At 62.7% G+C, this 57,192-nt stretch carries 49 protein-coding genes and 1 tRNA gene (1 of these 50 running past the window's edge); 19 read left to right on the top strand and 31 right to left on the bottom strand.

Going from position 1 to position 57,192, the window contains the following annotated elements:
- Positions 1-61 precede the first annotated feature (61 nt).
- Complete coding sequence (locus AC1D1L_RS03650) at positions 62-430, top strand: response regulator transcription factor (protein WP_112561197.1); 369 nt, start codon at positions 62-64, stop codon at positions 428-430.
- A gap of 84 nt (positions 431-514) precedes the next feature.
- Here AC1D1L_RS03650 and ctrA read toward each other — a convergent pair whose 3' ends face one another.
- On the bottom strand, positions 515-1,210 hold the full coding sequence (gene ctrA / locus AC1D1L_RS03645; protein ID WP_006203583.1) for a response regulator transcription factor CtrA: 696 nt from the start codon (positions 1,208-1,210) through the stop codon (positions 515-517).
- 450 nt (positions 1,211-1,660) lie between these two features.
- On the opposite strand from ctrA, the gene AC1D1L_RS03640 reads away from it, so the two are divergent.
- Positions 1,661-2,038, top strand: coding sequence for a flagellar export protein FliJ (locus AC1D1L_RS03640; protein WP_142869582.1), 378 nt, complete (start codon positions 1,661-1,663; stop codon positions 2,036-2,038).
- Positions 2,039-2,143: 105 nt separating this feature from the next.
- Here the strand turns inward: AC1D1L_RS03640 and AC1D1L_RS03635 are convergent, their stop codons facing one another.
- Positions 2,144-2,548: a winged helix-turn-helix transcriptional regulator gene (locus AC1D1L_RS03635; RefSeq protein ID WP_477338905.1), complete on the bottom strand. Its 405-nt coding sequence runs from the start codon at positions 2,546-2,548 to the stop codon at positions 2,144-2,146.
- A gap of 93 nt (positions 2,549-2,641) precedes the next feature.
- On the opposite strand from AC1D1L_RS03635, the gene AC1D1L_RS03630 reads away from it, so the two are divergent.
- On the top strand, positions 2,642-3,571 hold the full coding sequence (locus AC1D1L_RS03630) for an NADP-dependent oxidoreductase (protein WP_477338903.1): 930 nt from the start codon (positions 2,642-2,644) through the stop codon (positions 3,569-3,571).
- 62 nt (positions 3,572-3,633) lie between these two features.
- On the opposite strand, the gene sciP is transcribed toward AC1D1L_RS03630, so the two are convergent.
- A complete protein-coding gene (gene sciP / locus AC1D1L_RS03625) occupies positions 3,634-3,909 on the bottom strand; it encodes a CtrA inhibitor SciP (RefSeq protein WP_013529904.1) in 276 nt (91 codons plus the stop codon).
- Positions 3,910-4,166: 257 nt separating this feature from the next.
- Between sciP and mnmA the strand changes: the two genes are divergently transcribed.
- Positions 4,167-5,357, top strand: coding sequence for a tRNA 2-thiouridine(34) synthase MnmA (mnmA, locus tag AC1D1L_RS03620; RefSeq protein WP_181061261.1), 1,191 nt, complete (start codon positions 4,167-4,169; stop codon positions 5,355-5,357).
- Between the two features lie 52 nt (positions 5,358-5,409).
- On the opposite strand, the gene AC1D1L_RS03615 is transcribed toward mnmA, so the two are convergent.
- Positions 5,410-6,369 carry a Gfo/Idh/MocA family protein gene (locus AC1D1L_RS03615; RefSeq protein WP_352556302.1) on the bottom strand — a complete coding sequence of 320 codons (960 nt, stop codon included), beginning with the start codon at positions 6,367-6,369 and terminating at the stop codon, positions 5,410-5,412.
- 340 nt (positions 6,370-6,709) lie between these two features.
- Here AC1D1L_RS03615 and AC1D1L_RS03610 point away from each other — a divergent pair.
- A tRNA-Met gene (locus AC1D1L_RS03610) sits at positions 6,710-6,786 on the top strand.
- Positions 6,787-8,214: 1,428 nt separating this feature from the next.
- Positions 8,215-10,347 carry an adenylate/guanylate cyclase domain-containing protein gene (locus AC1D1L_RS03605; RefSeq protein ID WP_477338900.1) on the top strand — a complete coding sequence of 711 codons (2,133 nt, stop codon included), beginning with the start codon at positions 8,215-8,217 and terminating at the stop codon, positions 10,345-10,347.
- A 165-nt stretch (positions 10,348-10,512) separates the two neighbouring features.
- Here AC1D1L_RS03605 and AC1D1L_RS03600 read toward each other — a convergent pair whose 3' ends face one another.
- Entirely contained in the window at positions 10,513-12,330 is a 1,818-nt protein-coding gene (locus tag AC1D1L_RS03600; RefSeq protein ID WP_477338898.1) for a patatin-like phospholipase family protein, read from the bottom strand.
- A gap of 340 nt (positions 12,331-12,670) precedes the next feature.
- On the opposite strand from AC1D1L_RS03600, the gene AC1D1L_RS03595 reads away from it, so the two are divergent.
- The 6 genes from AC1D1L_RS03595 to AC1D1L_RS03570 all read left to right on the top strand — a co-directional run bounded on the left by AC1D1L_RS03595 (position 12,671) and on the right by AC1D1L_RS03570 (position 19,737).
- A complete protein-coding gene (locus AC1D1L_RS03595; RefSeq protein ID WP_477338896.1) occupies positions 12,671-13,858 on the top strand; it encodes a magnesium transporter in 1,188 nt (395 codons plus the stop codon).
- 494 nt (positions 13,859-14,352) lie between these two features.
- Complete coding sequence (locus AC1D1L_RS03590; RefSeq protein ID WP_477338894.1) at positions 14,353-15,597, top strand: tetratricopeptide repeat protein; 1,245 nt, start codon at positions 14,353-14,355, stop codon at positions 15,595-15,597.
- A gap of 88 nt (positions 15,598-15,685) precedes the next feature.
- On the top strand, positions 15,686-16,411 hold the full coding sequence (locus AC1D1L_RS03585; RefSeq protein WP_477338892.1) for a FecR domain-containing protein: 726 nt from the start codon (positions 15,686-15,688) through the stop codon (positions 16,409-16,411).
- A 15-nt stretch (positions 16,412-16,426) separates the two neighbouring features.
- Entirely contained in the window at positions 16,427-18,367 is a 1,941-nt protein-coding gene (locus tag AC1D1L_RS03580; protein ID WP_477338890.1) for a CHASE2 domain-containing protein, read from the top strand.
- Between the two features lie 188 nt (positions 18,368-18,555).
- The gene (locus AC1D1L_RS03575) at positions 18,556-19,215 is read left to right on the top strand and encodes a L,D-transpeptidase (RefSeq protein WP_477338888.1); all 660 of its coding nucleotides are present in this window, start codon (positions 18,556-18,558) and stop codon (positions 19,213-19,215) included.
- Between the two features lie 9 nt (positions 19,216-19,224).
- Positions 19,225-19,737, top strand: coding sequence for an OmpA family protein (locus AC1D1L_RS03570; protein ID WP_477338886.1), 513 nt, complete (start codon positions 19,225-19,227; stop codon positions 19,735-19,737).
- 77 nt (positions 19,738-19,814) lie between these two features.
- On the opposite strand, the gene AC1D1L_RS03565 is transcribed toward AC1D1L_RS03570, so the two are convergent.
- Positions 19,815-20,561, bottom strand: coding sequence for a bestrophin-like domain (locus AC1D1L_RS03565; RefSeq protein WP_477338884.1), 747 nt, complete (start codon positions 20,559-20,561; stop codon positions 19,815-19,817).
- A 541-nt stretch (positions 20,562-21,102) separates the two neighbouring features.
- Here AC1D1L_RS03565 and AC1D1L_RS03560 point away from each other — a divergent pair.
- Complete coding sequence (locus AC1D1L_RS03560) at positions 21,103-21,969, top strand: hypothetical protein (protein ID WP_477338882.1); 867 nt, start codon at positions 21,103-21,105, stop codon at positions 21,967-21,969.
- A gap of 180 nt (positions 21,970-22,149) precedes the next feature.
- Here AC1D1L_RS03560 and amaB read toward each other — a convergent pair whose 3' ends face one another.
- The 8 genes from amaB to AC1D1L_RS03520 all read right to left on the bottom strand — a co-directional run bounded on the left by amaB (position 22,150) and on the right by AC1D1L_RS03520 (position 34,694).
- A complete protein-coding gene (gene amaB, locus AC1D1L_RS03555; protein ID WP_477338880.1) occupies positions 22,150-23,664 on the bottom strand; it encodes an L-piperidine-6-carboxylate dehydrogenase in 1,515 nt (504 codons plus the stop codon).
- Between the two features lie 176 nt (positions 23,665-23,840).
- Positions 23,841-25,115 (bottom strand): RNA polymerase sigma factor, encoded by a 1,275-nt coding sequence (locus AC1D1L_RS03550; RefSeq protein ID WP_352586347.1) that lies wholly within the window; start codon positions 25,113-25,115, stop codon positions 23,841-23,843.
- A complete protein-coding gene (locus AC1D1L_RS03545; protein ID WP_112559367.1) occupies positions 25,112-25,486 on the bottom strand; it encodes a YciI family protein in 375 nt (124 codons plus the stop codon). The genes AC1D1L_RS03550 and AC1D1L_RS03545 overlap by 4 nt, the downstream gene beginning before the upstream one ends.
- Positions 25,487-25,568: 82 nt before the next feature.
- Positions 25,569-26,669: a DNA topoisomerase IB gene (locus AC1D1L_RS03540; protein WP_477338877.1), complete on the bottom strand. Its 1,101-nt coding sequence runs from the start codon at positions 26,667-26,669 to the stop codon at positions 25,569-25,571.
- 58 nt (positions 26,670-26,727) lie between these two features.
- Positions 26,728-27,612 (bottom strand): transglutaminase family protein, encoded by an 885-nt coding sequence (locus tag AC1D1L_RS03535; RefSeq protein ID WP_477338875.1) that lies wholly within the window; start codon positions 27,610-27,612, stop codon positions 26,728-26,730.
- Position 27,613: 1 nt separating this feature from the next.
- Positions 27,614-30,025, bottom strand: coding sequence for a circularly permuted type 2 ATP-grasp protein (locus AC1D1L_RS03530; protein ID WP_477338873.1), 2,412 nt, complete (start codon positions 30,023-30,025; stop codon positions 27,614-27,616).
- 6 nt (positions 30,026-30,031) lie between these two features.
- A complete protein-coding gene (locus tag AC1D1L_RS03525) occupies positions 30,032-33,385 on the bottom strand; it encodes a transglutaminase family protein (RefSeq protein WP_477338871.1) in 3,354 nt (1,117 codons plus the stop codon).
- Between the two features lie 112 nt (positions 33,386-33,497).
- Positions 33,498-34,694 carry an acyl-CoA dehydrogenase gene (locus tag AC1D1L_RS03520; RefSeq protein WP_477338869.1) on the bottom strand — a complete coding sequence of 399 codons (1,197 nt, stop codon included), beginning with the start codon at positions 34,692-34,694 and terminating at the stop codon, positions 33,498-33,500.
- A 108-nt stretch (positions 34,695-34,802) separates the two neighbouring features.
- Here AC1D1L_RS03520 and AC1D1L_RS03515 point away from each other — a divergent pair, with 108 nt between their 5' ends.
- Entirely contained in the window at positions 34,803-35,714 is a 912-nt protein-coding gene (locus AC1D1L_RS03515) for a LysR family transcriptional regulator (protein WP_477338867.1), read from the top strand.
- On the opposite strand, the gene AC1D1L_RS03510 is transcribed toward AC1D1L_RS03515, so the two are convergent.
- From AC1D1L_RS03510 to AC1D1L_RS03475, 8 genes are all read right to left on the bottom strand, one after another.
- Positions 35,715-38,033 (bottom strand): Tex family protein, encoded by a 2,319-nt coding sequence (locus AC1D1L_RS03510; RefSeq protein ID WP_477338865.1) that lies wholly within the window; start codon positions 38,031-38,033, stop codon positions 35,715-35,717.
- Between the two features lie 123 nt (positions 38,034-38,156).
- On the bottom strand, positions 38,157-39,338 hold the full coding sequence (locus tag AC1D1L_RS03505; protein ID WP_477338863.1) for a serine hydrolase domain-containing protein: 1,182 nt from the start codon (positions 39,336-39,338) through the stop codon (positions 38,157-38,159).
- Positions 39,339-39,372: 34 nt separating this feature from the next.
- Positions 39,373-40,569 (bottom strand): serine hydrolase domain-containing protein, encoded by a 1,197-nt coding sequence (locus AC1D1L_RS03500; protein WP_477338861.1) that lies wholly within the window; start codon positions 40,567-40,569, stop codon positions 39,373-39,375.
- A 62-nt stretch (positions 40,570-40,631) separates the two neighbouring features.
- Complete coding sequence (locus tag AC1D1L_RS03495; protein WP_142865939.1) at positions 40,632-41,666, bottom strand: ABC transporter substrate-binding protein; 1,035 nt, start codon at positions 41,664-41,666, stop codon at positions 40,632-40,634.
- Between the two features lie 25 nt (positions 41,667-41,691).
- Positions 41,692-42,492: an ABC transporter permease gene (locus AC1D1L_RS03490; protein ID WP_477260856.1), complete on the bottom strand. Its 801-nt coding sequence runs from the start codon at positions 42,490-42,492 to the stop codon at positions 41,692-41,694.
- Entirely contained in the window at positions 42,485-43,405 is a 921-nt protein-coding gene (locus AC1D1L_RS03485; protein WP_181057546.1) for an ABC transporter permease, read from the bottom strand. Before AC1D1L_RS03485 ends, AC1D1L_RS03490 begins: the two co-directional genes overlap by 8 nt.
- 2 nt (positions 43,406-43,407) lie before the next feature.
- Entirely contained in the window at positions 43,408-44,508 is a 1,101-nt protein-coding gene (locus tag AC1D1L_RS03480) for an ABC transporter ATP-binding protein (protein ID WP_477339730.1), read from the bottom strand.
- Between the two features lie 156 nt (positions 44,509-44,664).
- On the bottom strand, positions 44,665-46,338 hold the full coding sequence (locus tag AC1D1L_RS03475; RefSeq protein WP_477338858.1) for an amidohydrolase: 1,674 nt from the start codon (positions 46,336-46,338) through the stop codon (positions 44,665-44,667).
- A 251-nt stretch (positions 46,339-46,589) separates the two neighbouring features.
- Between AC1D1L_RS03475 and AC1D1L_RS03470 the strand changes: the two genes are divergently transcribed.
- Together AC1D1L_RS03470 and AC1D1L_RS03465 are read left to right on the top strand one after the other, a co-directional pair.
- Entirely contained in the window at positions 46,590-47,243 is a 654-nt protein-coding gene (locus AC1D1L_RS03470) for a TetR/AcrR family transcriptional regulator (RefSeq protein WP_477338856.1), read from the top strand.
- Positions 47,244-47,264: 21 nt separating this feature from the next.
- On the top strand, positions 47,265-48,296 hold the full coding sequence (locus AC1D1L_RS03465) for a histone deacetylase family protein (RefSeq protein ID WP_477338855.1): 1,032 nt from the start codon (positions 47,265-47,267) through the stop codon (positions 48,294-48,296).
- 37 nt (positions 48,297-48,333) lie between these two features.
- Here AC1D1L_RS03465 and AC1D1L_RS03460 read toward each other — a convergent pair whose 3' ends face one another.
- From AC1D1L_RS03460 to AC1D1L_RS03450, 3 genes are all read right to left on the bottom strand, one after another.
- A complete protein-coding gene (locus AC1D1L_RS03460) occupies positions 48,334-49,527 on the bottom strand; it encodes a TMEM43 family protein (RefSeq protein WP_477338853.1) in 1,194 nt (397 codons plus the stop codon).
- Positions 49,528-49,591: 64 nt separating this feature from the next.
- Positions 49,592-49,735 carry a hypothetical protein gene (locus AC1D1L_RS03455; RefSeq protein WP_477338851.1) on the bottom strand — a complete coding sequence of 48 codons (144 nt, stop codon included), beginning with the start codon at positions 49,733-49,735 and terminating at the stop codon, positions 49,592-49,594.
- Positions 49,722-49,853 carry a hypothetical protein gene (locus AC1D1L_RS03450; protein ID WP_477338849.1) on the bottom strand — a complete coding sequence of 44 codons (132 nt, stop codon included), beginning with the start codon at positions 49,851-49,853 and terminating at the stop codon, positions 49,722-49,724. Before AC1D1L_RS03450 ends, AC1D1L_RS03455 begins: the two co-directional genes overlap by 14 nt.
- A 513-nt stretch (positions 49,854-50,366) precedes the next feature.
- Between AC1D1L_RS03450 and AC1D1L_RS03445 the strand changes: the two genes are divergently transcribed.
- Both AC1D1L_RS03445 and AC1D1L_RS03440 read left to right on the top strand, forming a co-directional pair.
- On the top strand, positions 50,367-51,077 hold the full coding sequence (locus AC1D1L_RS03445; protein WP_436261194.1) for a helix-turn-helix transcriptional regulator: 711 nt from the start codon (positions 50,367-50,369) through the stop codon (positions 51,075-51,077).
- The gene (locus tag AC1D1L_RS03440; protein WP_477338846.1) at positions 51,074-51,844 is read left to right on the top strand and encodes a helix-turn-helix transcriptional regulator; all 771 of its coding nucleotides are present in this window, start codon (positions 51,074-51,076) and stop codon (positions 51,842-51,844) included. The genes AC1D1L_RS03445 and AC1D1L_RS03440 overlap by 4 nt, the downstream gene beginning before the upstream one ends.
- A 55-nt stretch (positions 51,845-51,899) precedes the next feature.
- On the opposite strand, the gene AC1D1L_RS03435 is transcribed toward AC1D1L_RS03440, so the two are convergent.
- The 6 genes from AC1D1L_RS03435 to motA all read right to left on the bottom strand — a co-directional run bounded on the left by AC1D1L_RS03435 (position 51,900) and on the right by motA (position 56,915).
- Positions 51,900-52,337 carry a hypothetical protein gene (locus tag AC1D1L_RS03435; RefSeq protein ID WP_112559347.1) on the bottom strand — a complete coding sequence of 146 codons (438 nt, stop codon included), beginning with the start codon at positions 52,335-52,337 and terminating at the stop codon, positions 51,900-51,902.
- Positions 52,334-53,416 (bottom strand): flagellar biosynthesis protein FlhB, encoded by a 1,083-nt coding sequence (gene flhB / locus AC1D1L_RS03430; protein WP_477338844.1) that lies wholly within the window; start codon positions 53,414-53,416, stop codon positions 52,334-52,336. The genes AC1D1L_RS03435 and flhB overlap by 4 nt, the downstream gene beginning before the upstream one ends.
- A 107-nt stretch (positions 53,417-53,523) precedes the next feature.
- Positions 53,524-54,540, bottom strand: a complete 1,017-nt coding sequence (locus AC1D1L_RS03425; protein ID WP_477338842.1) for a flagellar motor switch protein FliG — start codon at positions 54,538-54,540, stop codon at positions 53,524-53,526.
- 108 nt (positions 54,541-54,648) lie between these two features.
- A complete protein-coding gene (fliN, locus tag AC1D1L_RS03420) occupies positions 54,649-55,038 on the bottom strand; it encodes a flagellar motor switch protein FliN (RefSeq protein ID WP_436261197.1) in 390 nt (129 codons plus the stop codon).
- A 33-nt stretch (positions 55,039-55,071) separates the two neighbouring features.
- Positions 55,072-56,004: a FliM/FliN family flagellar motor switch protein gene (locus tag AC1D1L_RS03415; protein ID WP_477338840.1), complete on the bottom strand. Its 933-nt coding sequence runs from the start codon at positions 56,002-56,004 to the stop codon at positions 55,072-55,074.
- 35 nt (positions 56,005-56,039) lie between these two features.
- Complete coding sequence (gene motA / locus AC1D1L_RS03410) at positions 56,040-56,915, bottom strand: flagellar motor stator protein MotA (RefSeq protein ID WP_112559342.1); 876 nt, start codon at positions 56,913-56,915, stop codon at positions 56,040-56,042.
- 143 nt (positions 56,916-57,058) lie between these two features.
- Here motA and AC1D1L_RS03405 point away from each other — a divergent pair, with 143 nt between their 5' ends.
- Positions 57,059-57,192: the 5' portion of a DUF1217 domain-containing protein gene (locus AC1D1L_RS03405; RefSeq protein WP_477338838.1), read on the top strand. The gene runs 1,678 nt beyond the window's last position; only the first 134 of its 1,812 coding nucleotides appear in the window; it begins with the start codon at positions 57,059-57,061; the stop codon falls past the right edge of the window.

The following is a 57,192-nucleotide window of genomic DNA, read 5'->3' as shown; positions in this document are numbered from 1 at the left end:
TAAGGTGCATCCCGATACCCCGGATGCCGCCGGTTCGCCCCAAGGCAAAGAGGACCCGGAAATGAAGCGCTGCATGTTTGTTGACGATTCGAGTGTGATCAGGAAGGTCGCAAAACGGATTCTTGGCGGCTCCGACATGGTGGTGATCGAAGCGGCCACCGGACACGACGCGGTCGAGATGTGCGCTGCCGAGATGCCCGATGTGATTGTCGTCGACGGCGCACTGCCGGACATGCAGGCGGTCGATGTCATCCGCCGGGTCCGCGCCATGGAAAGCGCGATCAAGCCGCAGATCCTGATTTCGTTGGTCGAAGTCGATGTCGCCTCGATTATGAAGGCAAAGCGCGCCGGCGCCCAGGGCTATCTCTTGAAGCCGTTCAACCGGCCGCAACTGCTCGAACGCTTTCGTACCCTGAAGATCGCCGCCTGATTCGGCTCGTGCTCGAACGGAAGGGACAGCAAAAAACCCGGCCTGAGCCGGGTTTCTTGCATTGAATTCAATCAGATGATTCGGTCAGGCGCTGACGCGGATGTCTTCCGGCTCGCGCAGCACATAGCCGCGGCCCCAGACCGTTTCGATGTAGTTCTGACCACCGGACGCAGCATCGAGCTTCTTGCGCAGCTTGCAGATGAAGACGTCGATGATCTTCAGTTCCGGTTCGTCCATACCGCCATAGAGGTGGTTGAGGAACATTTCCTTGGTCAGCGTGGTGCCCTTGCGCAGCGAGAGCAGCTCCAGCATCTGGTATTCCTTGCCGGTCAGATGCACGCGCTGGCCACCGACTTCGACGGTCTTGGCATCGAGATTGACCACCAGGTCGCCGGTGGTGATGACCGACTGGGCATGGCCCTTGGAGCGGCGCACGATGGCGTGAATGCGGGCGACCAGCTCGTCCTTGTGGAACGGCTTGGTCATATAGTCGTCGGCGCCGAAGCCGAGGCCGCGCACCTTGTCCTCGATACCGGCCATGCCGGACAGGATCAGGATTGGCGTCTTCACCTTGGACAGGCGAAGTGTCCGCAAGACTTCGTAGCCTGACATGTCGGGAAGGTTGAGATCGAGAAGAATGATATCGTAATCATAAAGTTTCCCGAGATCGACGCCTTCTTCGCCGAGGTCGGTCGTATAAACATTAAAACTTTCGGATTTGAGCATCAGCTCGATGCTCTGAGCGGTTGCACTGTCGTCTTCTATCAGCAGAACGCGCATTTCATTCCCCTTTTCTGCCGCCGGACCATGTCATGACCCATCCGGGACCGGAGCAGTGATTGCCTGAACAGAAGGCTGCCATCGAATGGTTAACAAAACCTAATTCCGCACCCAGAACGGTACCAGATTTTTTAACCGCTTTCTACACCCTCTTGAATCTAATGATGAATCACAGAACCAAATCGCTAATGCAACACATTAATAAGTTGGACTAAGTGACTCAAGGGACTCGCTGGCCGGCTTCCGTATCGGGAGCCGGAATTTTTACCCGGCCTTAAGTCCTCGCCCTTATGATTAACAATGCCCGTAAACGAATGGTTACCGCCGGCAAAAAACTTTAGGAATTTGTTTCCCATAGTTCGGGGAATGCCGGTGGATACGGGTGTCGCCAGGCCCTGGCGAGCGGATTGGACGATATGTGCAGGTGTGCGTTTGCGGGAGTACCGAATCATGAAGTCACGTGAAAACCTCGTTCGGCTGAAGCAGTTTCAGGTGAATGAGAAGCGGCGGCAGCTGCTGCAGCTCGACACGATGATCGCCGAGTTCGAGCGCATGGCTGTTGAACTGGAGCTTCAGATCACCGCCGAAGAAAAGAAGGCGGGCATCACCGACATCAGTCATTTTGCCTATCCAACCTTCGCCAAAGCGGCGCGTCTGCGCCGTGACAACCTCAGAAACTCGCAAAGCGACCTCGCCCAGCAGCGAAGCGCTGCCGAATCATTACTCGGCGAAGCTGAAGCGGAGCTTTCCAAGGCCGAGATGCTGGAATCGCGCGACACCAAGATCCGCGATGCTGAACTCGGCGGCCGCAGCGCCATGATCGGCTGAAGACGATGGCTGATCCAGCCAGCGGCGCCTGACGCCGCACTTTGCTTGAGTGTAGCCGGACCGAAGTTCCAGCGCTGCTGATCTGGCCGCAAGGCGGCCGCAGCTTCAGGCCTGTGCCTGCAACTCCGCTTCCTGGTTCGCCTCTGCCCTAGCCCGCGCTTGCTTGATGTCGGGCACATGCTCTTCCGACCAGGACCGTATCTGGGTGAGCAGCCCCGCCAGGTTCTGGCCAAGTTCCGTCAATTCATATTCGACCCGCGGCGGGATGACCGGAAAGATTTCGCGCCGCACCAGCCCGTCGCGCTCAAGAATGCGCAGCGTCTGCGTCAGCATTTTGGGCGTGATGCCTTCCAGCCTGCGGGCCAGTTCGCCATTGCGCATCCGGCCGCGGCGCAATGCGCAAACCACCAGATAGACCCATTTGCTGGCCAGCATTTCGAGCACGGCGTGCGAAGGGCACGTCCGCTGGAAGGCATCATAGCCGATGCCGCAATCATTATCACTATCCATGGGGTACCTATATATAGGGAAGGTACATACTAGACAAGAGAATATTACTATCCAAATGATAGCGGCATATGAACCCAAGCAGGAGAGATATCCATGCGTGCCGTTGTCCAGAATTCCGTCGGCGGACCCGACGTCCTCCTCATCGCCGATCGTCCCGCCCCCTCGCCCAAATCAGGCGAAGTGTTGGTCCGCGTGCACGCAGCCGGCATCAATCCGGTCGATGGCTCGGTGCGCGCCGGCTATTATCCATTGCTGGGCGAACCGCCCTTCACCCTCGGCTGGGATATTTCAGGCACCGTCGAGGCGCTAGGCCCAGGCGTCAACGGTGGACTCAAGGTCGGTGACGCTGTGTTCGGCATGCCGCGTTTCCCCAAACAGGCCGCGGCCTATGCGGAACTCGCTGTCACCCCGGCCGATGAAATAGCGCCAAAGCCGCGAACGATCGATCACAATCACGCCGGCGCGCTGCCGCTGGCCGGCCTGACCGCCTGGCAGGGCATAGTCCGCCATGGTGGCCTGAAGCCCGGCCAGCGCGTGTTGATCCATGCCGCGGCCGGTGGCGTCGGACATCTGGCAGTGCAGATTGCCAAGGCGCGCGGCGCCTATGTCATCGCCACCGCCAGCCCGAAGAAACTCGATTTCGTCCGCTCGCTCGGCGCCGACGAGGTCGTCGACTACACCAAGGGCGATTTCACCGCTGAGGTCCGTGACATCGATTTGGTTCTGGACCCGATGGGCAGCGACCATGCCGACCAATCGCTGACAGTCCTGAAGGACGGCGGCGTCCTGGTATCGCTGCTCAACGTCCACGACACCACCCGGGCCAAGGCTGCGGCGCGAAACATCCGCGTCGAGCGCATGTCTGTGGTGCCTGACCGCGAAGGCCTCGTTGAGCTTGGCAAACTGGTCGATGCGGGAAAGCTTGCCGTTCATGTGGCAAAGAGCTTTCCGCTCGAACAGGCGGGCGCGGCGCACGCCTTTCTCGCCACCAGGCCCATCGGCAAGGTGGTGCTGACGGTCTGAAGCAGGCCTTACGACAGGCAAAAGGGCGCGGTTACCGCGCCCTTCTTGTTGAGATCCTGGCTCTAGTGCCGGTATTGCTGGATGCGCGTCGTGCGCAACCCGGCAAGCCCGTATTCGTCGATCGACGCTTGCCAGGACAGGAATTCCTCGGTGGTAAGCTTGTAGCGCTGGCATGCCTCGTCGAGGCTCAAAAGCCCGCCGCGCACCGCCGCAACCACTTCCGCCTTGCGCCGGATAACCCAGCGACGTGTATTCGTCGGCGGCAGATCGGCAATCGTAAGAGGGCTGCCGTCAGGCCCGATAACATATTTGACTCGCGGTCTAACAAGATCGGTCATCGTACTCTCTACAAAAAACTCAAAGACCCAATCCCCACCACATTACCGCCACAGCTTTAAAAATTGCCTAAGCGAACCCTAATGACTAGGTAAGGATCATGAACGCCGCGTTAGTCTTTTCGTCGGCATTTGAGTGAACGGCCGGCGGGCGCGCAATTTTCCCGCAAAATCGGCGCTGCCGCAAAGCTGGCGCCGCTGATGTGGTTGACCTATATTCGCGCCACTGCCATTGAAGCGCCGCGCAGAACGAAAGAACCATGAACAGCCTCGACCTTCCCGCCAGCCCGCAAAACACCCGCGTCGTCGTCGCCATGTCGGGCGGTGTCGATTCGTCCGTCGTCGCAGGCCTTTTGAAGCGCGAAGGCTATGATGTCGTCGGCGTCACGCTGCAGCTCTACGACCATGGCGCGGCAACGCACCGGGCCGGCTCGTGCTGCGCCGGCCAGGACATTGACGACGCCCGCCGCGTTTCGGAGACGCTGGGCATCCCGCATTACGTACTCGACTATGAAGAGCGCTTCCGCAAGGCGGTCATCGACCCGTTCGCCGAGAGCTATGTCGCCGGCGAGACGCCGATCCCGTGCGTGTCCTGCAATCAGACGGTGAAGTTCGCCGATCTGCTGGCGACCGCCAAGGACCTTGGCGCCGACGCGCTCGCCACTGGCCACTATATCCGCTCCGGCGCCAATGGCGCCCATCGCGCGCTGTTCCGGCCGGTCGATGCAGACCGCGACCAGAGCTACTTCCTGTTTGCCACCACGCAGGCGCAGATCGACTATCTGCGCTTTCCGCTCGGCGGCCTGTCGAAGCCCGCGGTGCGCGCTATTGCCGAAGAGATGGGGCTGACCGTTGCTGCCAAGCAGGATAGCCAGGACATCTGCTTCGTGCCGCAGGGCAAATATTCCGATATCATCGCCAAGCTGAAGCCGGCTGCCGCCAACCCGGGCGACATCGTCCATATCGACGGCCGCGTGCTTGGCCGCCATGATGGCATATTGCGCTACACGATCGGCCAGCGCCGCGGCATCGGCATTGCGTCGGGCGAACCGCTATACGTCGTCCATCTCGACGCCGACCGGGCCCGCGTCATTGTCGGCCCGCGCGAGGCGCTGGAGACGCACAAGATTTACCTGCGCAACATGAACTGGCTGGGCGATCGCGCGCTGTCAGACATTCCGGCCGCCGGCATGGAGCTGTTTGCCAAGGTCCGCTCGACGCGGCCGCCGCGCCCGGCCGTACTGCATCACCGCGCCGGCAGCACCTTTGTGGAACTGGTCGACGGCGAGTCCGGCATCGCGCCCGGACAGGCCTGCGTGCTTTATTCCGACGACGGCAACGAGGCCCGCGTCTTCGGCGGCGGCTTTATCGAGCGCTCCGAGCGTGGCGCCGAGGCCGAGGCCATGCTGACGCGGCTTGCCGCCAGGCCGGCACAGGTTCCCGCCGAGTAAACACTACTTTCTCGCAGACCATTGGCCGCAGGAGTAGAATTTCCAAACGGTCTCAGGATTTGGTGTGTGTGACCGTGCCCGCCGTCAGGATGCGCAGCACCCTGATGGCTTCCTCGCCGCTGGTGCGGGGCTCGGCGCGCGTCTCGATGCACTGGATGAAATGCTCGAGTTCGCGCGTCAGCGGCATGCCCTGCCCGACCGCGACATAGGACGGCTCGTTGGTGGTGAAGGCCCACTGGCCGCTGTCCTGCCACACCGCATGGCGGTAGACGGCAAGCTTGCGTTCCCACGGCTCGACATCGTCGAACACCGCCATCGCCTTGGTGCCGACCACGGTCAGCCGCCGCTCGCGATAGGGATTGAGCCGCGAGGCGAAGAGGTGGCTGCGCAGGCCGTTGGGAAAGCGCATATGCAGGTGCGCGAAGTCGCTGAGACTGTCGAGCAGTGCCGCCCCCTCGCCTCGCACCTCGATCGGCTCGGTCCCGGTGATGGCCAGGATCATCGACAGATCGTGCGGCGCCAGATCCCACAGCGCGTCGTTCTCGGTGTGGAATTTGCCGAGGCCGAGCCGGTGTGAATGGATGTAGCGGACTTCACCGAGCTCGCCATTGTCGATCAGCGCCTTCAGCGTCTCGAAGGCTGGATGGAAGCGCAAGACATGGCCGACCATGAAGACGCGGCCATTGTCCTTGGCCGCCTGCACTGCGCGTTCGGCATCGGGCACGGTCAGCGCGATTGGCTTTTCCACCAGCACGTCCTTGCCGGCCTCGACGGCGCGCACGGCAAGGTCGGCATGGAACTGCGGCGGCAAGGCCATGACGATGGCGTCGATATCGTCACGCACGAACAGCTGATCCGGCTCGATCGCCAGGCAGTCCTGCTCGCTGGCAAAACCTTCGGCCCGCGCCCGATTGGCATCGGAAACCGCATGCAGCGCGCCAAGCGCCTTGAGGGTGCGGATGTGGTTGCTGCCCCAGTATCCGCAACCGAGGACTGCAATGCGCGGCTTCATCAGCTTCAAACTCTAGATTTCTTGGCCGAGACATAGCGACGTGCCCCGCCGAACTCAACCCCGGCGACAAGAGCGTGGTCCCGAAAAGTGGGAACTGGTTTTCACGGACAAACGGGGTACCCGTTTTGTCCAGAGACCATGCTCAAACAAAGACTAGAGCCCCATCCCGACTGCATCGGGATGTCTGCCCGGCAAAGCTTTTCTCGGACGACAATATGCCGGCGCGCCTGACGCATCGATGCTTGACAGGCTCGCCCTCCCAACCTTATATCCGCGCGACCTTGGCGAACGCCTCGAAATGCCTTTCGATTTAAGGTGGATTCGGGCCTTTCGCCGCCCTGGCGGGGTAGCTCAGTTGGTTAGAGCACGGGAATCATAATCCTGGGGTCGGGGGTTCAAGTCCCTCTCCCGCTACCACCATTCCCCACACTCCTTTGACGCCGTTGGGAAAGGCATTGTCACCGAGCAGTGCCGTTAGACGCCTCGTGATTTCGACTTCGAATCCGCCGATCCTCGACGGGTCTTGGAACACAGTTGCGGTTTCGATCAAATCCCGCACGCCTCTGCGGATTGGGAATAGCCAACCGCAATTCCTCGGGCAAGCTCTGTTTGAAGCTGCTCCTCATAGCTGCCAGCACGGCAGGATGCAGCTCGATCACGCGGGTGCGGCTGGCACCAGGCCGCATTGATCCGGTGAACGGTACCGGGCTGGCGCCGGCACGTGAGAAGCCGCCAAGCTAGGTCCCAAAGTGTCCAGTCGCCTTTCGACAAAAGAGGAGCGGTGGGACAAAGACCGGCGATGAAGGGACGTTAATCGTCGGCGTGCTATAACCGAACCCGGCAATGCCGCGCCGTCTTCGCTGGCCCTCTGCAAGAGCCAAACCAAAGGATTCGATCTCGAAACGGCCGCCGGACGACCGTTTTAGAGTATCTCAGCGAGTGCCCGGCCTGCAAACATCCAATCATTCGAAATGGCTCATGGTTTAAGTCGATTTCTCGCTTCACCTGTGACGGCTGCGGGGCTGGGCTTCGGCTAGGTTATTTCGACAAACTGGCTCTGTTCGACAGGCACAAGCATTTGGTCCACTCGCGCTGGCGATCAACGGGATCGATTGAATAGTTGAATCGTCGGATACCACGATCCGGATCTGAGGCGATGTCTGACACGCCCGGCTGGCCGGAATGGATAGCGATCGGACAGCAGTAGACCAACCCGTCGATTTATTCATCCGGGGCAGGATGGTGTGTTGGCAAGTCCGCCCACTCGCGTCGGTCCCTTGTCGACTGCCGCTCCATTCGCCTCGACCAACGCCGCCAATAGGTCAAACGCTCTTTGTCCCAACTGCAAAGGCTGCCCGTCGCGGCGCAGCAAGCGGTCCGTGCCGTCGAGCACGAACGGGCCAAAGGAGCTGTGTGCATCTTCCATCGACACAATCATAGCCTGTCTTCCCAGGCTGGTCATCGCACGCTCGCTGGCAGTATCTTGCTCGCCCAACCGCATCGCGCCAGAAGCCAGAGTGCATCGCGTCCGCTTTCCGGACGCCTGGTCGAACCGCGGTACCTGCTACCCAGGTTCAAGCGCGCCACCTTGGGCTTTGATGGGTAGCATCCAAAACGCAATTCACGAGAAGCAAGCAAGCCCTCAGACCATTCTCCATGGCCGCTTCTGCCGTGCGGTCCCACGGGGAAACCGACAACGCATTCCCGCACACGTCTCGCAGTAAATTTGGTATGCATATGCGAGGGAGAGGGGGAAACAGATGAAACACGATCCTGGCTTGCCGTCCGGCGCGACGTCGACGCTCCTGTTTCCGAAGACCTGATGCAAAAGCAAAGTAAGATCTCATGTCTTCTTCAGATGTGACCGGCTCATCCAGCCCCGCGGGCTGGGGATTGGCTGCAAAGCTGTTTACAACCCTCGTCCTTCTTGGCGCGATCGCAGTCATGTTCACCGGGGCGCTGGGTTACTTCCGCGCCCGCGACGCTCTCGAAAAAGCAGTCTTCGACCAACTCACGGCCGCTCGGCAGACCAAGACGCGCCAGGTTGAAACCTACTTCCGCACGATCCAGGCGGAACTGCGCCTGCTTGCCACTTCCAAGATGGTGGTCGATGCGACACGCGAGTTCCGGACCGCGGCCGACAAACTCGACCGGACAGGCGCGCCGCCTGAACTGCGGCAAAGGGTCGGCGATTGGTACGCTGAGAACTTCATCCCCGGAATGACGCACACCCTGGGCAGGGAACCGGCCCTGTCGGACTACCTGCCGGTCGGTGGTGCCCCCTACTATCTGCAGTATCACTACATCGTGGAAAATCCCAACCCGGCGGAGCGGCGCAAGCTTCTCGACGACGCCGGCGACGGAAGCGAATACTCCAGGCTGCACGCCATATATCATCCATTGATGCGCGCTGCGGCTACCACGGTCGGCTTTTTCGATCTCATGATTGCCGATCCCAAATCAGGTCGCCTGATCTATACGGTCGAGAAGGAGGTGGATTTCACCACGTCTCTTCAGTTGGGTCCGTACCGCCGCACCAACGTCGCGGCCGCCGTCGCCCGCTGCTCGCAGATCGCAGACCCGTCAGCCATCTGCCTCGTAGATTTCGCCTCTTATGCGCCATCAGGCGGCGCGCCGATCGCCTTCATGGCAGCACCGGTGATTGCCCAGGGCGTCGTCATCGGCGTGCTGGTCGCGCAATTGTCGAATGATGAGATCGACAACGTCGTCACCGGTAACCGCCGCTGGCGGCAGGAAGGGTTCGGCAACACGGGTGAGGCCTATCTCGTCGGGCCCGATTATCTGGTGCGCTCTGGCCCGCGGGCGTTCTACGAGAACCGGGATAACTTCTTCGCCGACCTCAAATCCGTGGGCACTTCGGACCAGGAAATCGCCGTCATTCAGCGTTACGGGACACCAGTGCTGCATCAGCGCGTCGACACCGAGGCCTCCCGTGCCGCGCTCGCCGGTGTCGAGGGCACGGGCGAGATCATCGGATACCGTGGCGTCCCGACGCTCGCCTCATGGGGACCGCTCGCGATTTCCGATGTCAAGTGGGCTCTCGTCGCCAAGATCGACAGCGCCGAGGCCTTCGCACCGATCGCCGAACTCCGCCGGGATCTGTTGCTCGTCGGAGGACTGGCGATGCTCGTGGTCGCCGCCACCGCCTCCTGGCTTTCGCGTGCGCTGCTCGGGCCGCTCCGCGATCTGACTGCCGGGGTGAAACGCTTCTCCGCTGGCGACTACGCGACCAGCGTGCCGGTCCGCACGCGCGACGAGATTGGCGAACTCTGCTCGGCCTTCAATGGCATGGTTGAGGATCTGCACCAAAAGAATGTCGTGATCGAGAACAAGAACCGCGAGAACGAGCAGCTGCTGCTCAACGTCCTTCCGGCACCGATCGCCAATCGGCTGCGCGCTGGCGAGGAGAGGATCGCCGACGGCTTCGCCGAGGTCACGGTCGCCTTCGCAGACCTGGTCGGTTTCACGGCACTGACATCGGAAATGCCGCCGCACGATGTCGTGATGTTTCTCAACGGACTCTTCACGCGCTTCGACGTTGCCGCCAATGATCTCGGCATCGAGAAGATCAAGACGGTGGGCGACTCCTATATGGCGGTGTGCGGCCTACCCGTGCCGGTGGCCAACCACGCCGAGCGCATGGTCCGCATGGCCATCCGCATGGTCCACATTACCCGCGAGCACGCGATGGAACACAACGTCTCGATGAAGCTCAGGGTCGGCGTCAACAGCGGGCCAGTGGTCGCCGGCGTCATTGGCAAGAGTAAGTACATCTATGATTTATGGGGTGACACAGTGAACCTGGCCAGCCGCATGGAGTCGGGTGGAGTTCCCGACTCTGTTCAGGTGACTCGCCCCGTCTACGAACAGCTCAAGGACCAATTCATCTTCGAGCCGCGCGGCGCTATCGAAGTCAAAGGCAAGGGAAAAGTGGAAGCCTGGGTGTTGAGATTTTAGTGGCGGGGCAGCTCCAATGCCGGTTTGCCCTCTACCTGTTCGGCGTCAATGGCTTTCGCCGCCGGCGCGACTTGGGCGTCCTGAGGGGAGCGGACCCGAATGTCCGCTTCGCGCCTCAACGCGGTCAGCCGGTCGTCGTTCAACTCGATCCGCTCGCCGACCTGCTCAACCGAGCACCGCCCGGAGCCCTGAGTCGTTCTGGCGGAGACGTTCCTCGATCCATTGCGCCGTGCGGTCGTAGGCGTCTGAAAACAACTCGGAATGCCGACTCCAATCCATGAAGGTGCTCGAAACCTGCGGACAGAACAAGACATCCTCGTCGCCGACGGCAATGTCCTGCGGCCCGTGTGCCAGGATACTCGCGGCAATAACCTGAAGCATGCTTGGAACCTGCGGCAGGCGGGCACGGCCGAAAGGGTTCAGCAGGGCGATCGCCAGTTCCGATCTTCCGGGGATGCGGTCATAGTCGATGTGGTATTTTTGCGGTGCACTGGACCCAAAGCTCACGATGACATTGGGGCCGGTCTTGAGTTCCCTCATCTGTTCCAGCGGCAAATTGTTCATGATGGCGCCGTCCACCAGCATATCGCCGTCAGCGGTAAAGAACGGCGGCAGGACACCCGGGAGCGAGCCGGATGCCCGAACGGCCTGCCAGAGTTTTCCACGACGGTGGACATGGGGCTGACGGCTGCTCAGATTGGTCGAAAGCGCAAAGAACGGAAACCAAAGATCTTCGATCAGAACTTCGCCGTATTCCTCCCGAAGGGCTCGATCGAAGGCCTTGTGATCCAGAAGCGCGAAACGCGGCAAGGTGGGGCGCCGAAACGCCCGACTCTTGACAAATATGTTGTGCGTGCCGCGGTCGATCTGTTCTGCGTCCAACCCTCTTGCGAAGCCGGCCATCATCGCCGCTCCGGAACTTGTCCCGCCGAGATAGTCGAAGCGCCCGCCCGCCTCGACGAAGGCCTTGTAAACGCCCAGATGGGCGCTGCCCAGGGACCCACCCCCAGCCGCCACGAAGCCACGTGCCTTGCAGGAAATAAATCGGACCAGGCGCTGGATATCAGACGCGTCCTCCAGCGCAACATGATGATGCTGGCCGACATGGGGGCGCTCATCGAGCCACGCAGAGGTGCCGGAGACCGCAGCCGAGCGATTGTCGTGAATTAAGACAAGCCGACCGGTCGATGGTGAATGGACCGATAGGGCCAATTCCTCGGACGTGTTCAAGCGAGGCGAGGAGGACGCGTTCGCTAGCAGCAGAACGGTATCGGCCTGGCGAATGCAGACTCGTGTCCATTCATTAGGTTCTTCATCCGCGACGTAGACAACGAATTCAGCTTGCGCCTCCAGTTCGTTCAACCAGTTAAGGACCGGCTGGTCGTCGATCGGACGACCTGGGAACTTCGCGTGGACGTCAAGCCGGGAAACGAACTGAGCGCGCGTGACCGCGCCGAACTCTTGCTGTAGGTGCCCGATGAAAACCGGTGAGATGCGACTTCCGCCGGCTGCAATGATGGCAAGCGTTCGGATTTTGGCAGGTTTCTGGAGACCTGACAAAATCGGAGATTGCGTGGCGAACCGGCGCGCCAGAGATATTGTGACCGCCTCTCTCAGGTTCGGCAGAGCCTCGGCCGCCTTCTCGAAATGACTACGACTGATTTCAAGGACGATCGAATCGCGCGCTGCAAGGACAGTGGCCGTACGGGGCAGCCCTGCAAAGAAACCAATTTCGCCGACCAGTTCACCCTGCGCGATCTCGGCGACCGAGCCAATCCGATCTCCTTTGTGTACCGTAAAGCGACCGGACAGCACGACGAAGAACCTGTCCGATGGATCACCTTCGCGAACCAGGACCTCACCGCGCCTTAGGACCCGACGGTCGGATTCGGCAGCCAAAGCCTCGAGCGCCAGCAACGACGCACGATCGAACATCAATGTCGCCGACAATAATCTCGCGGCGAGAGAATCGGCGGAGGACATTTTGAGCCATCCGGGGAACGCATTCGCTTCGGTATTGTATCCTGTACCGCTCGTGTTTGCAGCATCGCAAGGCGATCCGAGCCGAACCGCAACGTTGCCGGCTGGACCCGTCTAGGGCGGGGCAGCTCCGATGCCGGCTTGCCCTCCTCCTGTCCGCCGTCAATGGCTTTCGCCGCAGGTGTGACTGGGCGCCCTGAGGGGACCCGCCTCGCGCCTCAGCCCGCAATAACTTCGAGAACCACAAGGCGGACTGCCGAGGCCGCAAGAAGCTGTCATTTTCCGCACTGGTGCGATCCGATACTTTACATACTATGTGACCTTCAATCGGGGGCCATAGCAAATGAAAGAAGAGACCGGCGTTCAGAAGTTGGTGCGCACGCTACGTGCCCGAGCACCTGATGACGCAGCTGAATTGCTCGCCAGAGAGTCTCCCGAGTTCATCCGCGACACACTGAAGCTGTTACCGGACGGGCACGCCCGTAAGGTGGCCGAGCATTTGCCACTGCACATGCGGCCCATCGGACCTCATGACGGTGGCGAGGATATCGCGATGCCCGAGTCGCTCATCGAGCTGATGGACCCGATTTCCGCCAGCGTTCCTGTCGGGACGACAGTTGCTGCCGCAGTTGAAGCTGTCAGACGCGCCCAGGTGCCGACCGAGCTCACTTATCTCTACGTCACGGACGAGGGCAATAAACTGGTTGGCCTGGTGGTCCTGCGCGATCTGATGCTGAGCGAACCGGACGCCATTGTCGATCAGATCATGCTGCCCAAGCCGTTCGCTCTCAATGTCGATCTCCCTTTGAGCAACGCATGCGAGGCAGCGGTACGGCGTCACTACCCTGTCTACCCGGTGGTGGACGCCGAGAACCGGCTGCTCGGGCAGGTTCGCGGTTGGCGCTTGTTCGAGCAGCAAATCATTGAGATTTCCGCCCAGTCTGGCCAGATGGTAGGTGTCCAGAAGGAGGAGCGCTCTTTTACGCCCTTGTTTTCAGCCTTCTTGAAGCGTCATCCGTGGCTGCAGTTGAACCTCCTGACGGCCTTCCTGGCCGCATTCGTGGTCAGTTCGTTCACAGGCACGATAGAGAAGATCGTCGCCCTGGCGGCGTTCCTCCCGGTCTTGGCCGGGCAGAGCGGAAACACCGGCTGCCAGGCACTGGCCATGACGCTGCGTGGCCTTGCCTTGGGGGATGTGGACAAAAGACCGAAGCTGCACTTGGTGATGAGAGAGGGCGCGCTCGGGATCGCTAACGGCTTGCTGGTCGGCCTTGTTGCGGCTGCGGCGATGTGGTTCTACGCCTCGAGGCAGCCGGAGTCGGCGGCCCAAGCGCCCATGCTGGCACTTGTGATCCTGCTTGCCATGTCCGGAGCGTGCCTCTTGTCCGGAATCTCCGGCGTGCTGATCCCGTTGGGCCTGCGCCGGGTCGGTGCCGATCCGGCGGTCGCTTCGGCGATCTTCCTCACCACCTTGACTGATATTGTAGGCATGGGCCTGATGCTGTGGCTGGCCACCATGCTCGTGCTGTAGCAAGGCGCGTCCAGGGACGCGTCCCTGGGGATTGGGGGCAATAAGCTGGCCTCGTCGCCTTCGGAGAAATTGCGAGAGCCAGGCCGCATCGCGGACGCATGAGGAGCACCTCAGCATTTCGACCTTTGCGCAACACGAAGGAAGACCTTTGGATAAAACGTGCGCTACCTTGAAGCCTCATTCGGTGACCGGATACGCGCAGAATCGCGCAAACAATGTAGATCTTGTTCCACTTAGGAGTTTGAATCATTTGCCACTAGAGTCGGATACTCCAATTACGTTCAGCAACGCTTGAGAAGATGTCTCGGCAAACAGCGTAGCCGAAATAGGAATGAACCCAAAAATTTGTTGCGCAGCTGCAACAGCTGCTGAGGCTCTCACGGTCTGGTGACGGTTCCGTCGCCTTTTTTCTTGTAGTCGTGCTAAATCCTTCGCACTAGTCGGGTCGGGGTGGGGTTCTCGGCATGCTATCTTCGGCTCGAACGATCTTCAGCTTGGCCGCAGCGCTGCTTTTTAGCGGCGTATTGCCGGCCGGCGCACAAGGTCTTTTTGCGGGCTATGATGACGCGTTTTCGGCCCGAATCGCCAGTCCGGCCGACAATGGAACGCTCGCCCAATTCGTCACGGTTGCGGTCAACGCGGGACAATACGATCAGGCGATCTCCTCAATCGAGCAGTATCTGATCAAATACCCCCGCGATGCGCGCGCCCGGCTTGCGGCCAGCCGGTTGTATTATCATGTCGGGTCCTATGAATTGGCCCGGCGGCAGGTGCAGTACGGCATCGAAGTCGGCGGTCTGACCGAAAGTGAGCAGCAGGAAGCTGTTCGCTTGCTGGCCCGCATCGAGCGCGCGTTGCGTGGCCTTACCTGGGAACTCGCCCTGACTGGAGGCGTATTCAGCGCATTCACCGATTTTGAGCCAGACGGGGCGCAGGACGACAACAGCTTCGTCTCGCCCTACGGGCGGGCCGACGGCTTTGTTCGGTGGGACCTCGGCACGCCAAGTGCTGACGCCCTCGTTCTTTCTGGCTCGTTGACGGCGACACAGCGTTTTTTCACGGAAGACCTGTCGGTTCCGGGCAGCGAGAAGACTTTTGTCCACGGCAACGCAGCGATTACCTGGGACAAGGGGCTGCCCAACAGTGGGATCGATTCGCTCCGCCTGCTGCTTTCCGCGTTTGCCGTTACAGATCGTTTTGACAGCGATGTCCACGAAAGCGGCGTCGGCCTCAGCGGACGTTTCCTCGTTCGCCCGACGGTCGAGACGACTCTCTTCGCCGGTGGCGGCTACATCGATCTAAGCGCCTCGCAAGGCATTTTCGCCGATAGCAGGGTCTTCTATGAGGCAGGCGGCAGCTACCGCTTCCGTAATGGCCAGGCGCTCGGACTGCGCTTTGTCGGCTCGAATGACTTCGCTTCAGGATCTGGCGAAATCGGCCGCAGCTACACGGGCGAGGTCCGCTATGGCGGCCTGTTGATGACCGTACCGGATTTTTTCGCATGGTCGCACCAGATCGCCTTCTCGGCCGGCCACAGCGACACTCCCGATCTGTCTGTCGGCATCGGCACAAATATCAAGAGCGACTTCTGGCGCATTGCCTCGGAAAGCGATTTTCAGATGACGGAAGCCCAGAAGATCAGCGTTGATCTCGCCTATCGAGAAACCAACTTCGCCATCGCTAACCGAGACCAAAAATCGTTCGAGATGCTGATGAGCTATACGTTGACGCTCAATTGAAAGGGCCGCGATGAGGTACCGTCCGATCGCGATTTTAATCGCCTTCCTTGCCTTCGCGGCACCCTCCGCCGCTGAGACGGTCGGGTCGATGACAGCCTATCAGACCAACATCGTCCGCAACAACGGTGGGACAATGAACGTTGGTGCCGGCGTCGAACTGGGCGACCAGCTGCGCAGCGATCCCACCGGTCTTGGAATGCTGGTGTTCCGGGATGAATCGAGCGCCAAGATAGGTCCGAACACCAGCCTGACGATCGATGAATTCGTCTATGATCCGGGCTCCGGCTCGGGAAAGATCGACATCGGGATGAACAGCGGCCTGGCCCGTTTTTATGGCGGTCAGGTTTCGAAACGGGGCGTCATGCAGGTTGCGACGCCGCACATGGTGCTCGGGGCGAGAGGCGGCATCATCGAAGTGCTGGTGGCAGCCGGCCAGACTGTCGGCATACTGCGCGCCGGCCGTATGACCTGCACGATCAATGGCAAACGGCTAGTCATCACAAACCCCGGCTACGCCTGCACATCGGAAGATGGCAAGCTGCTGACCGGCTACGGCGGAATCGACACCTTCCCGATATTGGACAGTATCGACCGGATAGCCGGCACCGGCCTGCCAGGCGCACCGGGCCCTGGATTGGACGTAAGCGCAATTTGTGCGTCGGCACTCGGCGGCTCGCTCAAAGTCTGCGACTCCACGGACGGCGCATTGCCAGGAGTGGTCATGGAATTCCCTGACAGCCCAACGCCACCTGTGGGCAGCGGAGGGCAGAGGGGCGATGGCGAGGGCGATGGCTGCTCCCGCTTCTGCAATTAAGCCCGGGCGCCCGGTATGAGCCCCTTTGCTGATTGGCGCTGGGCTGATTGGCGCTGGACCGCGAGGCGCAAGATATCCGGTCTTGTGCTCATTCTTTTGCTGTTCGCTTGCCATTTGGCTTTCGACGGGCCTCTGTCGCGCCTGCGCGAACGCACGTACGACTTCTACCAGTTTCTCGCCCCACGCCAGGCGACGAGCAATCCTGTCGTGATCGTCTCGATCGACGACGCCAGCCTCAACGCACATGGGCGATGGCCCTGGAACCGTGGCCTCTTGGCCGATCTGGTGGATGGCATCACCCAATCCGGCGCGTCGGTGGTCGGGCTTGCGCTGGTACTCCCCGAAGCCGACACCTCGCCTGAGGGCATCGCCGGAGACAAGCGCCTGGCAGCGGCGCTGGCCAAAAATCGGACGGCGCTTGCCGTCAGCCTGGGCAATGAGGCGACAGTTTCAGAAACAGAACCCAAAGCCGGCTGGTCGATCGTCGGGCAAGTCCCGGATACACTTCCCGGCTTCACCGGCTTGACCGGCTCGCTTGCCGAGTTCTCGAACGCCGCCGTGGGCCTCGGCGTGATCCGCACCTTGCCCGATCCCGACGGGGTACTGCGCCATGTGCCGCTGCTTTGGCTTCGCAACACCGCTCAAGGCGTGCAGCTGTGGCCGTCCTTCTCGCTCGAGCTCCTGCGCCTTTACACCGGACAGGACGGTTACATAACCCGGATGAATGCAGCCGGGTTCGACGCACTCAGGATGGCCGGGGCCATTGTGCCGCTCGAGCCGGAGGGGGGCATCCGCCTCTGGGAAACCGCCACCGATACGCCCCGCCTATCTGCCAGCACCATCCTTTCGCGCCATGGCGATTCGCGGCTGCGGGGCGCTATCGCCATTGTCGACCTGTCGGCTGTGGGACTGACGCAGTACCTGCCCACGCCAACACATCCAGCGCGACCAGGCGCGGACATCCACGCCGATGCGATCGCCCAGATGATTGCCGGGCGCTACCTGGCAGAGCCAACGCACGCGAGAATGCTCGAACGGCTCTGGTTTCTCCTCAGCGCCGTCGTTTTCATCGGGCTTTCAGGAGTGCTCGCCGGGCGTGTCGTGGTTGGCGCCCTCGCCCTTGCGCTGCTGGCCGTCACCCCGTTCGTGTTCGGCGCTCTCGAGTACAGCCTGCAAGGCGCACTCTATGACCCGCTGCAGCCGACGCTTGCAACGATCATGGTTGCGGGCTTCGAAGGCTATGTTCTGTACAGGCGCAGCGAGCAGCGCCGGTCCACCCTGACGCGACAGTTCTCTCAATATCTTTCGCCCTCCGTGGTGCAGCGCCTCGCAAGCTCGGACACCGAGGCAATCCTGTCCGGCGAGAAGCGCGAAATCACAATCCTGCTCAGCGACATACGCGGCTTCACGACGATGAGCGAACAGCTCGACACCCAAGAAATCGCCAAGGTGGTCAACCATTTCCTCGGCATTGCGACCGATGAGATCCTCAAGCGCGACGGCACCATCGACAAGTTCATGGGCGATGCGGTGCTGGCCTTCTGGAACGCACCGCTTGATCAACCCGATCATCGCGAGCGCGCGCTCGAGGCGGGCCTTGCCCTGATCGAGCGGGTGAAGCTCGAAGACGCCGCCTTCACGGCCGATGGCCATCGCTCCATCGAAATTGGCGTCGCCATCGAGACCGGCATCTGCTCGGTAGGCAATTTCGGGTCCGAACGGCGCTTCGATTACACCGCGATCGGCTCACCGGTGAATCGCGCGGCACGGCTCGAATCGACGACCAAGAAGCTGGGCATCCCCCTCGTGCTTGGACCCGGCTTTGCAGCAGGAGCATCGATGCCGGTTGTCCAGGCGGGCGCCTTCGAGCTCCAGGGTTTCAAGGGCGAGGTACCGGTTTTCACCGTTCCGGAGATGCAAGCTGCTGAGCCGCGAAGTAAAGAGCCAACGTGGTGAGCAATCTGGCGCCCCTGCCGAGGTGGTTGGTTCGCCGCCATCCGTGCAAATGGCATCGCCTAATGTTGCACGCCGAACCCGAAGCACACTCTGACCGGTCCGCCACCGGCCAACTGCAGCATTTTCCACTTTGAGGCGAAATAATTCTCAACTATGGTCAGCCAGGCTTAAGGCATGGGGGATTGCCGATGGTTTTATCACGCAGAGGTGTCGTGCTCGGCGGCCTGGCGCTGGTCGCGGTCGGTGCAAGCGGCAATATTGTTCAAGCCGCGGCGGCAAAATCCTTTTTCGCCGGTACCGCCAGCGACAATAATTTTGTCTATCGCAAGACCAACTTCGCCAAGATCGACAAGAGATGGCATCGCCAGATTGTCAAGTATTTCAGCAGCGAGCCGGTCGGCACTGTCGTGGTCGATACCCGCCACCATTTCCTCTACCTCATCATGGAAAACAAGACCGCCATCCGCTACGGCGTCGGCGTCGGCAAGGAGGGCTTCAAATGGTACGGCCGCGCGACGATCGACCGCCGCGCGCTGTGGCCGCAATGGGTCCCACCCCCCGAAATGCGTAAGCGCAGGCCGGAGCTGCCGCCCATGATCGAAGGCGGCGCGCCCAATAATCCGCTCGGGCCGCGCGCGCTCTATCTGTACCGCGACGGCGCCGACATCGGCTACCGCCTGCATGGCACACTGGAGCCATGGAGCATCGGCACCGACGCTTCCAGCGGCTGCATCCGCATGTTCCCGGAAGACATCATCGACCTCTACCAGCGGTGCCCGATCGGCACCGCGGTGGAGGTCCTGCCGCACATCGCCGACCAGGCGCCCGCTTCCACCACTGTCGAATGATGGCGCATCATGAACCGCATGATTGAAAACACGCGCCGGCTGCTCGCCGCCAGCCTGCTGGTGCTGACCGCATCCTGCTCGACCAGCAACACGCTGACCCCGCCCACGCCCGACGTCACCAACGCCGAGATTGCCGGCTTCCAGAACGTGCAGCCGGGCAGCGAGGAGGATTTTATCCTCAATGTCGGCCGCCGCACCTATTTCACGAAAGGTTCGGCCGCGCTCGATTCTGTCGCCAAGGCCACCCTCGACACCCAGATCGCCTGGTTAGCAAAGTATCCGCGCTGGCTGCTCAAGCTGCAGGGCTTCGCCGACGATCCCGGCGCAAGCGAAACGGCGCTGTCGCAGCAGCGCGCCGATGCAGTGATGAACTACCTCGCCGCCGGCGGCATAGACCGCAACCGCATGTGGGCCAAGGGCTACGGCAAAGACAGGCTCGTCCGCGACTGCCCCGACAACGCCTGCAGGTCGCAGAACCGCCGCGTTGTGTCCAATCTGCGCGATGAGAGGGACGAGTCGTAGGGGCTGCCGTTTTGCTTGCCACCAAATCAGAGCCTCACAACGCGACGGAATTTACCCGCCTTGCACTCCTGCCTGTATCATCCGCCGCCGCCCGCTTCGGCTTCCGGCATAACTTGCAGCAACGGTTGCGGTGATACTGCGATCTCTCCCGTGAAGGGCCGATCGTGGGCGAGAATCAAGAGAACGGATGCCGCCACGCCGGTCGCAAAACTTCCAAGAGCGATCGCCGATGCCGTTCGGTTATCACTATGAACGACCGCGATCGCGAGAAGAGCACAGAAGGCTTGCAGGATCAGGCAGGCCCACTTCGTCGGGTTGACTTGTGCGGAGCTGACGAGAATCCGTTGGCGACGCGCCTCGAAGGCGTCTTCGAGCCACCTCGTAATCTCGCGCTGCGCGATCTCCTGGCCGGGATTGCTTGGCGCCAAGGCCAGCGTCGTCCGCAGCGCCTCGTTAAGCGCCGGCGGGATTATGGTGAGGGTCGCCGCGCCCTCGGCCATCAGCGACCACTCCTGGCTCGTCGTTTCCTCGATATAGCTGCGCACCAGCGTCCGTAAGCGCGCCTCGGGCTCACCGGGAAAGCTGCTCGCCAGAACCACGACCGACCGCAACGCACTGGCCTCGCGATTGACTGCCGCATTGGCGCGATCGTTGTCGCTCCACACCTGAGCCGCGGTGAACGCCACAAATAGGCCAAAGATGATACCGAGTGGCGGCAACATGCCAGGCGAAAGCGCCTTGAATGACCGCGCCGTGGAGCCCGCGGAAAGAACGGCGATGCCTTGGTGCAAGATGAACGCGACGATATAGGTGGCCCCGAACACGACGAGAGCCATCCAAGCGAGTGGAAGAGTATGCAACCAGCCACCCATGGTAGCGCCTGCCCTATCCTGAGAATTCGTCGTCAGGCGTTTGTAGGGCCGTCGTTCCACTCGTGGCAATGCCACTGTGTTCCATCGTGTCAACAAACTCTATGCTGCGGCACAGTGCTGTCTGGTCCAGGCGCGGATCCTCGATCAACGCCTGCACATCCCCGTTCACAGCGAAACCGGTGAAGAAGACCGGAAGCGGCGCCGCCGTTGGCCTTGGCATTGTGCTTGACTATGCTGGCCGCGCCATCCGCCGGACGCGAACGGACCAGAGCAGTTCCGCGAAAAGTGTGAAACGGTTTTCCCAGGAAAAGCGCGTGGGGCTTTCCCAGCGCAATTGCCTCAAAATCAAAGAGATGGAGCGGTTTCAACGTGTCCGTGGGACGATTGACAGCTCTAGGCCTTTTGTCCGGGTTGGCATGGCTGGACACGGGCGGCTAAGGCTGGAAATGTGATTGCGTCTTCGCTGCCGAGGGCTGGCCGGAGGACGAGGAGGATGGCGCTGAATTTCGAATATGTTGCCGGCCATCCGGCGCTGCATCGTTATGTCCAGGCGCAGTCGAAGGCGCTACTGCACATCTATGAAACGAGCCCGCGCCTGGCCGCCGTATTCGCCACGCAACAGCGCTGGCTGCTGGCTCACACCGGCCTTGCCCTGCATTTCGCCCGAGACCCGCGCGATCCCCGCACGGAACTTACCCTCGCCCGCTTCATCGATGCCGTGCTCCGCTATTCCGTCGCCAGCCGCAACACGGCCGAGGCCTTCATCAAGGAGATGCTGCACTATCACATCATCGAATACCTGCCGCACACCGGTGACGGACGCGCGCACCCGTTTCAGGTGACGCCAGCGACGCTGAAGGAATTCGACGGCTGGGTGTTTGCGCATCTGCGCACACTCGACGGTCTGGACGGGGGAAATCGGCTCGCTTTGTTTCTCGATCAGCCCGGCATGATTGCCAGGCTGCAGCCACTGGTGGCGGAAGGCCTGCTCTCATCCAGCCCGGTGCGCGAGCCCAAGCAGACCTTCTCGCTGTTCATCTGGCTCAACAATGGCGGCATCGTCATGGATTGGCTGATGTCCGGCATCGATCCTGACAATGCCGGTCTCGACCAGATCCCGACCAGCGTGGTTTCGGTCGGCGAATTCGCCAGTTGGTTGAAACTCTCGCGCACCCATCTGGCGCGCAAGTTGCGTGACGCCGAAAAGCTCGGCAGCGTCGGCTGGATGGGCCGGCGCGGCCATTCGGTAATGTGGGTCTCGAACAGCTTCTACCAGGAATACATGACCGTCCAGGCCGCCAAGCTTGCGGTCATCGATGCCGCTTTCGAGGCCTGTCGCCCGATGCAAAAGGCTGGCTGAACCCGCACCCTCACAATTCTTCGGACAGGTAGTCATACCAATTGCCAAGACCTGGCAGCCGAACAGCTTCTACCAGGAAAATATGAGCGCGCAGGCCGTCAAGCTCCAGGCTGAACAATAGCGATCCATCCCGACTGAATCGGGATGGATCAACTGGTCAGGGAAAGCCGGCGCAGCGCCTCAATCGATGTCGAAGGACACGCCCTGAGCCAGCGGCAGCGCCTTGGAATAGTTCACCGTGTTGGTGGCGCGGCGCATATAGGCTTTCCAGGCGTCCGAACCGCTCTCGCGGCCGCCGCCGGTTTCCTTCTCGCCGCCGAAGGCGCCGCCGATTTCGGCCCCCGATGTGCCGATATTGACGTTGGCAATGCCGCAATCCGAACCGTCGACGCCGAGGAAGCGCTCGGATTCCTGCAGGTCACGGGTGAAGATCGACGACGACAGCCCGGCACCGACCGCATTGTGCTCGTCGAGCACGGCGTCGAAATCGGAATATTTCATCACATAGAGGATCGGCGCGAAGGTCTCTTCCGTCACCGGCGAAACCTGCTTCGGCATTTCGACCAGCGCCGGATGCACGTAGTAGGCGTCGGGATGACCGTTCTCGACCCGCGTGCCGCCGGTCACCTTGCCGCCATGGGCGGAGGCTTCCTTGAGCGCTTTCTGCATGGCGTCGAACGCCGCCTTGTCGATCAGCGGTCCGACCAGCGAGGACGTCTCCAGCGGGTTGCCGACCGAGACGCTCTGATAGGCCTTCTTCAGCCGCGGCAGCAGCGCGTCATAGACGCTGTCATGCACGAACAGACGCCGCAGCGTCGTGCAGCGCTGGCCGGCGGTGCCCATGGCGCCGAAGGCAATGGCGCGCAGCGCCATATCGAGATCGGCGGTCGGGCAGACGATGCCGGCATTGTTGCCGCCGAGCTCTAGCACGGCGCGGGCAAAGCGCTTGGCCAGCCTTGGACCGACATCCCGGCCCATGCGCGTCGAGCCGGTGGCCGAAACCAGCGGAACCTTGGGATGATCGACCAGGATCTCGCCGACGGCGCGGTCGCCGATCAGAATCGGCGCCAGGCCCTGCGGCGCGTCAGCGCCGAAGCGCTTGACCGCGCGCCCAAAAATCGCCTCGCAGGCGAGTGCCGTCAGCGGCGTCTTTTCCGACGGCTTCCACACCACGGCATCGCCGCAGACCAGCGCAAGTGCTGCATTCCACGACCACACCGCGACCGGGAAATTGAAGGCCGAGATGACGCCGACGACGCCGAGCGGATGCCAGGTCTCCATCATGCGATGGCCGGGACGTTCGGTGGCGATGGTCAGGCCGTAGAGCTGGCGGGAAAGCCCGACCGAGAAATCGCAGATGTCGATCATTTCCTGGACTTCGCCGAGACCTTCAGACGGGATCTTGCCGACCTCGATCGACACCAGCCGGCCAAGCTCGGCCTTGTGCGCGCGCAATTCCTCGCCGAGCAACCGCACCAGTTCCCCACGCCGGGGACCCGGCACCATCCGCCAGGCCTGGAACGCCGTGTGTGCGGCATCGATCGTCTTGGCGGCCTCGGCCGGTGAAATCGTCTTCAGCGCCGCGATCTGCTCGCCCGTCACCGGGCTGCGCACGATGAGGTCGCCGCCGGTCAGCGCGTCCTTGGCCACGCCCAGTTTCGCCAGAAGTTCGGCCGTTTCCGTCGCTATCGTCATTTTTATCCCTTTCAGATCCGCTCGCCATAATATGGCGGCGGTCGAGCCTTCTCGCCACGTCGCCCGCGTGCCGTGGGCACGTCAGGCACTGTCATGGCGTGGCATTACTCGTTTCAGGGGAAAATCGCCACCCCGGCATGGTCCAAGCCGGGATTGCACGATTGAGCCAGCAGTCTTCAGTGCGCTGTCTTCGCGGGGGCCTTCACGGCGCCGTCTCTCATCAACCGGTCGATGTGCATGCGGATGTGGGCGGCTTCGGCCGCCGTATTGGCCAAAGCAATCGCACGGTCAAAGGCGACACGCGCCTCCTCGCCACGGTCAAGCTGCATCAGCAACCCGCCTTTGAGGCCAAAGAAGTGGAAATAGCCGGAGAGCCTTTCGCCGAGCGGCTCGATCATGGCAAGGGCGGCTTCCGGGCCTCGCACCTTGGCGACGGCGACCGCTCGGTTCAACGTCACCACCGGCGATGGCTGCATCCGCTCCAGCAGGCTGTAGAGCAGGTCGATCTCGGTCCAGTCGGTCTCCTCGGGCGTTGCCGCCCGCGCATGCAATGCGGCGATCGCCGCCTGTACCTGGTAGGGGCCGGGCTTCTGGTGGCGCAGCGCCTTGTCGACCAGCGCCAGGCCTTCGTCGATCATCTTCCGGCTCCACAGTGAGCGGTCCTGGTCGTCGAGTAGCACGATCTCGCCATTTTCGTCGAAACGGGCCGGCGCACGGGCGTGCTGCAGCAACAGCAGCGCCGTCAGGCCCATGATCTCCGGCTCGGTCTGGAACAGCCGCAGCAACAACCGCGCCAGCCGGATCGCCTCCTCGCAGAGCGGCGCGCGCGCTGGCGCCTCGCCGCTGTTGGTCGAATAGCCCTCGTTGAAGATCAGATAGACCATGGCCGCAACCGCGGCGAGCCGCTCCGAGCGTTCGACGGCGCCCGGCGTCTCGAACGGCACGCCGGCATCGGCAATGCGCGCCTTGGCACGGGTGATGCGCTGCTCCATGGCGCTTTCGCCAACCAGGAAGGCGCGCGCGATCTGCTTGACGGTGAGGCCTGAGACAATGCGCAACGCCACCGCAATCTGCTGCGTCGCCGGTAGGTCCGGATGGCAGCAGATGAACAAGAGCCGCAGGATATCGTCGCGGTAATGCGCGCCGTCCAGCCGCTCGGCGATATCGCTCTCGGCATCTTCGAGGTCCGAGATCTGGTCCTCTTCCGGCATCGGCGCCTGCTTGGCGCGCTTGCGCACCGCGTCGATGCCGCTGTTGCGGCCGACAAAGATCAGCCAGGCCGCCGGATCGCGCGGCGGCCCGTTCTGCGGCCAGTTCTTGAGCGCCCTCAAGCATGCGTCCTGGAAAGCTTCCTCCGCCGTATCGAGGTCGCGGAAATAGCGCAGCAGCGCACCCATCGCCTGCGGGCGGGCGGCGCTGATGGCGGAGCTGATCCAGGAAAGGTCGGTCATTTCAAAACTCTGGTTGGGTCGAAGACGGAAACCGGTCGGATCTCATAGGATCCACCGCTCGGATTGACCTCGGAAAGCTCGCGCGCGAAGTCGACGGCCTCGTCGAGATCGGCGCATTCGAGCGTGTAGAAGCCGAGGAACTGTTCCTTGGTCTCGGCAAACGGCCCGTCGATGACCACCGATTCGCCCTTGACCTGGCGCAGCGTTGTCGCCGCGGTGGTGGGCAGAAGTCGTGCCACCGGGCCAAGCCGGCCGGCGTCAGCATATTTCTGCTGCACATTGAGCAGTTTCGCCATCACCTCGTCATCCTGTGCCTTGCTCCAGGAGGAGACGACATCTTCGGAGGCATAGCAGAGGATAGCGTAGAGCATGGGACGTCCTTTTCTCTCATCAAAGGACGAAACAGTAGGGCCTATGCCGACATGGCGTCGACAAAAAAGTTAGGGCAATTTTTCAACCCTCGCTGGCCTTCAACCACCGCAGCACCAGCGCTTCCTCGTCATCGAGACCATCTATGGATCGCTTGCGTTTGTTGGCTTCAGTCATTTCGCTGAGCAGCCGCCCCTGCGCCCAGGATTCGAAGACCTGCGGATGGATGTAGCATTTGCGGCAGACGGCGCGCGTGTTGCCCAACCGCTCGGCGACCTTGTCGATGACGGCGTTCATCACCCGCTTCACCCCGGCCTGGCTTTCGGGAAGCTCCGTCTGCGCAAACAGCGACGCGGCGTGGATGGTGCCGCCCCAGGTGCGGAAATGCTTGGAGCTGAAGCCTTCTCCGACAGCATCGCGCAAGTAGCGGTTGACGTCGTCGGAGCGCACCGGATGCCGGGCGCCCTCCTCGTCCAGATACTGGAACAGCTTTTGCCCTGGAATATCCTGCGCGCCGCGCACGACCCGGGCGATGCGGCGGTCGACAAGCTTCAACCTCCATTCCTTGCCGGATTTGCCCTTGAAGGCAAAGCGCAGGCTCGATCCCTGGATGTCGACGTGACGGTCGCGCAGGGTTGTCAGCCCAAAACTCTTGTTGTCACGGGCATAGGCTGCATTGCCGACACGGATCATCGTGTTGTCGAGCAGCCAGACGATTGCCGCCACGACGCGCTCGGCCGGCAGGCCGCGGCGGCGCAAATCGGCATCGATGCGGCGGCGCAATTCGGGCAGGCTTTCGGCAAAGGCGACAAGGCTCGAATATTTGGCACCGTCACGCTCGGCGGCCCACAGCGGATGGTAACGGTACTGCTTGCGCCCGCGCTGGTCGCGGCCGGTCGCCTGGATATGGCCGGCGGGATCGGGCGAGATCCACACATCGGTCCAGGCCGGCGGAATGGCCAGCGCCTTGATGCGGGCGATGGCTGAAGCGCTGACGGCCTGCCCCTTCGGGCCCTTGTACGAAAATCCCTCGCCCGCCTTCAGGCGTCGGATACCCGGTTCGCTGTCGCTGACATAGGTAAGCGAGGCCTGATCGGCAGAGGCCTGAGCGCCATTCTTCGGCGCCCCATCGTCTCCCTGCCCGGCAGCCGATCGGCCGGATGGCGCCCCGGATCTGTCCAGCATGCCCCCTCCACGAGATTTTCCTCGTAGATAAGCGCCGGACAGGCCACTGGTTCCGCTACTAAACCTTTTCCAGCGCAACCGGGATGACGTCGACAGCCTGGTCGCCGACCTGACTGCCGGTGGTTTTCAGCACGCCAACGATCGGCGCCACGTCGGAATAGTCGCGGCCATAGCCGACGGTGATATGGTCGTTGCTGGCCCGCATGCCATTGGTCGGGTCGAATTCCTGCCAGCCGGCATCGCGCCCACACCACACCTTGACCCAGGCATGCATGGCGTCGGCGCCTTCGAGCCGCGGCTTGCCCTTCGGCGGAATGGTGCGCAGGAAGCCGCTGACATAGCCGGCGGGGATGCCCAGCCCACGCAAGCCCGCGATCATGATGTGGGAGAAATCCTGGCACACGCCGCGCTTCAAACGGAAGGCGTCACTGGCCCTGGTATGCACGGTGGTCGCCTCACCATCATAGGTGAAGTCGCGATGGATGCGGTTGCACAGATCGATGGCCGTGCCGACCGTCGAGCCGCTGGCGCTGCCATGTGCATAGGCGGTGATCGCTGCATCGATGCCGGCATGATCGCTGGCCGTGAGAAAGTGATGGGGTGCGTCAGCTGCCAGTGACCGCACCGCGCCGAGTTCTTCCCTCAGGCGCTGCAAGTCGGGCGACACGTCGAGCCCAGGCTCCGGCCGCGACACCGACACGCGCGCGCTCATCCTGATGTCGAGCCCGTCATGGACATCGCGAAAGGCGATCGCGGTGACATTGTTGCCGAAGAAATCGGTAAAATCCGTGCGCTCCGACGGGGTCGGCACAAACGACAGCGAGGCGGCGACCACGCGCTGCACGCCAGCAATGGTCTGCGGCAAGACACGCACCTGATGTCGGCTGCCACCGGCCGCGGCGTCATAATCGTAGCTGAGATGAAGCCTGATATCGTACAGCATGCTAACCGAAATACGCTTTGGCGAGGCTGTTGTAGAGGTTGCCGATCTCAGTGGCGAGATCGTCCAGCACCTCCGCCGACATCTCCGATGGCTCCATGACGGCAATTGCCGTGTTGAGCTGCAGGATTTCCTTGGCCGCCACCGACATATGCCCCTCCGGGCCAACCGACGGCAACAGGCCGATCTCCGCCTTCAGCCGCTCTAACTGGAACAGGATCGAGCGCGGGTTGAGCGGGTCGAGCGCCAAGAGGTCGATCACCGTGCGCCGCCCGGCCCGCACCGGATATTGCCGGCGGTGGGTCATGACGCTGTCGCCGATCTCCAGCATCATGTCGAGCGCGCCATCAGGTGCTTTTGCCCTGGTCAGGCGGGCAAGCGTGCGGGCGATCTGGATGCCGCGCTCGATGCGCCGGCCGATCTCGAGGAAACGCCAGCCGGTGAAGCGGTACATGTTCTCGTGCAGCAGGCCGGAAAAGCCGGCGAGCTTGCGCAGCATCACCGTCATCGCCCGTGTCGCGTCGTCGCCGGGCGCCACTGTCGTTGCGAATTGGTGGATGGTCTTCGACAGGTCCTTCAGCGCCAGCCAGCCGTCAGGCGAAAAGCGGTCGCGGATCTGCCCGGCGCTGTAGACGGCACTGTCGAGCGTGCCGATCAATCCGGGCGGAATGGCCGATTCGAGATCAAGGCCGAACGGCTCGAGATAGTCCCTGATATCGGCGAGCAGCGGCATGTCCGGGTCCGACGTCTCGGCCAGCCGCACATGATAGGCGCGCAGGATGCGCACCGTATCTTCCGAGCGCTCGATGTAGCGGCCGAGCCAGGTCAGGTTTTCGGCCGCACGGCTGGGTAGGCTGCCCGGCATGGTGCGGGCAAAACTGTCATGCTCCTGCGGCAGCAGCGTCTCGCGCTCGACCGGCTTCTCGCTGACCACCCAGACGTCGGCCGCCTGGCCGCCGCGCTGCATGGCGATGGCCGTCGGGTCGAGCGACAGGCCGACGCGGGCGAAACCGCCCGGCATCACCGTCCAGCCTTCCGGCGTGCGCGCCAGATAGACGCGCAGGCTTGCCGGCCGCGGTTCCAGCCAGCCGCCGACATAGACCGGCGTCGTCGACAGCGTCACCGCTTCCTGGCCGACGAAACCGCCGCCGTCGTTCTCGATGCGCGCAATCAGAGCAGTGCGTTCCTCAGGCGTCAGCGCCGAACCGAGCCTGGTCTGGTCGTCATCCTCGAAGGCAAGTCGCGTCGACAGAGCCGGCCCGACGACCATGCGGTCGAGATTGGCAAGCACATGCCGGCGTTCGCTGTCTTGCCCGCACCACCAGGTTGCAACGCTTGGCAACAAAAGCTCTTCGCCGCGCAATGCGCGTGAAATTTTTGGCAGGAAGGCGAGCAGCGCCCGCGTTTCCATCAGGCCCGAACCCAGCGCATTGACCGTCGAAACGGCACCGCGGCGGATCGCCTCAACCAGCCCCGGCGTTCCGATCTGCGAGTCTGGCCGCAGTTCCAGTGGGTCCGCGAAGGCCGCATCGAGCCGTCGCCACAGCACGCTGATCGGCATCAGCCCGGAAACCGTGCGCACCATCAGCTTGCCGCCGGAGACGGTCAGGTCCTCGCCTTCGAGCAGCATGATGCCGAGATAACGGGCGATATAGGCGTGCTCGTAGTAGGTCTCGTTGAGCGGCCCCGGCGTCAGAATGGCGACGCGGCCATCATTCTCCTTGGCCATGCCGATCAGCGCGTCGCGAAAGCGGCGGAAGAAGCCGGCGAGACGATGAACATGCATCTCGCCATAGATGTCGGACAGTGCGCGTGTCGTGGCGACACGGTTCTCCAGCGCAAAGCCAGCGCCCGACGGTGCCTGCGTGCGATCGCCCAGCACCCACCAGCTTCCGTCCGGCCCACGGCCGAGCTCGAAGGCGCAAAAATGCAGGAAATGGCCGCTGGCCGGTCTCGTGCCGGCGACCGGCCGCAAATATTCAGGGCTCGCCGCAATCAGTCCCGCCGGCAGGATGCCCTTCTCGATCAGCTGGTTCGGCCCGTAAATGTCGGCGACTATCTCTTCGAACAGATCGGCACGCTGGACGAGGCCGGCGCTGATCTCGGCCCATTCCTTGTCCTCGATCAGCAGCGGGATATGCGCCAGCGGCCATTCCCGCTCATTGGCGCCGGCCTTGTCGTAGACGCGGTAATAGACGCCGGCATCGCGCAAATATTGGTCGGCGCGGGCGAAGCGCTGGCCGAGCTTTTCCGGGCCAAGCTCTTCCAGCGCCTCGATGAAGTTCTTCCAGACCGGGCGCGGATGGCCCGACGCATCGACCATCTCGTCGACGACACCGTCAATCGGCTGGTAGTGCTCCAGCAGACTGTGCCTCAGCGGCTTGCCGCGTATCTTTTTCTGATTCCCCTTTGCCATTGCTGATCAGAGTCTGGGTGGCCGCCTGAGGTCAAGGGTCATCGGGAAGTCTTCAGAGGCTTCTTCGTTGCGCAGCACATAGGCCGACGGCGTGTGGCCGCGCGGCTCGAAGCGGGCAAGCCGCCGCGCCTCGGCCTCATTGCCGTTGACCGGGAAGGTGTCGTAGCTGCGCCCGCCGGGATGCGCGACATGGTAGACGCAGCCGCCAACAGCCCGTCCCGACCAGCGATCATAGATGTCGAAGACCAGCGGCGTGTTGACCGGCAGCGCCGGATGCAGGCCCGACGCCGGCTGCCAGGCCTTGAAGCGCACGCCGGCCACCGCGACCTCCCTGTTGTCGGTCACCTTCATCGGCACGACGCGGCCGTTGCAGACGATCGCGTGGCGTTCCGGGTTGAGGCCTTCGGTCCTGACCTGCAGCCGTTCGACCGAGGAATCGACGAAGCGCACGGTGCCGCCTATGGCTCCCTGCTCGCCCATGACATGCCACGGTTCCAGCGCTTGCCTGAGCTCCAGCTTGATGCCGGCATGCTGGACCTCGCCGCAGAACGGAAAGCGGAATTCGAGCTGGGCGTCGAACCATTCCGGACGGAACTCGAAGCCATTGAGCTTGAGGTCGTCGAGTACGTCGAGAAAATCCGCCCAGACATAATGCGGCAGCATGAAGCGATCGTGCAGCGAGGTGCCCCAGCGCACGAAGCGGCCGTCGAGCGGGTTCTTCCAGGCGCGAGCGATGATGGCGCGGACCAGCAATTGCTGCGCCAGCGACATGCGCGCATTGGGCGGCATCTCGAAACCGCGGAACTCGACCAGGCCGAGCCGCCCGGTCGGCCCGTCGGGCGAAAACAATTTGTCGATACAGATTTCCGAGCGATGCGTATTCCCGGTGACGTCGGTCAACAGATTGCGAAACAGCCGGTCGACCAGCCACGGCAAGGGTGCATTGCCCTGATCGGGATGCGGCACCTGCGCCATGGCGATCTCGAGCTCATAGAGCGAATCGTGCCGCGCCTCGTCGAAGCGCGGCGCCTGGCTGGTCGGGCCGATGAACAGGCCGGAAAACAGATAGGACAGCGAGGGACGCCGCTGCCATTGCAGCACCAGGCTCTTCAGCAGGTCGGGCCGGCGCAGGAACGGGCTGTCATTCGGCGTCGCGCCGCCGACGACGAGATGGTTGCCGCCGCCGGTGCCTGTGTGGCGGCCGTCGATCATGAACTTGTCGGCGCCAAGGCGCGTCTGCCGCGCTTCTTCGTAGATCGCGGTCGTCGTCGCCACGCAGTCCTGCCAATTCGAGGCCGGATGGATGTTGACCTCGATGACACCGGGATCGGGCGCCACGCGGATGACGTTAAGGCGCGGATCGTGCGGCGGACCATAGCCTTCGATATGCACGGGAAGGCCGATCGCCTTGGCCGCATTTTCAGCAGCGGCTACCAGTTCGAGGTAGTCTTCCAGCGCCTCGACCGGCGGCATGAACACGCAGAGCCGCCCATCGCGTGGCTCGACCGAGAGTGCGGTGCGCACCGCGCCGCCGATCTCGGTGATCTCCTGCTCGACCCGATCTTGCTGGCCGGTCGTCGCGGTGAACGAAATCGCCTGCTGGCGGCGCGCCATCTCGTCGGCGCCTTCCAGTTCTGCCGGAGCTGGCAGTATGGCTTCACGCGCCGGCAGCGGTCCACGCGGCAGCGACGGGTCGACCGGCACGATGTAGGGGAATTGCGCCGGCGGTACGTAAGGCAGCGTGCCCAATGGCAGGCGGTAGCCGACCGGGGAATCGCCAGGCACCAGAAACAGCCGGCCGCGCCTGGTCTTCCATTTCTCAGAGCGCCAGCGCGGATCCGAAGCCTGGCTGTTCCAGCGCTGCACCGGCAGCACGTAGCCTGACGGTTTCGTCAGCCCACGCTCGAACACTTTCGTCATGCGGCTGCGCTCTTCCGGGTCTTCCAGCTTGGAATTGGACGGGTCGACATTGTCGGGCAGCTTGCCTTCCTTGAGCAGCCATTCGGCCGGGTCTTCATAGGCTTCGCTGACCATGCCTTTATCGATGCCGAGTTCGCCGGCGATTGCCGTCAGCAGGCTTTCGGCTTGCTGCGGTCCGACCTTCGCATCGCTCTTTTCGCGCGCGATTAGCGACGGGTCGCTCCACACCGGCTGGCCGTCGGTGCGCCAGTAAAGCGAGAAGGTCCAGCGCGGCAGGCTCTCGCCGGGATACCATTTGCCCTGGCCATAATGCAGGAAGCCGCCAGGCGCGAAACGTTCGCGCAGTTTGCGGATCAGCGCATCGGCTTTTTCGCGCTTGGTCGGACCGACGGCGGCGGTGTTCCACTCGGCCGACTCGAAATCGTCGATGGAGACGAAGGTCGGCTCGCCGCCCATCGTCAGCCTGACGTCGCCGGCCTCAAGTGCTGCGTCGACCTTGTTGCCCAGCGCATCCAGCGCCTGCCAGCTTTCGTCAGAGAATGGCTTGGTGATGCGCGGATGTTCGGCGATGCGGTCGACCCGCATATCGAAGCCGAACTCGACATTGGCGAAGCTCGCCATGCCGGAAATCGGCGCCGCGTTGCGGAAATGCGGCGTTGCCGCCAGCGGCACATGGCTTTCGCCGGTGAGCAGGCCCGAGGTCGGGTCGAATCCGATCCAGCCGGCGCCCGGAATATAGACCTCGCACCAGGCGTGCAGATCGGTGAAGTCGACCGCGGTTCCGGCTGGGCCATCGAGCGCCACCAGATCGGGCTTCAACTGGATCAGATAGCCGGAGACGAAGCGTGCGGCGATGCCGAGGTTGCGGAGGATTTGTACCAGCAGCCAGCTCGAATCCCGGCACGAGCCTTTTTTCGCGGCCAGCGTCTCCTCCGGCGAGAAGACACCGGTTTCCATTCGCACGATATAAGCGATCTCGCGCTGCAGCCGCGCATTGAGGTCGACAACGAAATTGACGGTGTTGGTCGGGCTGCGGTCAATGGTTTTCAGAAAGGCGGACAGCAGCGGCCCCGCCGGTTCCGGCGTGCGGTAGATGGCGAGATCGTCCCTGATCTCTTCTGGATAGTCGAACGGGAAGGTCTCGGCCGCCGGCTCGACGAAGAAATCGAACGGATTGTAGACCGTCATGTCGGCAACCAGATCGACCTCGATCTTCAGCTCCGTCACCGGTTCGGGAAAGACGAACCGGGCAAGGAAATTGCCGTAAGGGTCCTGCTGCAGATTGACGAAGTGATTTGCCGGCCCGACCTTCAGCGAATGGCTGAGCACCTTGGTGCGGGAATGCGGCGCCGGCTGCAGCCTGATGACCTGGGGCCCGAGAACCACAGGCCGGTCGTATTTATAGTGGGTCAGGTGGTAGACGGCTGCCAGAATTGCCATGGGGCCCCGGAGATCGGCGTTTCAAACAAATTCGCCGAACCCTGACACATCTGCTGGGCATTCTCCAAGCACAGATGTTGCGGTGCACCTAATTTAAGCAGCCGAAGCCGGCTCAGAAGAACGCCTGAATGCCCGTCTGCGCCCTGCCAAGGATCAGCGCGTGCACGTCGTGCGTTCCTTCATAGGTGTTGACCGTCTCCAGATTCTGCGCGTGGCGCATGACGTGATAGCCGATCTGGATGCCGTTGCCGCCATGCATGTCGCGGGCCTGGCGGGCAATGTCGAGCGCCTTGCCGCAATTGTTGCGCTTGACGATCGAGATCATCTCCGGCGCCATCTTGCCCTCGTCCATCAGCCGCCCGACGCGCAAGCTCCCCTGCAGGCCAAGCGCGATTTCGGTCTGCATATCCGCGAGCTTCTTCTGGAACAGCTGGGTGCCGGCCAGCGGCTTGCCGAACTGCTTGCGGTCGAGGCCATACTGCCGGGCGCGGTGCCAGCAATCCTCGGCCGCGCCCATGGCGCCCCAGGAAATGCCGTAGCGGGCACGGTTGAGGCAGCCGAACGGGCCGCCGAGGCCCTTGGCGTTGGGCAGCAGCGCATCTTCGCCCACTTCCACGCCTTCCATCACCACCTCACCGGTGATCGACGCCCGCAGCGACAGCTTGCCGCCGATCTTCGGCGCCGAAAGCCCCTTCATACCCTTTTCCAGCACGAAGCCGCGGATTTCGTCCTTGCCGTTCTCGCCTTTCAACTTCGCCCAGACGACGAACACGTCGGCGATCGGCGCGTTGGAAATCCACATTTTCGAGCCGGAAACCCTGTAGCCATTCGCCGTCTTCTCGGCCCGCGTCTTCATGCCGCCGGGATCGGAACCGGCATCTGGCTCGGTCAGGCCGAAGCAGCCAATCCATTCGCCCGAGGCCAGCTTCGGCAGGTATTTCTTGCGCTGCGCTTCCGAGCCATAAGCGTGGATCGGATACATCACCAGAGACGACTGCACCGACATCATCGAGCGATAACCGGAATCAACACGCTCTACTTCCCGCGCGACCAGCCCGTAGGTGACGTAATTGGCGCCGAGCCCGCCATACTCCTCAGGGATGGTGATGCCGAGCAGGCCGGCCTCGCCCATCTCGCGAAAAATGCCGGCATCGGTCTTTTCCTCAAGATAGGCTTCCTCGATGCGCGGCGCGAGCTTGTCGGCGGCGAAGGCAGCCGCGCCATCGCGCACCATGCGCTCATCCTCCGAAAGCTGGTTCTCGATCAGGAAAGGGTCTTCCCAGACGAACGCGTTCTTGTCGGCGGCCATGGCTCGGTCTCTCCCAGCGAAAATCTTGATTGCCCGGGCTTATCCGCCTCTGCTTCCTAAAAATCAAACGAAATTGCATCACCGATCAATGAGAGATAGTAATGGATCATGAACGTCCAGCGCCGCCTTCTGCCGAGCACCAGCGCCCTTGCCGCCTTCGAGGCGGTCGCCCGCCTCGGCTCCTTCACTGCCGCCGCACAGGAACTCGACCTGACCCAGGGCGCTGTCAGTCGGCAGATAGGGCTTCTGGAAGAACAGTTCGGGCGCCGGCTGTTCGAGCGCGACAGCCGAAATGTCCGACTGTCGGCTGCAGGCGAAACCTATGCGGAGGCGGTGCGCTCGGCACTTGGCCAGTTGCGCGACGCAGCACTCGGATTGATGAGCAATCGGCATAGTGGTATGCTGAACCTTGCCATATTGCCGACCTTCGGGACACGCTGGCTGATGCCGCTGATCCCGGATTTTGTCGCGGCGAACCCTGACATCACCATCAACTTCGTCACCCGCATCGGCCGTTTCGATTTCGCCCGCGAGCGGCTCGACGCTGCCATCCACCACGGCCTGCCCGATTGGCCGGACGCCGACTCCACGCTGCTGATGCGCGAGACCGTGATGCCGGTAGCCTCGCCCGACTTCGTGGCCAGCCGCCATATCGCTACGGCAGCCGATATCAGCCGCCTGCCGCTGCTGCACATGGCGACGCGTCCCGGCGCCTGGAGCGAATGGTTCGAGGAACAAGGTCTCAGCGCGCCGACCGGACCGGGCATGCAGTTCGAGCAATTCGGCACCGTCGCCCAGGCCTGCATGGCCGGCCTTGGCGTCGCGCTGTTGCCCCAGGTCCTGATCGCGGGTGAGCTGCAGCGCGGTCAGCTCGTGCCCACACCTGGAAGCCCAATGCAAAGCCGCAGCGCCTACTACCTCGTCGTCCCTCACGACAAGCGCAGCCACCCGCCGGTCGCCAGCTTTCGCGACTGGCTGCTGGGCCAGGTCGAGAAGGAACCAGCTGTTCTGGCCTGGTAGCTACTTTCGCTTCAGCGCATCGGCCAGCGCTGCGCCAAACGCACCCTGCGACGGCCGCTCCGGCTGGCGCTGCGGTGCCGGCGAACGTGGCGCCGGCTTGCCGCCACCACTGTAGCGCGGCCCTTTCGAGGCGCCGCCCTCGCCGCCATCCTTGCGCATGGAGAGCGCGATGCGCTTGCGCTTGATGTCGACATCGACGACGCGCACCTTCACGACATCACCGGCCTTCACCACCTCATGCGCGTCCTTGATGAAGCGGTCGGCGAGTTGCGAGACATGCACCAGCCCGTCCTGGTGCACGCCGATATCGACGAAGGCGCCGAAAGCCGCGACATTGGTGACGGTGCCTTCGAGCAGCATGCCGGGCTTCAGATCCTTGATGTCGTCGACACCGTCGGCAAAGGTCGCGGTCTTGAAGCCGGGGCGTGGGTCACGGCCCGGCTTTTCCAGCTCGGCGATAATGTCGCACACCGTCGGCAGGCCGAAACGCTCGTCGACGAAGATTCGCGGGTCGAGCGCTTTCAGCGCGGCGCTGTCGCCCATCAGCGAACGCACATCGCGGCCGCAAGCGGCGACGATCTTCTTGGCCACGCCATAGGCTTCCGGATGCACCGACGAGGCATCGAGCGGCTCGCTGCCATTGGCAATGCGCAGGAAGCCGGCGGCTTGTTCGAACGCGCGCGGTCCCAGCCGCGCCACCTTGAGCAGCTCCTTGCGGCTGACGAACGGACCGGTAGCATCGCGATGCGCGACGATGGCATCGGCCAGCGAGGCGCCAAGGCCGGAAACGCGGGCCAGCAGCGGCGCCGAAGCGGTGTTGAGGTCGACGCCGACGGCGTTGACCGCGTCTTCGACCACCGCTTCCAGCGAGCGGCCGAGCCGGTACTGGTCGACGTCATGCTGGTACTGGCCGACACCGATCGACTTCGGCTCGATCTTGACCAGTTCGGCCAACGGATCCTGCAGCCGCCTTGCGATCGACACGGCACCCCGCAGCGACACGTCGAGGCCGGGGAATTCCGCCGCCGCCGTGGCCGAGGCCGAATAGACCGAAGCGCCGGCTTCGCTGACGATCACCTTGAGCGGCTTTGGGCCTGCACCGGCCGGCATATCCGACAGCATGTCGGCAACCAGCTTTTCCGTCTCGCGACTGCCGGTGCCGTTGCCGATCGAGATCAGCTCGACCTTGTGCTGGCGGATGAGGGCGGCGAGTTCGACCTGCGTGCCGCGCACATCGTTTCTTGGCGGGAACGGATAGACCGTCGTCGTCGCCACAAGCTTGCCGGTGCCATCGACCACCGCGACCTTGACGCCGGTGCGGATGCCGGGGTCGAGCCCCATGGTCGGCCGCGATCCGGCGGGTGCTGCCAGCAGCAGGTCCTTCAGATTGCGGGCAAAGACATGGATTGCCTCTTCCTCCGCGCGTTCGCGCAGGTCGCGCATCAGGTCGAGCGTCAGGTGCAGCGACAGTTTTATCCGCCAGGTCCAGCCAGCGACCTCCATCAGCCAGCGGTCGCCCGGCAGACTGGAGCCGATGGCGTAGGCATTGGCGATCATCCGCTCGACCGGTTTCACCGGCGAGGCATCGTCGGTATCGACCTCGATGTCGAGCGACAACACTTCCTCGTTGCGGCCGCGCAGCATGGCCAGCGCACGGTGGCTCGGCACATTCGCCCAGCGCTCGACATGGTCGAAATAGTCGGAGAATTTGGCGCCCGCCTCCTGCTTGCCTTCGACGACACGGGCACGCATGAAGGCGCGCTCCTTCATGTAGCTGCGCAATTTGCCGACCAGATCGGCGTTCTCTGCAAACTGTTCCGACAGGATGTCGCGCGCGCCCTCCAGCGCTGCCTTGGTGTCAGCCACGTCCTCGGTGACATAGGCTAGCGCAGCCTCGGCGGGCACCAGCGAGCGGTTGCCAAGGATCGTCTCAGCCAGCGGCCCAAGCCCGCGCTCCCGGGCGATCTCCGCCTTGGTGCGGCGCTTGGGCTTGTAGGGCAGATAGATATCTTCGAGCTCCGCCTTGGTGACGGCAGCTACGATCTTGGCTTCAAGCTCCTCGGTCAGCTTTCCCTGCTCGCGGATGGAACCGAGGATGGTGTCGCGCCGCGCATCGAGCTCGCGCAGATAGGCCAGCCGCTCGGCAAGGTCGCGCAGTTGCGTGTCGTCGAGCCCGCCGGTGACCTCCTTGCGGTAACGCGCCACGAACGGCACCGTCGCCCCCTCGTCGAGCAGCCCGATGGCTGCCGCAGCCTGTTCCGGCCGCGCGCCGATCTCGGCCGCGATGATTGCTGCGATGCGCTTGCTGTCCGATGCCATGCTGGTCCCTGTCGCAAAGAGCGGCGACCATAGGCGCAGACATCAGCGCCGCCAACTGCCGCGTCTTCACCAGCGCGCGAGGTCCACAGGAAAGCGCACCGCAATTCGGATGTCCGGGATCGGTTAAACCCGCCCGCTCAGCGCCTCGAAGAAGGCAACGATCTCGCGTTCGAGCGCATGGTCCTCCGGCACCGGCTGCGACCCCATCTTTGCAATCACCACTTCCGTCTTCGGATTGACGTAGAGCCATTGGCCATGGATACCGATGCCGCAGAAGGCGCCGTTTTCGTGTCCCGTCTGGTACCATTTGTTGCGATAGCGGCCCTTCGGGAACAGATGCACCATGGTGCCGCGCTGCCAGGCTTCCGCACTGCCGCCGGTAACGACCGTATCGCGCACCCAGGCCTCCGGCACGATGCGGCGGCCATTGGCCGTTCCGCCCTGCCGCATCATCTCACCGATGCGTGCGAGATCGCGCGGCGTCACCGAAATGCCGCCGGCGGTGCGTGCCGTGCCTTCCATGTCGACGCCGATCGAGGCCTCGCTGACGGCGCCGAGCGGCAGCCACAGTTTTTCGCGCATCAGGTCAGGAATGCGCTGCCCCGAAGCGCGCTCCAGCAGGATGCCGAGCAGGTCGGAATTGGGCGAACGATAACGGAAGGTCTCGCCATGCGGTTCTTCGAGCCTCTGCAGGGTCAGGATGAATTCGCGCAGGCTTTCCGTGCCGCCGCCCGGATTCCACAGCGTCGCGCGGCGATAACGGGCAAAGGCGCTTTCCGGGTCGAGATAGGCCTCTTCGAAATCGAGGCTGACGCTCATGTCGAGCACGTGCCGGCAGCTCGCATCGGCATAGGCCGAGCCGGCGGCCTCTGGAATGTACTGCGTCACCGGCGCTTCCGGATCGAACACGCCCTCGCCTTCCAATATGCCGGCGATGATGGCGGTGACCGACTTGCTGATCGAAAAGATGATGTGACGGGCGCCGAACTCCATATTGGGCGCGAACCAGTCGCCGATGATCTTGCCGCCTTTCATCACCGTCAGCGCGTCGCTGCTCGAGCGGACGAGAAATTCGGCCACCGTTTCCGGCGCGCCGGCGACAGAGACCTGTTCGCCAAGCAGACCGCCAAGGTCCCCCGCCGGCGCCTCGACGCTTCCCGGCGTCGCCGCCACCGGGGCGGTCGGCACCAGTTCGCCGAGATTCTGGAACGACCAGCGATTGAATGGATTTTCGCGCCAGTTGGAAAGCAACACCTCATTGCGGCGAAAGCCGTAACGGGTCTCGAACGCGGTCTTGCCGGTCATGAACGTTTCCTCAAAGGGATGGTTTGTTGTGGCTTCAGCCAAGCGCCTTCGCGATGGCGTGCACGGCCTTCAGCGTTGCCACGGAATACGCGGTGTTGCTGAAATCCGGATAGGTCGAGAGCTTGACCACGACCATGCTGGTGTCCCAGTCGATATGGATCATTTGCCCGAAGACGCCCCGGCACATCAGCGCGCGCGAGCGCGGATTCTCGATCCAGAACTGGTTGCGGTAGCTGCCTTCCGGCAGGCTCGGATTGAAGTCCGGCCCGTGTCTGCCATTGCGCGTCGCCTCGATCCAGTCGGCCGGCACGATGCCGCCGCCCTTGTCGAGGATCAGCTGGCCGAAGCGGGCGTAGTCGCGCAGCGTCGCGTTGAAACCGCCATCGGCCAGCGCATAGCCGGCGCTGTCGACGGTGAAGCAGGCGCTCTCGTCGGCGCCAAGCTTTTGCCAGAGTTCCTCCGAGACCAGCTGCGCCAGCCGCTTGCCGGTCACCCGTTCCATGATGAAGGCCAGCACATCGGTTTCGATCGAGCGGTACTCGAACGCAGCGCCGTGCGGCCGCACCTTGTCCTTCAGCCGCAGGATCAGTTCGAACAGATGCGACGGCCATTGGAAGTTCGGATCGCTGCCCGGCGGCACCGGCTTCCAGCCGGTGGCGACATCGACCTGGCCGATGTCGGAATAACGGTCGGTATAGTCCTCGGAAAAGCGCACGCCTGTGGTCATATCGAGCACATGCTGCACACTGGCGCCGGCCCAGCCGGTCTCGCCGAGTTCCGGCAGATAGGTGGTCACCGGTTTGGCAGGATCGATCAGGCCGCGCCCGACCAGTATGCCGAATACCGTACCGGTCACCGACTTGGCCATCGACTGCGCCAGGTGCAGCGTGCGCTCGTCCATGCCGTTGAAATAGCGCTCATAGGCAATCTTGCCGTTCTTCAGCACCAGGAAGCCGTCCGCATAGGTCTCGTCGAGCAGGCCAGCGAGCGTCGTCGCACGGCGCTCGCTGTCCTCCACCGGCAGCGCGTCGAGATCGGTCTCTGCCCGTTCGAGACGATGGCGATGGCCGGTGCCGCGCCAGACCTCGATGGTCGGCAGGAGTTCGCGGATATGCTGGAACGCCCAGCGGTTCCAGGGCGGCCGGTCCCAATTGAGTTTCGGCAATACCATTTGCGGCGGCGAGCCCTGCATGATCGGTGGCCGCGGATCGCTGTTGCGATAGGAGTCCATGAAAGCCATTCCGGAAAAGAAGAGACCCGGCGGGAAAGACCGCCGGGTCTCTCAAGAAGCAGTTACTTCTGCAGTTCGGTCCAGATCTTGGTGTAGATGTCCTGGATCTCAGGCGCGCACATCTTCTGGAATTCGCCCTGTGCCTTCGCAGCCTCCGGAATGACAACCTCCGGCGCGTCCTTCATATCGGCCGGCATGTACTTGTCCGAGCCCGTGATGGCATTGGCGTAGCGGTGGAAGGCCGAGAGGCCGGCCGCGTTTTCCGGATCCATGATGAAGTTCTGGAACAGCTTGGCGTTCTCGACGTTCTTGGCTTCCTTCAGAACGACAACGTTGTCGCTCCACAGGCCGTAGCCTTCCTTCGGATAATTGTAGTGGATGGCCGGATTGGCCAGCCGCTGGCGCAGCGCCGAGCCGTTCCAGTCGCTGGTCGCCTTGAAGTCGCCAGCGCCCATCTTCTCGATGGTGTTGTATTCCATCGCGATCCAGTTCGGCTTGGCCGCGACAAGCGTATCGCGCACCTTCTTCAGCACGGTCTTGTCATCGGTGCACTGCTGGCCGCCGACATATTTGATCGCCGCGAAGATAACATCATTCATCTCGGGAACGACATTGGTCTTGCCCTTCAGCTCGTCCGGCGTGTTGAAGATGATGCCCCAGCTGTCGGCCGGTCCCTTGTAGGCATCGGTGTTGACGACGACGCCGACAGTGCCCAGCGCCCACGGCACCGAATATTTGCGGCCGGGGTCGAAGTCGGGATTGGCCCATTCGGGCGCGACATTCTTGAAGTTCTCCATCTTGCCCGGGTCGGTCTCCTGGACGAGACCTTCCTTGATCCAGATCGGCACGTAGGTCTGCGACGGCACGGCAATGTCGAACCCGGTGCCGCCCTGGCGCACTTTGGCGAGCGCTGTATCGTTGGAATCGTAATCGGTGATGGTGACCTTGACGTTGTATTTGGCTTCGAACTTCTTGATCACGTCGGGGCTGGTGTAGTTGCCCCAATTGTAGATGTTCAGCTCGCCATCGGCGCGGGCCAGGCCCGTCGTTGCGAGCAGCGCCAACCCCATGGCGGCTGTCATTGTCTTCCAGTTCATGGTTTTAACTCCCATTATTGTCGGTTCAGTCTCGTTTCCTGCTGACGAAGAAAAACAACGTGACGATCGCGACCGAAAGCAGCAGGAAGGCGGTCGATATCGCGTTGATCTCAGGTGTGATGCCGCGGCGGATCTGGCCGAGCATGTAGGTCGGCAGCGTATCCTGGCCGCCCGATTTGACGAACTCGGTGATGACGACGTCATCAAGCGAGATGACGAAGGCCAGCATCAGTCCAGCCAGGATGCCGGGCCACAAAAGCGGCAGCGTGATGCGCCGAAAAGTCTTCCACGGCGTCGCATAGAGATCGGCCGCGGCGCGCTCCAGTGTCAGGTCCATGTTCTCCAGCCGCGCCCGGATCGGCAGATAGGCGAACGGAATGCAGAACGCCGTATGCGCGGCGATGAGATAGCCGAGGCCGGAATAGCCGGTGAATATCTTGATGCGCGAGAAGAAGATCAGCAGCGCCACCCCGGTGACGATCTCGGGCACCATCAGCGGCTGGTTGATCGCCGCATATTTGAAGGTCAGGCCGGGATAGGACGCCGTGCGCGTGGTCGCGAGCGCCGCCATGGTGGCAAAGATCGTCGACAGCACCGCCGCGACGGCGCCGATCTGGAACGAGCGCAGCGTTGCGTCGATGACTTGCACATTCTGCCACGCCGACTGGAACCATCGCATCGAAAAGCCGCCCCATTCGGATGTCGAGTTCGCCGCATTGAAGGCGTAGGCGACCAGCACGATGATTGGCAGGTAGAGCACGATGAAACAGGTCGCGGCGATCGCCGTGAAGCCGGTCTGGTGCTTGATGGAAAAGTTCTTAGCCATGCCGCACCCCCGACTTGCCGGCATTGCGTACATAGGCAAGCAGCGCCACCATGACGATGATCATCACCGTGATCGACAGCGCCGAACCGAGCGGCCAGTTGCGGCCCTGCCCGAACTGCAATTCGATCAAGTTGGACAGCATCATGTTCTTGCCACCGCCAAGCACGCTCGGCGTTACATAGGCGCCAAGCGCCGGAATGAAGACCAGGATGGAACCGGCGATGACGCCGGGTTTGACCAGTGGGAAAATGATCTTGCGCAGCACCTTGAAGCGTGTCGCGTAGAGATCGTAGCCCGCCTCGACCAGCCGGAAATCCAGCTTCTCCATACTGGCATAGATCGGCAGCACCATCAGCGGCAAATAGACATAGGCCATGCCGATCAGGATTGCGGTGTCGGTGTAGAGGATCTGCACCGGCGCCGAGACGATGCCCAGCTTGAGCAGGATGGTGTTGATGATGCCTTCGTTGCGGATGATCTGCAGCACGGCGAAGGTGCGGATCAGAAGGTTGGTCCAGAACGGAATGGTGATCAGGAACAGCCAGAGATCCCTGGTCTTCTCGCTGCGCGTCGCCATGAAATAGGCGGTGGGAAACCCGAGTGCCAAAGTGGCGATCGTCGTCACCACAGCAAGCTTGATCGAGCGCCAGAAGATGGTGACATGCGCCGCCGCAAGCGAAAGCGTATCGTCGAAAATGTCGCGTTCCATGAACACCGACAGCCAGGCATCGGGCGAAAACTGCCACTTCACATCGCCATAGGGGCCGGGCGTCAGGAACGAGTAGATCAGCACGATCAGCAAGGGGCCGGTCGCGGCGAGGAAAATCACCAGCAATGCTGGCGCTGACAGCAGCCAGCGGTCGCGCACATCGCGCCGCTCCGCTGCCTTGGCGACTTCTTCCGCGGTCGCCATGATCAGTCCTTCAGCACTTGCGCGGCGTCGTTGCCGATCGTGATGCCGATCTGGCCGCCCTGCACGATGCCGTCGCCGGCGCCGCGGCTGTTCTGGCGCCGCACGATGAAGGGTTCGCCACCGGCAAGGCGTAGATGGAAGTGCGTATCGGTGCCGAGATAGACGATGTTCTCGACAGTGCCGGACAGCGAAGCGCTGGGGCTGGCGGCGCCCAGTTGCGCATGTTCGGGACGCACGACAATAGTGACCTTGCCGCTGGGGCTGAAGCCTTCCGGCAGCGAGGCCGGGATTTCCACGCCAGAGGACAGCTTCACCGTCGCCCGGCCACCAGTCGCGCCGACCACATCCGCCTTGAGGAAGTTGGACTCGCCGATGAAATCGGCGACGAAGCGCTCGGCCGGGCGGTCGTAAATGTCGCGCGGCGAGCCGACCTGCAGGATCTTGCCCGACGACATCACCGCGATGCGGTCCGACATGGTCAGCGCTTCTTCCTGGTCATGGGTGACGAAGATGAAGGTGATGCCTGTCTCATGCTGCAGCCGCTTCAACTCGATCTGCATTTCCTTGCGCAGCTTGTAATCGAGCGCCGACAGTGGCTCATCGAGCAACAGCACCTTGGGCTGCGGCGCGAGTGCCCGAGCAAGTGCCACACGCTGCTGCTGGCCACCGGAAATCTGACTGGTGCGGCGACCCGCCAGCGCCTCCATCTTCACCAGTTTCAGCATCGCGTCGACGCGCGCCTTGATCTCGGCCTTCGGCTTGCCCAGCATTTCGAGGCCGAAGCCGATATTGTCGGCGACCGTCATGTGCGGGAACAGCGCGTAGGACTGGAAGACGGTGTTGACCGGCCGCTTGAATGGCGGCAGCGGCGCAATGTCCTGGCCGTAGAGCAGGATTTCTCCGGCGGTTGGAAAGTCGAAGCCGGCAATCAGCCGCAGCAACGTGGTCTTGCCGCAACCTGATGGGCCCAGCAATGTGAAGAACTCGTTCTCGCGGATGGATACCGAGACCGTGTCGAGGGCCGCGACCTGCCCTTCCCCTGATCCGAAAATTTTACTGACGTTTACGACTTCAATTGCATTCCGATCCGGTTTTTCCGGCACGATACGCCTCACTGTTGACCCCGCTCTTTTCGGCGGAGTTTTTCCCCTGTTCGATGTGACCACACGGCCGGTAGGTTGGCAAGTCCGGCATTGAATCACAGTTCAGTCCGTCAATTCGTCTTGCAAGCCGCAAGCTTTGCAAGCCGCATGCCATTGTCAGGCCTGGTAGGTGACCTTGCCGCCGCAGACCGTCGTCACCGGCCTCACCTTGTGCAATTCGGCCGGCCCCGTCGTCTCGATGTCGGCCGATAAAACCACCAGATCCGCCATGTAGCCCGGCTTCAGAACGCCTTTGCGCTGCTCGGCGAATTCGGCATAGGCGCCCTCGACCGTGTAGGCGGCAACCGCTTCCTGCAGCGAGAAACGCTGGTCGGGATCGCCATCTGCCCATGGTTTGCGCAGCAATGCCGCCTGCATGCTCAGGATCGGGTCGATCGCCGCCACCGGCCAGTCCGAGGCGAACACGACATGGGCGCCGGCTTCCTTCAAGGTGCGCCAGGCATAGCTCAGCGGCCAGCGGTCCCGCCCGATGCGCGATACGGTCGGCTCCAGCGGAAAATCCATGGCTCCGGGTGGATGCGACGGCTGCATCGACGCGATGACGCCGAGTTCGGCGAAACGCGGCACATCGGCGGCGGTGGTGACTTCGATGTGCTCGACCCTGTGCCGGCTGTCGCGCTTGCCGTTGGCCTTCTGCGCCGCCTCGTAACCGTCGAGCACAGAGCGCACGGCGCCATCGCCGATCGAGTGCACGGCGATCTGCAGCCCGCGTTTGTCGATGGCGGTGGCGAGATCGATGAACTGCTGCGGCGTGAACAGCGGCTCGCCGACCCAGTCGGGCCGGTCGGCATAGGGCTCGACCATGACCGCGGTCCAGGAGTCGAGCACGCCGTCATAGAACACCTTGACCATGCCCGATGACAGCCATTCGCTATCGTAGCGCTCAGCCATGACAGAGGCCTTCTCCAGCATGTCGAGGGTCATGAAATTCTTGTAGTGGAACGGGATCTTGACGCGGCAGGGCAAGCCTTCTTCGGCCTCGATCTCGGAGAGCAATTCGAGCTGGTAGAGATTGCCGTCCATGTTCTGGATCGAGGTAATGCCGTGGCGGGCGCACCAGGCAAGGCCGCGCCGCATGATGTCGCGGTCGGCGGCCCGCTCGGCGGCCGACGGCATCGGGTCGGGCTCGCCGCCGGTCGACAGCCCCAGCCGTACCCGGCTTTCGCCGGCAAGGTCGAGCACCGGGCCGAACGCCTCGCCTTCGCGCAATTCGCCGGCGGCCAGGCCGTCCTCGCCCATGACGATCTCATTGCCCGGACCGAGCGTGCGCCCCTGCAGAATGCCGGCCATCTCCAATGCTTTGGTGTTGGCCCACATCGTGTGGTGGTCGGGCGCCGCCATGCAGAAAGGGCGATCCGGCAGGATGGCGTCGAGATGATGGCGCGTCACCCGCTCTTCGCCCAGCACGGTGTAGTCGACGCCCTGGCCAACCAGCATTTTCGCCTCCGGCCGTGTCGATGCGTAATCGCGGATCGCCTGCTGCAGGGCCTCAAAGCCATGGATGCCGCCGAGCTGAAGATGCGCGAGCTCGGCCCCGCCCGAGAACAGATGCATGTGGGCTTCGATGAAGCCCGGAATCACCGAGCCGCCCTTGGCGTCGATGGTCTTTGTGGCTGGTCCCTTGAGCTCTTCGATGGCGGCGCGGCTGCCAATGGCGACTATGGCGCCGTCCTTGACTGCAATGGCTTCGGCAGCGGGATTATCATCGTCCATGGTCCGCACGCGACCATTGATGACGATCAGATCAGCACCCGCACCCGTGACAGACATCGCGACTCCGCGCTTTTGACGACTGACTGAGACCGACAACCCTCTTGTCCGACAACCTCCCACTCCGCTGGAGCGGCGCTATCGGACGAAACCTGATGTCAGCGCGCTGTTTTGAAATTCCCCTTGTGATCTCTGAAAACAGCGTGGATAAAAGAATGCGACTAATTATTCGCGTTTGTCAACGTGCCGAATTTCGAATGTATTGTGGACGGCATCCGGCGCTTGGGACGGGGGAACGAGGGCATCGGGACGTGAAGCGCAATCTCAGCCGCGAAACCAGGATGGCGCTCGAGCCGCGCAAGCAGCCGCGGCAAGAGCGGTCGAGCAAGGTGGTCGACCGGATTCTCGACGCGGCTTTGATCTTGACGCGGGAGCAAGGAACCAAGACCCCTACGACGCTCGCCATTGCGCGGCGCGCGGGCCTGTCGGTCGGGTCGCTCTACCAATACTTTCCCAACAAGGAGGCCATCCTTCTCGACCTCGCCAGGCGCTGGCTGTCATCCTTTCCCGAGGTGATCGCCAGGCGCACCAAGGTCGCGCCGCCCACCAACCGCGACGAGTTTCGCCAGGAAGTGCGCAAGCTCTTCATCGATACCTCCAGGATATATCTCGAAAACGCCAACCTGATGCCGGTGATCGAGGCCATCTCCGGCAATGCCGACCTCAGGCCGATCCAGGACGAATATGACGAGCAGATCATCGCGCTCTACGCCGCGTGGCTGCAGCATGTGAACCCGGCCCTTGAAGACAAGATCGCCAGCCGGCTCGGCGTGCTGATGATGGATGTCGGGCACGCCTGCCGGCTTGTGGGGCTGAAACGAGACCGCAAGACATACGACCTCATCGAGGACGATGTGGAAAGAATGTGGCTCGCTCTGGTGACCCCCTATCTCAACCTTGACTGATTTCACTTCGAGAGGAATTTCATGAAGACTGTCTATTCGCCGCTTCATGCCGGCCATGTCGGCCAGATGGAACTGGTCACATCTGCCATCGTGCCGGGCTTCGAAAAGCCGTCGCGGGCCGAGTTCATCAAGGCGCGGGTCGAGAGCGAGAAGCTTGGACCGATCATCGGACCTGTCGAGCATGATCTCACCGCCGCCAAACGCATCCACAAAGCCGACTACATCGACTTTCTGCCCACCGTCTGGCCGGAATGGAAGGCTGCCGGCTTCGAGGGCACGGCCATGCCCTTCACCTGGCCGACGCGCGGCCTGCGCGGCGACGTGCCGCCCAAGCGCGTCGATGCTCTGCTCGGCTACTATTCCTTTGACGCCGGCGCCACCTTCGTCGAAGGCACATGGACCGCGATCAAATCGTCCTATGACGTGGCGTTGACCGCGGCTGCCCTGGTCAAGGGCGGCGAGCGGTCTGCCTTCGCGCTCTGCCGCCCGCCCGGCCATCACGCCGGCGCTGCCTTCATGGGCGGCTACTGCTTCATCAACAACGCCGCCGTCGCCGCCCAGTGGTTCCGCGACCAGGGCGCCAAGCGCGTGTCGATCCTCGACGTCGACTATCACCACGGCAATGGCACGCAGGAAATCTTCTACGAGCGCGCCGACGTCCAGGTTCTCAATCTGCACGGCGATCCTATGGTCGAGTATCCCTTCTTCCTCGGCCATGCCGATGAACGCGGCACGGGCGCCGGCGAAGGTTTCAACGTCAACTATCCCATGCCGTTCGGCACCAACTGGGACGCATGGAACGCCTCGCTCGAAGACGCCTGCGCCAGGCTCACCGCTTACGCACCCGATATCGTCATCGTCTCGCTCGGCGTCGACACGTTCGAGAAGGACCCGATCAGCCAGTTCAAGCTGAAAAGCCCCGACTATCCGAAGATAGGCCGCCGCATCGCCAAGCTCGGCCTGCCGACCCTGTTCGTCATGGAAGGCGGTTACGCCGTCGAGGAGATCGGCATCAACGCCGTCGGCGTGCTGACCGGCTTCGAGGACAAATAGAAGTGGGGGGCGGCCACAGCCGCCCCCGGAACTCCACCTAGACAGCTGCGCCGGCGGTCGGCGCGGCCGCTGGAACGACTGGCTTTCGCGACCGGCCGATCCTGTAGACGATCACCGCCGCGATCACGCCGGCGGCCAGGATCCCTACCGCCAGCAGCGGCCTGTACCAGAACCAGGCGATGGCGATCGTCGTCGTGCCGACCAAGATCGCCAGGACGAAGGCGATGATGCCGGTGCCCATCCGCGCCATGCTGCCGAGGAAGGGAATGACGTCGAGGATCACCCCGATCGGGCTGAGGAACAGCGCAAAGCCGATGGTCAGCAACAGCAGGCCGGCGCCGCGTAGCAGCCAAGTGATGAGCGTGTTGGCGCTGACAGCGTCGGCGAACATCTTTTCGGCCGGCACATTGCCGGTATCGACCATCAGCAGCGCATCGCCCGCTTTCGTCTGGTAGGGCTCGAAACGGCTGCCGGCCTGGCGCGCGACGATGCTGACGACGCCAAGCGGCGCCAGCTCGTAGCCGATGCGATAGTCGCCCAAAGCGGGCGTCGTGTTGTCATTGCCGAGATAGATCTTGCCATCGACGATGCTGAGCGGTTTCGTGCCGGTATAGGCGGCCTTTATCGCCGCCGACTGATCGGCCGACAGCGAATAGTCCTTGTCCCCCTCGATGCGATCGAGCACCGGCGTATCGAGATCAAACGCGATCAGCTTGCCTTCAGGAATCTGGAAAGTGCGGCTGTGGATCGCCATCGGCGGATTCTGATGGCCGTCCGGCTTCTTGAAGTCAGACGAGTCGATCTGGCTGTCGTCCCAAACCTTCGAGTAGCTGTAGGTCGTCACCGTCTCTTCGCCGCCGCCGAGCTTTTTCGTCGTCTCCGACTTGGACTCTTCCTTCCACTGATACATCTCGACGCTACGCGACAGCCGCAGCCCTTGCGCCGCGATGCCGAAATCCGGATCCGACAGGCCGCTATCGGCCGTCACTGGGCCGGTGACATGGACCAGCTTGCCGTCATTGGCGGCATCGACACTGTCGGCGCCGACCGAAACCACCGCGCCCGATCCTTCGGCCAGCGAGCGCGCCGTCTGCACGGCGCGGCCCTCGTTCCAGAACAGCCCGATCACCATCAGCACGATCAGGATGAGGCCGAAGATAACCCCGCCGAGCGCACGCTTGATCCGCCCGAACCACGAGACGGATGTGACTTCCCGAAATGAATCGCTCATCGTTTCCCCCGAAACAAAGTTACCTCAAGGTTTCAACACGGCCGGCGGCCGCGCGTCGAACTGATTAGTCTGCGTGGATCTGCGCGTCGCAATCCCTGTCGCCGAAGCAGGCGTGCACCGCCCGCGTCGTGCCGCCATCGCCCACCCGCCACGGTGAAGCCGACAGCGGCGCTTGCCTCTTGTTGCCGAGAAGATCAAGCGCTCGCATTGCCGTCTGCTCCTTCGTTGTCGAGCACATAGGTGGCGATCGGCTCAGCCTTGGCGGGACCGACCACCCCGGCAAAAACCGCAAGCACCACCGTGAATGCCAGGAAAACCTGCTTCATCATTACCCCCGATGCTGATGGCCGCGAAGCAAGCGCCGCCAAATCGCCTTTGACGACCGAAGGGATGCCCACCCCTGCCGGTCGCCGAGAACCTATCGGAATCGATCGGCCCTCGATACGGCAGTGTCGCAACACCCCTCGGGCTTTTTCGTGTCGGCGTTTCGGGTCGCTCGAGGCAGTAAAAGACCTCGCAGTCCGCCTCTGAGTCGCCTGAGTCCAAAAATATCGTTTTTGTCAAATCGCGTTTGATGTCGGATTCATCTGCGGGTAGATTAGACCCGAATCAGCCGGTCCTTGGGGGGCGCGGCGACCACCCAAAGTCTCAAGTTCCGGCATCGGCCGGCACCAGACGCGGACGGCTTCGCGTTCCCTGAATGGATTCGGTGATCTGCGCGACCCCGCGCCGTGTGCGTGCTTCGTAAACGTGAATGCGTCTTCAAGTTCGGCCGCTGGTGACCCCAGCATCCGGGCTCAAGAAAAGATTCCGGCCATGACATACAACCAAAGCATCCAATGAGCAGTTCCGCCGCGCTTCTGCAATCCGAAACATTAGGTTCGCGCCTCGCGTCCCGCGGCGATCTCACCTCCTTTTTCATGCAGCTTGCCGCCGAGATCGGCGCCGACAGCTACATGCTCGTCGCCATCGTCCACGACCAGGACCGCAACGACGCCCGCATCGTCTCCTCCAACTGGATCTTCGACGCCATTGAACTGATCGGCAAACGGCTGATCGCCGGCCTCGCCCAGGGACCGCTGACCGTAGCGCCCGGCATTCGCCCGAAGCCGCTGCTGGCTGCCGAAGCGCCCAAAGCCGGCGGGCTGCTCACCGGTGAGGAAGCACGCCTGCTAGACGTGCTTGGCCATGCGGAAGTCTATTCGCTGCGGCTCAATGTCGGCCGCCAGCGGCTGTTTGCCTTGTTCTCGGCGGCCGAGGCCGGCAAAATCGACCAGCCGGCGCTGATGAAGGCGCAGCTGAAGTGCTGCTATGCGCTGTCCACCATTCCGCAATTGGTCGCCGCCGCCGCCATGCAGGATCCGCTGTCCGACCGCGAGCGCGAATGCCTGTTCTGGGTGTCGGAAGGCAAGACCACCGACGAGGTCGCGGTCATCCTTGGCGTCTCGTCCAACACCGTCAACAGCTACATCACCCACGCCATCCAGAAATTCGCGGCCTCGAACCGCGCGATGGCCATCGCCACGGCGATCAGGAGCGGCATCATTTGAAACACGCTGACATCAAGGCGGCGGCCGAAGCCCTTTTCAACGAGCAGCGCAATCCATTCGGCGCCTTCTCCATCGGTTCCGAAACGCATCATGCCGTCACCATCCCCGACGCGGTGCGCCGCTGTCGCTGGATCGCCGTCGACATCAACGCGTCGGCCTTCGGCCTCTACTTCGTCAGCCCTTCGCCGGAGCGGGCGCGTCTGGTGCCGAGCTTCGATTCCGACTATCCCGCTACCGCTGTCGCGACCAAGTTCATCGCCGGCGCCAATGGCGAGGAGATGGTGCGCCACAGCGGCACTTCCACGGCGCCGCGCTGGTGGGCCGATGACGGCATCGCCGGCTCGGACGCCGTGTTCCAGAACCTCGCTTGGACGGAGCGCGCAGCCCCCCTGGCGCCGGGCACCAACGGCATTGCCTTTCCCGTCCATGCCGATCGCGGCCATTGCGGGCTGGTGGTGTTCCTCGGCTCGACGATCGCTCTGCCGGAGGACATGCTCTACGAAATCCACGCCCGCTGTTTCTCGCTGTTCGCCGCCGTCGCCCGCATTCGTCCGAGCGATGCCAGCCGGATGCGCTCGATCTCCAAGCGCGAGCTGGAGTGCCTGAAGCTGACCGCCAACGGCAACACCAGCGAGGAGATCGCCAGGCTGTTGAAGCTGTCGGTCCACACCGCCAACCAGTATCTCACCCAGTCGACGCAGAAGCTCAACGCGGTCAACCGCAACCAGGCGGTGGCCAAGGCGCTGCGGCTGGGCCTGATCGAGTGACGCCCGCCTACCTTCAGGCTGGCGTGCTCAAACGATTGGGATAACGGACAAAAAATCAGCGATAAGCGAGCGGCTCGGTTCTCCGGATGCGCGCCTCTTCGATCACCGTTTCCAGCAAGGCGGTGTTGTGCTCGGGGTCTTCGCCGGGCTTCTCGAACGACACATAGTTGACGGCGACCGAAGACCTCTCTTCGCTCAGCGTCAGCTGGAAATAGACGGTCACACCCGGCGGCCTGAGCTCGAGGTCGAGCACGATGCGCGGGCTGCCGCTCCAGTCGACATGCGCCTCACCGCCATGGCCGAGGCGCAGCGTACCGGGCAGGAAATAAAGCTCCACCGCCGAATCCACGAGATCCGACAGGCAAGCGAAATGCTCGAGCCGGATGAAGGCGATGTAGTCGGCGACATCGATCAGGCGCAACTCGTCCACCACCTGCTCGATAGCCTTGGCGACGATGAGTTCGCGGGATTTCGCGTGCGGTTGGCGGTTCATGAAATTTGTCTCCGCTCAGCCTTTTTCGAGTAGACGATCCGCACCAGTTCGGCGACGGCCTGGTAGAATTGCGACGGGATCACGCTATCAACCGAAACTTGCTTGTACATGGAGCGGGCGAGCGCCACGTCCTCGAAGATCGGGATGTTGTGCTCCTTGGCGATCTCGCGAATCTTGAGCGCCACCAAGTCCTGGCCCTTGGCCAGCACCACGGGCGCCGAATCCTCTTCGCGGACATATCTGAGCGCGATCGAAAAGTGCGTCGGATTGGCGATGATCAGCGTCGCGCGCGGCACCGCCGTCATCATCCGCTTGCGCGCCCGGTCGCGCGCCAGCGAGCGCAGCCGCGACTTGATGATCGGGTCGCCCTCGGACTGCTTGAACTCGTCCTTGACCTCCTGCTTGGTCATGCGCAGATCCTGCTTCCAGTGGAAGCGCGACCAGACCACGTCGACAGCCGCGATCAGTCCCATGACGAAGACGATCGCCACCAATATGTCGACAGTGATGCTTTTGATGACGAGGCCGAAAGCGACGGGGTTGGTGATCATGCCGGCCAGGAGCTGGCGGTAGTCCTGCGATAGCGTGAAGTAGAGCACGATACTGGCGAAGCCGAGCTTGCCCAGCGATTTCAAAAATTCGACCCAGCCCTGAATACCGAACGTCCTGGTCCAGCCCTTGGCTATCGAGATGCGTGATAGCTGCGGCCGGATCCGCTCGCCGACGAATTGCGGCATGTTCTGCAGCACCGAGGCGCCGATGCCGGCCACCACCAGCAGCACCAGCAGGCTGACAACGGCACGGCCGATCTCCATCATCACGGTCTTGTAGAGCGCGATGACGTCGGTCTCGGTGTCCATCGGCCACGCCTCTGGTTTCTCCAAGAACATGGACAGGAACATGCCGAGATCAACGACGGCGTCCTTGGCGTAGAAGACGGTGAACACCAATATGGCGATGAAGGACGCCAGAAGGGCCGCTTCCCGCGAATGGGGCAGCTTGCCCTGTTCGATGGTGTCGCGGATCTTCTTTTCCGTCGCGTCTTCGGTTTTGGAGTCTTTGTCCGCCGCTTCAGCCATTTGGTGTCAGCCGCCTTGAGCAATTCCAGGAAAAGTGTGAGCGGTTTTCCCGGGAAAAGCGCGTAGCGCTTTCCCTGGGGAATTGCGTGAAAAAAAGAGACAGACCGTTAAGCCGCTTCGCTCTGCTGCGACGAGGGCAGTTCGAAAGCCCCCTCGCGCGAAAGCCGGATTGTCGCCACTGCAATGTTCTTGCGCGCCGCCATGATGTCGGCAAGCTGGATGCCTTCCGAGCCCTGTCCGAGTTCCGACTCGATCATGCGCCGCGACCGGGCGCCGATTGCCGACAGCACCGACTCCGTCAATGCGGGCGGCGCGCCGCGCAGCGCCAGCGTGATCAGTTCGGTCGACAGCCCGTCGAACAGAAGCACTCTCGCCTTCTGCGTCAGCAGCGGCAGATCGTCGAAGGCAAACAGCCTGGAGCGGACGCCGCCGAGGTCCGGCGTGCCGGCCTCTTCCAGATCCTGCATGACCTCTTCCAGCTGCGGCTTGTCCATTTCGTTGAGCACACTGGCAACGCGCGCCTGTCCCGCCGAGATGTCCTTGGTCGCGGTCTGCGCCAGCACGCTGGCGCGCAGCTGGTTCTCGATGATCCTGGTGGCCGCGTCGGGAATGGTCGCCATCGTCACCATGCGCTTGATGATCTCGCTGCGCATCGGCTTTTCCATGGTCAGCAGGATGTTGGCGGCAGCCTGCGGCGCAAGCTTCGACAGCACCATCGCCGCGGTCTGCGGATGTTCGGCGGCAAGGAAGGTGCCGAGCCGTGTCGGTTCGAGCTTTTCCAGCTCCGGCCAGATTGGCGGCGGCCCCTCCGGCACGACCTCGAAGCGCTTGTCGCCCATGATGGCGCTCATCTCTTCGGGCGACAGCGATTCATTGAGGATGGTGTCCATCCGGTCAGCGGAATCGAGCAGGCCGGCGCCCTCGGTGAATTCGGCCTCGAATTCGGCGACGATGCGTTCGAGATCGCTCTGCGGAATGGTGCGCAACAGACGCGCCCCTTCGATCAGCGCCTTCAGCTCTTCCTGCTTGAAGAACTTCAAAAGCCGGCTGGCCGACGGCTTGCCCATCGCCACCAGGATGGCGGCGGCCTTTTGCGGACGCGTGAGCGTCACCGGCGTCGTCATGGCATATGCTCCGATCGCTGCTGAGACCGCATGTCGTCTATCCCTTTGGAGCAATTCCAGGAAAAGTGTGTGCGGTTTTCCGTCCGGAATTGCGTAAAAACAAATACTCTATGCGCTCTTGCTGGCCGCGATGATTTCGGTCAGCCTGATGCCGAAGCGCGACGGATCGCTTTCCAGCACGGTGATCTCGCCACGCGCGATCTTGCGGCCGTTGACCACCACATCGACGGGTTCGCCGATGCGCCGGTTCAGCGCCACCGTCGAGCCCTTCTGCAGCGCCATCAGGTCCGACACCGGCATTTCCGTGCTGCCGAGGATGATCTGGACATCGACCGGAATGCTCATGATGATGTTCGAATTGCTGCCGGACATCGCGGCCCGCAAGGCGGCGTCGGGGCGCTTTTCCTCCTCCTGGAGGACGCCGCGCAATTCCTCGATGGCGCGGTCGAGCTGTTCGTCCGGCTGGTCGATATCGGCTTCCACCTTGGTCTTGGCCATACGTCGTCTCCAAATGCTTGGGTTTGCCCGGCGTCAGCCCGGCATGAGCCCATCGATAAAATCCTGACCGGCATCGTAAGGGTGCCTGATCCGGACGGTGTAATTCTGCCCGAGTTTGCCGAACTCGCACACAAACAGCGTCTTATCGCGCGCGCTCAGCTTTGCGTGCGACTGCGCCGTTTCCTCGAATTCGATGACCTGGCCCGGCTCGAAGCCGGCGAGATCGCCGAGCGTCAGGCGTGCCAACGGCATGGTCGCTTCGAGTGTGACCGTCGAGCGCATCACCTCTTCCGAAAAGCGTGCCCGCCAGTCGGAGGTCGTGCCTTCGCTGTCATGGACATCGGCGATGCCGCGGGTCGCCAGCAGGATGCGCTGCGGGATCATCACCGTGACCGTACCGCTGTCGGTCGGCGTCGAGATGCAGAAGACGATGCGCACCGCCGCGCCATCGCGCAGCACACGGCGTTTGGCTTCGCTGCCCGAAAGCGCCCGCGGCACCGGCAGTCGCAGTTCGAGCGAACGCCGCCCGGAACCGTTCAGCGCCTGCGCAACCTCCTGGAACACCGTGGTCGCCACATCGGTTTCGATCTGCGACAGAGCGCGCTCGATCGGCGAAACCGGCTGATCCGGATCACCGCCAAACAGCGCGCAGACCATCACCGCGATGGCCGGCGCATCAGCCACCAGGGTCATCGCATCCGAGGATGTAGGCGATGCTATGATGGTCATGGCGAAGGCATCGCCGGCATGCGCGCGCGCATCCGGCACGCGGCTGATCTCGACCGCGCGCAGGTCGACGGTCACCGGAGCGCCGAGCTCGCCGGCCAGGCTCTTCTGCAACAGCGGCACCGCGCGCTCACCCATCGAGCGCCCGGTGCCGATGACATGAGCGGCCTCACCGCTGTCACCGACCAGGCGCTCGATGATCAGCGAGCGGGCTTGCGAGGGGCTGCCAGGACTTGTCATGACGGCGCGCGGTCCTGTCTGTCGTCATGCATGGCTCAGGCCGCTTTCTTCTCGGCGGAGGCTGTGTTCATCGTGCTCTGCTCGACGGCGTCGATGGTCGGCCGCTCATAGGACGAGATGGTCTTGCGGCCGAACTCGATCGCCACCTGCGGCAGGGCGCCGTTCATGTAGGCGAGCAGCGTCTGCTTGACGATGATGTAGAGGCGGTTCTTCTTCTCGCGCACCGTCTTGATCTTGGTGGCGACCGGCCCGACCACGGCGTAGGACAGGAAGATGCCGAGAAAGGTTCCGACAAGGGCGGCGCCGATCAGACCGCCAAGGATTTCCGGCGACTGGTCGAGCGCGCCCATCGCCTTGACGACGCCGAGCACGGCGGCGACGATGCCGAGCGCCGGCAGACCGTCGCCCACCGCCACCAGCGCATGATAGGCCTTCATCTTGTCGGACTTGATGGTCTGGATTTCCTCGTCCATCAGCGCCTCGATCTCATGCGAGCGCGCGTTGCCGATGATGATGATGCGGCAATAGTCGCAGATGAAATGCGTCAGGTCGTGATTCTTGAGCACGGTCGGGAACGCCTGGAAGATCGCTGACTCCTCCGGATTGTCGATATGCGCCTCGACCTCGCTGCGGGATTTCGAGCGCAGTTCGCGCATCAGGCTGTGCAGGACGCCTAGCGTCTCTAGATAGTCGCGCTCCTTCGGCACCGCCTGCTTGAAGGCTTCGAGAATGCCCTTGCCGGTGTCCTTGACCGTCTTCATCGGGTTGGCGACGAGGAAGGTGCCGAGCGCGGCGCCGCAGATGACCACCGCTTCCCAGGGCTGCATCAGCACATGCAGATGGCCGCCCATGGCCATGAAGCCGCCGAGAACACAGCCGAGCGTCACCACAAGTCCGATCAGAATGCCCACGCCAGATCCTTCCGCATCACGTCAGACCTAACCGATAGCCCCCGTGCCTTGTGTGAGGCTTGAATCACGCATGGCGAACCGATTCAGCCTCGCGCAAGCAAGTCCGCATACTCTGACTCTGAAGCTGCGACCGGAGGCATGTCGTGTTGAGCACTTTTACCAGCTACCAGCTCATCGCCAGGGATATTCCCAAGGCGATCGACCGCATCGAGGCGGACCCGGTCACCAAGCGCGACACCGACTACTATCTCGCCAACATCGGCAGCGTGAAATCGAT

Source organism: Mesorhizobium sp. P2_D6, from assembly GCF_056404315.1.
The sequence above is the reverse complement of the archived record's forward strand: the minus strand, read 5'-3'. Positions and strand labels throughout refer to the sequence as shown.

What these genes read in the sequence shown, in the direction of transcription:
- AC1D1L_RS03650 (WP_112561197.1), top strand. Translation starts at nt 62, where the DNA reads ATGAAGCGCTGCATGTTTGTTGACGATTCGAGTGTGATCAGGAAGGTC.
- ctrA (WP_006203583.1), bottom strand. Translation starts at nt 1,210, where the DNA reads ATGCGCGTTCTGCTGATAGAAGACGACAGTGCAACCGCTCAGAGCATC.
- AC1D1L_RS03640 (WP_142869582.1), top strand. Translation starts at nt 1,661, where the DNA reads ATGAAGTCACGTGAAAACCTCGTTCGGCTGAAGCAGTTTCAGGTGAAT.
- AC1D1L_RS03635 (WP_477338905.1), bottom strand. Translation starts at nt 2,548, where the DNA reads ATGGATAGTGATAATGATTGCGGCATCGGCTATGATGCCTTCCAGCGG.
- AC1D1L_RS03630 (WP_477338903.1), top strand. Translation starts at nt 2,642, where the DNA reads ATGCGTGCCGTTGTCCAGAATTCCGTCGGCGGACCCGACGTCCTCCTC.
- sciP (WP_013529904.1), bottom strand. Translation starts at nt 3,909, where the DNA reads ATGACCGATCTTGTTAGACCGCGAGTCAAATATGTTATCGGGCCTGAC.
- mnmA (WP_181061261.1), top strand. Translation starts at nt 4,167, where the DNA reads ATGAACAGCCTCGACCTTCCCGCCAGCCCGCAAAACACCCGCGTCGTC.
- AC1D1L_RS03615 (WP_352556302.1), bottom strand. Translation starts at nt 6,369, where the DNA reads ATGAAGCCGCGCATTGCAGTCCTCGGTTGCGGATACTGGGGCAGCAAC.
- AC1D1L_RS03605 (WP_477338900.1), top strand. Translation starts at nt 8,215, where the DNA reads ATGTCTTCTTCAGATGTGACCGGCTCATCCAGCCCCGCGGGCTGGGGA.
- AC1D1L_RS03600 (WP_477338898.1), bottom strand. Translation starts at nt 12,330, where the DNA reads ATGTCCTCCGCCGATTCTCTCGCCGCGAGATTATTGTCGGCGACATTG.
- AC1D1L_RS03595 (WP_477338896.1), top strand. Translation starts at nt 12,671, where the DNA reads ATGAAAGAAGAGACCGGCGTTCAGAAGTTGGTGCGCACGCTACGTGCC.
- AC1D1L_RS03585 (WP_477338892.1), top strand. Translation starts at nt 15,686, where the DNA reads ATGACAGCCTATCAGACCAACATCGTCCGCAACAACGGTGGGACAATG.
- AC1D1L_RS03580 (WP_477338890.1), top strand. Translation starts at nt 16,427, where the DNA reads ATGAGCCCCTTTGCTGATTGGCGCTGGGCTGATTGGCGCTGGACCGCG.
- AC1D1L_RS03575 (WP_477338888.1), top strand. Translation starts at nt 18,556, where the DNA reads ATGGTTTTATCACGCAGAGGTGTCGTGCTCGGCGGCCTGGCGCTGGTC.
- AC1D1L_RS03570 (WP_477338886.1), top strand. Translation starts at nt 19,225, where the DNA reads ATGAACCGCATGATTGAAAACACGCGCCGGCTGCTCGCCGCCAGCCTG.
- AC1D1L_RS03560 (WP_477338882.1), top strand. Translation starts at nt 21,103, where the DNA reads ATGGCGCTGAATTTCGAATATGTTGCCGGCCATCCGGCGCTGCATCGT.
- amaB (WP_477338880.1), bottom strand. Translation starts at nt 23,664, where the DNA reads ATGACGATAGCGACGGAAACGGCCGAACTTCTGGCGAAACTGGGCGTG.
- AC1D1L_RS03550 (WP_352586347.1), bottom strand. Translation starts at nt 25,115, where the DNA reads ATGACCGACCTTTCCTGGATCAGCTCCGCCATCAGCGCCGCCCGCCCG.
- AC1D1L_RS03545 (WP_112559367.1), bottom strand. Translation starts at nt 25,486, where the DNA reads ATGCTCTACGCTATCCTCTGCTATGCCTCCGAAGATGTCGTCTCCTCC.
- AC1D1L_RS03540 (WP_477338877.1), bottom strand. Translation starts at nt 26,669, where the DNA reads ATGCTGGACAGATCCGGGGCGCCATCCGGCCGATCGGCTGCCGGGCAG.
- AC1D1L_RS03535 (WP_477338875.1), bottom strand. Translation starts at nt 27,612, where the DNA reads ATGCTGTACGATATCAGGCTTCATCTCAGCTACGATTATGACGCCGCG.
- AC1D1L_RS03530 (WP_477338873.1), bottom strand. Translation starts at nt 30,025, where the DNA reads ATGGCAAAGGGGAATCAGAAAAAGATACGCGGCAAGCCGCTGAGGCAC.
- AC1D1L_RS03525 (WP_477338871.1), bottom strand. Translation starts at nt 33,385, where the DNA reads ATGGCAATTCTGGCAGCCGTCTACCACCTGACCCACTATAAATACGAC.
- AC1D1L_RS03520 (WP_477338869.1), bottom strand. Translation starts at nt 34,694, where the DNA reads ATGGCCGCCGACAAGAACGCGTTCGTCTGGGAAGACCCTTTCCTGATC.
- AC1D1L_RS03515 (WP_477338867.1), top strand. Translation starts at nt 34,803, where the DNA reads ATGAACGTCCAGCGCCGCCTTCTGCCGAGCACCAGCGCCCTTGCCGCC.
- AC1D1L_RS03510 (WP_477338865.1), bottom strand. Translation starts at nt 38,033, where the DNA reads ATGGCATCGGACAGCAAGCGCATCGCAGCAATCATCGCGGCCGAGATC.
- AC1D1L_RS03505 (WP_477338863.1), bottom strand. Translation starts at nt 39,338, where the DNA reads ATGACCGGCAAGACCGCGTTCGAGACCCGTTACGGCTTTCGCCGCAAT.
- AC1D1L_RS03500 (WP_477338861.1), bottom strand. Translation starts at nt 40,569, where the DNA reads ATGGACTCCTATCGCAACAGCGATCCGCGGCCACCGATCATGCAGGGC.
- AC1D1L_RS03495 (WP_142865939.1), bottom strand. Translation starts at nt 41,666, where the DNA reads ATGAACTGGAAGACAATGACAGCCGCCATGGGGTTGGCGCTGCTCGCA.
- AC1D1L_RS03490 (WP_477260856.1), bottom strand. Translation starts at nt 42,492, where the DNA reads ATGGCTAAGAACTTTTCCATCAAGCACCAGACCGGCTTCACGGCGATC.
- AC1D1L_RS03485 (WP_181057546.1), bottom strand. Translation starts at nt 43,405, where the DNA reads ATGGCGACCGCGGAAGAAGTCGCCAAGGCAGCGGAGCGGCGCGATGTG.
- AC1D1L_RS03475 (WP_477338858.1), bottom strand. Translation starts at nt 46,338, where the DNA reads ATGTCTGTCACGGGTGCGGGTGCTGATCTGATCGTCATCAATGGTCGC.
- AC1D1L_RS03465 (WP_477338855.1), top strand. Translation starts at nt 47,265, where the DNA reads ATGAAGACTGTCTATTCGCCGCTTCATGCCGGCCATGTCGGCCAGATG.
- AC1D1L_RS03460 (WP_477338853.1), bottom strand. Translation starts at nt 49,527, where the DNA reads ATGAGCGATTCATTTCGGGAAGTCACATCCGTCTCGTGGTTCGGGCGG.
- AC1D1L_RS03455 (WP_477338851.1), bottom strand. Translation starts at nt 49,735, where the DNA reads ATGCGAGCGCTTGATCTTCTCGGCAACAAGAGGCAAGCGCCGCTGTCG.
- AC1D1L_RS03450 (WP_477338849.1), bottom strand. Translation starts at nt 49,853, where the DNA reads ATGAAGCAGGTTTTCCTGGCATTCACGGTGGTGCTTGCGGTTTTTGCC.
- AC1D1L_RS03445 (WP_436261194.1), top strand. Translation starts at nt 50,367, where the DNA reads ATGAGCAGTTCCGCCGCGCTTCTGCAATCCGAAACATTAGGTTCGCGC.
- AC1D1L_RS03435 (WP_112559347.1), bottom strand. Translation starts at nt 52,337, where the DNA reads ATGAACCGCCAACCGCACGCGAAATCCCGCGAACTCATCGTCGCCAAG.
- flhB (WP_477338844.1), bottom strand. Translation starts at nt 53,416, where the DNA reads ATGGCTGAAGCGGCGGACAAAGACTCCAAAACCGAAGACGCGACGGAA.
- AC1D1L_RS03425 (WP_477338842.1), bottom strand. Translation starts at nt 54,540, where the DNA reads ATGACGACGCCGGTGACGCTCACGCGTCCGCAAAAGGCCGCCGCCATC.
- fliN (WP_436261197.1), bottom strand. Translation starts at nt 55,038, where the DNA reads ATGGCCAAGACCAAGGTGGAAGCCGATATCGACCAGCCGGACGAACAG.
- AC1D1L_RS03415 (WP_477338840.1), bottom strand. Translation starts at nt 56,004, where the DNA reads ATGACAAGTCCTGGCAGCCCCTCGCAAGCCCGCTCGCTGATCATCGAG.